Source organism: Nostoc favosum CHAB5714, from assembly GCF_020829495.1.
Lineage (GTDB): Bacteria > Cyanobacteriota > Cyanobacteriia > Cyanobacteriales > Nostocaceae > Nostoc > Nostoc favosum.
Genome location: NZ_JAIVFQ010000054.1, coordinates 1 through 52,346 on the forward strand (window position 1 = coordinate 1; position 52,346 = coordinate 52,346).

The window sequence follows — 52,346 nt, forward strand, 5'->3', positions numbered from 1 at the left end:
CGCTAAACCATATTTAAGTACAAGAAAGAAGAAAGAGAAACGAACCGCAAAGGACGCAAAGGACACAAAGAAAGAAAGAAAGAAGTTAAAAGGGTTTGGCGCAGCCTCACAAAGAAATGGTATAAGTAGGTAATCTTTGGGATTTAAGAAGAAATTCGACTTGTGTGTACACGGTAGTTGCAAAGGGGAGGGAACTGGATTTCCGGTTTCCCCCCAATGCATCGGGGGGATTAAGGGGGGTAATTCGACTTGTGTGTACACCGTAGCCTTAGTAAGGGGAGGGAACTAGATTTCCGGTTTCCCCCCAATGCATCGGGGGGATTAAGGGGGGTAATTCGACTTGGGGATGCAAGAATTGATAGCGACTGCGGGTAAATGCATCTAGAGTATCCACGGCGCAGCTACGCTCAAATCGTAGGCTACCAGCTTCTTCACCACCAAACTTTTGACAAACTGCGCGGTGGGAATGAGCAAGATAGAGATAAGCATCTACAAAGTTTTGATGTTGTGGTTGTAGTTCTATTGGTAGGTTAGAAAAGTGAGGGCGTAACTGTTTCCAAACCTTGATTAAAACTGCGTGTTCCCAGGACATTAAACCGCTAAAATCATGAGATTTTACTTCAGGTGGCATCATGGAAGGGCGAATTTCGGCTGCATAAAGTTCCGGGTTAATGCTACCTGCTAACTGCATTGCTGCACCGGATGCTAGCATTAATTTTGTGGCAGTTTGTAGCTCTAAGAGGGCTTGCTGGATATTTCCTTTTATCAGTTCTACTTCAAAGCGACGTAAGCAAATTATCAAACCTTGAATATTAAGAAAAAATGACCAGTGAAATCCTTTCCAGATTTCCTGTGGTTGGATTTTACTGCTGTTCATGGCTGCAAAGTTAGGTGAAAAACTCGTCCGAAAAGATAAGCATTAGCTCTAAATCCTTCTCGCTGGAAATTGAGTTGATTGATATCGAGAACATCTTTCATACTCAAGCCCAAAAAGGCTTGACAAGCAACCATTAACCCATGTACCAAGCAAATTTCTGGTTCGGTAGTTTGCACATGACGAACACGAAAATAGTTATCAAAATCTTCAATTTCCCAGTACTTCAACGTTGTATTTGTAGATGTAACCTCTGCGGTAAACTTATCGTAAATTTCTAATTCTGCCATCGCATTTTCTAGGATCACGATGCCTTGCTTCACATCAGATTCAGCTAATGCTGTCAGTAATTCAGTGAGTGCTTTCGTCAACTTCATTTGATTGGATTTACTCAACTCACGTTCAAGTGGCAATTCCCACGGAACTAGGAGTTCTAATTCTTGTAAAAGTGCATCGTGATACATAGGCAATAGAATTTTGGATTTTAGATTATTTAAACAAAGCTAAAATAGGTGTTTTGGCTTTTTTGATATATTGCAAATCCAAAATAAATAGCATAAATTATGTTTGTTGGTAAGAATTCAGCACCCAGGAGTCAGAAGTCAGAATTTATAAGGAATTTAGAATAATTAGTATATTTATTCATCAAATGTTCTTCTGATTCTTTAACTATTCTGACTCCTGAATTCTTACGTTTGTTGGGTGACTTGTTCCATCCTTTTGCGAAGGCTCAGAGGGCGCATATCAGTCCATACTTGTTTGATATATTCTAGGCATTCCTGTTTTAAGCCACTTTTGCCAACTCCTCGCCAACCATAAGGGATTTCTCGGTATTCTGGCCAAATAGAATATTGTTCTTCTTCGTTGATTACAACTTGATAAATTGTGGTGTCTTCTTGTTCGTTTTGACTCATGATTTTCTCCTAGTAAACAATTCAAAATTTTCGGCATCTCCCCTTGGTAAGGGTAGGTTGGGAGGGGTTAAGCAGTTTCGTATACGGGAAGTTCAAATTTTAAGGTTTGATAGCAAAAGTCTTGCCATTCGGGTGTAATGTCATCAAAAATGATGTTTTCGTCTTGAAAAATTCCATCTGTGACTACGTAATTTTCTTGGAGGTAAAGAATGTCTTCGTCGGTGAGTTCTCGATTATCAACTACCTCCTTTTGAGGGCGGATATTTTTTGTTTGTTCTTGCCATTGGGGATATTGGCGAAATTGTTTGACTAGGTATGCTTTGCAGTATTTTCCGATTGTTGCCATAGTTCTATTTTTGATGGAGTAATATTTGAACGTAGACGCAAAGCGGCTTGCCGCAGGCTACCACAGAGGCTCAGAGAACACAGAGAATAAAGAGAGAGTTTTTAGGAGTTGTATTATGTCCGTTAAATTGCCTATAATTCTCGCGTTACCCCTCCCCAACCCTCATGCCACTTGCTTCAAGTCGGCAGAGCCGCCCAACGCAGTGGCTCCCCAAGGCATTGGGAGGGTGCCCGATAGGGCGGGTGGGGTAGTTTTATTTAGGCGGACATGATATTAATCAGTCATGAAGCCTCCTGTTTTTAGTTCGTTAATACTTTCAATCCATGCTTGTTTGATGGTATGGATATCTGTATCTGTGTGTGCTGTGGAAAGAAATCCGCCTTTATCTCCTTGGCGGAGATGGATACCTTTTGCTAATAGGTGATAGGAGAGTAAATTCATGGCTATCGGTGGAATTGCGCTTTGGGAAGCTGCGATCGCAAAGAAGGAACCAAAGGAGGTAAACTTAATTACTATTCCCTTGTTTTTCATCTCTGTGTTTAAATCGCTCACAAGTTGGCTGGTACGTTGATTAAGTTGTTCATGCAATGCGATTCCCTGAGTTTTGAGATGCTGTAAAGTGGCACGGGCTGCGGCTAGGGCTAGGGGATGTTTACAAAATGTACCTGCAAAGAAGGTGGTTGGTATTTGGGGTGAGGAATCATCGCCAAAGCGCCATTGTCCACCGTCGATGTAGTCCATGTAACTTGCTTTACCAGCAATTACCGCAATGGGTAAGCCACCACCAACAATTTTGCTGTAGGTGGCGATGTCTGCTTGCACGCCAAACCAAGCTTGTGCGCCTCCTGGATGAATGCGGAAGCCTGTTACCATTTCGTCAAAAATTAGGACTATGCCGAGTTGTTGGGTAATTTGGCGTAGTTGATGGAGAAATTCACGGGGCTGGAGTTCTGGATGACGGCTTTGCACTGGTTCCACTAAAACGGCGGCGAGTTCATGGCGATATTTGCGGATGATGTCTAGCGATCGCTCGTTACCATACTCTAAAATCAATACATCACAAGCGGCACTAGCAGGAATTCCTGTAGCGGCTGGTACGGCTTTGGGATTGAGATTTGCTGCTAAATTCGCTTGAATTGGTTGTGCTAATTTTCCGAAAAAACTACCAGATTGAGCTTTGCAATCAATTGCGCGACGGATGCCTTTTTTGACATATTCTGTTCTAGTAGCCCGTACCAGTACAGCATCAAAGTGTCCGTGGTAGGAATTGGTGAAAATAGCAATTTTTTGGCGTTTCGTGGCTGCACGGGCGATTCTGACGGCAGTCATTACTGCTTCAGTGCCTGTGTTACTAAAAGTAACTCGTTCCATACCTGTTAAATCGCTGATTAGTTCTGCTACCTCACCCGCTAAGGCATTTTGTACCCCGATATGCATTCCTCGTTGTAATTGTTCTGCGATCGCAGTTTGCACAAATAATGGATTATGACCACATAAATTTATTCCCAATCCCATGAGAATATCGATGTATTCATTGCCATCAACGTCCCATAGTCGAGAACCAGAAGAACGTTCCACGGCGATAGGATAGCATAATTCTTTAATTTCTGGGGAAAAGTTGAACCCAATGGAAGTTTTATCAGCCAGCACTGGACGATATTGCTGTGCTAAATTTTTAGAAGTTTGTGTGCGCTGAGTATATCTTTGGATGAATGTTTGCAAATACTCTTGCTGCCAATTTTTTTGTTCTTGTTGAATAGCAGTCACGTCGCTTCGCTCCAAATTAAAAATTAAAAATTAAAAATTAATTTATTCTATTTCCCTAGCTTCCGACAAAGGAAATAAGCTGAATGTTTGTTATCTATCGTCGTACTACCTTCAAGGGTACGGATATCAATATCAATAAAACCAACTTCTTGGAGTAGAGCTTTAATTTCTTCTGGATAATATCCCCGCACAGGATAACGAATATCCATGCGTTTCCAGTGTTTTTCTTGAGCTTGGAATGCTGATAGAAGTTTCAAACGCCAGCGATACAAAAATCGTAAATTTAAAATCGGAGATAACCCAGTCCAAGTTGTCCGCAATAGTGATGATGAGGGTTTTGCAGGAGCTTGAAACATGGTAACTTGGAAATAGCCTGTGCTATCACTTGAATTATAATTTGGTGTCAACGTCCAAGCATACTTGTTAGCAATTTCTCCTTCAGCGATTTCACCGTTCCACCAGCGTTGCATTTGTTCATGATGGTTAATATCAAATAGAAACCAACCACCATCTTTAAGAGCAGTATACACCCTTTGAAAAACTTGCTGGAGTTCCTGAATTGTCATTATATGATTGAGAGAAGCGCTTGTAGAAAAGACGGCATCAAAAAGAGACGGTAATTCAAAATAACGAGCATCTCCCAGCAAAAAGTTCGCATTTGGGGAATTTTGACGAGCATAATTTAACATTTGTTCGGAACCATCAACACCCGTTACTTGATAGCCTCGTTCAATTAAACGCTGCACTAAATGCCCCGTACCACAACATAAATCTAGAAGTTGCGCGTTCTGAGTAAGCCGAGGTAAGAGCATTTTTTCTAAGGGTTGCAGTTGATTTTGAGAATACTCTGGCCCCATTGTTTCGTTATACAGCCATGCCCAGGCATCGTATTCGGTATAGCGTTCATTTGAAGAAATAGTTTCGGGTGACATATTAAGTAAAACAGGTTTTAGATTTTGGGTGTTGTAAAAAACTTAATTGAGAAAAGCTAAATCTTCTCTTCTTATCTGCGTCTCTGTATGAGATTTTTCTAACTTTTAACTTCAACCATTGCAGGTGCTTTCATCCAACCAGTATTTATCAAATAATTCAGGTAAATCTGAATTAAATTTCCATCAATGTTTGGAGGTGATATCATTCCATTTAATGCTTTTTGGGTATTGCGATCGCTAAATTTTAATCTTACTTTATTCGTGTCAACATTATTAGTTTGATTGCGAGGAAATAACGACACCAGAGGATATAAAATATGTTCTGGTGAATGGTTGGCAATTTCTAGTAGTTGATTGTACCATTGCTCATAAGGTACTTTCTTAATTGAGTAGCCCATCTTTTGTAATTGCTCAAAGATAATATCTGAGGAAACAGGTTGAGACTGAATTAAGTGAAAAGTTTGACCAAAAAATGGTATCGACGATAATTCAACAATGGCACGACTAACATAATCTACAGGTAAAATTTCTAAAGGCATAGTTCCATCTGGCATACTGCCCATCTGCACATAACCCAAAAGTGATTTGTAAAGAAAATCGTTCTGATTAAATACTCCTGTTTGGCTATGTCCAGAAATTGCACCTAAACGGTAAATATTGATAGGAATACCGCGTTTACTAGCCTCAATTACCAGTTTTTCAGCCACCCATTTACTTTGAGCATAGCCACCAACAGGCATAAGATAATCATCTAAACTATCTTGTTCGTCTACTTGAAGCTTTTTCGTATTGCTGCTATTGGCGGCAAAAACACTGATTGTAGAGATTAAATGTACAGTTTTTAATTTTGTGCAACTCGCCAGTCGCAAAACTTCTTGAGTTCCTAAAACATTTGCTCCTTTAAGGCGAGTATAAGGTTCTGTATGATTCACCCGCGCCCCGTTGTGATAAATCACATCTATTTGGCTAGCTAAATCTTGAAACTGGAATGGCGAAAGTCCTAAATTAGGTTGAGCAAGATTCCCAACTACAGGAACAATGCGCGTCGCTAAGGATGCATCCCAAAGTTTGTAAGATTGCAATGCTGTTTTAATTCTCTGGTGTGCAGCTTCAGTTGTTTCTGCTTGCACTAAACAATAAATTGATGCTGGAGTTTTGCATAGCAATTCATGGAGAAGAAACGCCCCCACAAACCCCGTAGCACCGGTTAATAGAATATGATTTTTTGGAGTGTCGGAACCCCTCCCTAACCCTCCCAATGCTTTGGGGAGGGCTAGGGAATCTATTTCCCCCAATGCATCGGGGGGATTAAGGGGGGTAGGGGGAACAATCGCCGAGTCAAGAATCGCCTCCCGTCCCCAATCGACCTCTACTTTTTTCCCTCCAGGATTTTGCAGAAACTCGATAATTTCTGCCTTGTGCGCCTGCAATTGCTCTTTGAGTGCATCTGTCAGCACACCTTTAGGAGCATTACACCGCAGTTTCGGTGTGTCATTGACATTATCAAGCCAAATGCGAATATCTAGACGCTGTAATTGAGTCAGAAATTCCTGGATTGGCGATATTAAACTTTCATAGACGGGTTGTAAGGGTACTTCTGATTCACTCAAAATACTTCCTAAGATAGATGTATTTGTTGAACGAGGTGTTAATAAAATCTCTTCACAACCAAAGAGGCGTTTACTGACAATTTCTTGACTGTGACAATACGCCACCAATTGGTTAGACTCGACAATCGGCTTTGACTCTGGGGTGTAGAGAATGGAAGTAATAAATGTTAGCCAGGGTTCCTGTCCCATAGCATAAACATACACTTGTTGGGGATGGAATTGATTAACTAGTGCGATCGCTCTTTGAGCATTTGAGCCATCTAATCGCCTGGTTTTGGCAATTTTCCGAGGTAGTTTCTGAGTTAATAATGACCCGTATGCCCAGTTATAAGCTGCGCCATCACACTCCATACCAATGAACAGCACATCAATATCACCAAAAATTTGATGCAGATGTGTATATAGTTGAGGGTCAATATTGTTAGAATCGGCGGCACACAAAATTGAGCGTCCTTTGAGGTTGACGAGGTAAGCCGCTTTTGCACCAATATTTAAGTCTCCGTGTTCTCCCAAAAATGGCAAACCGGCAATATAACCATCAGCGATGTTAATGATTTCTAGTTCATCAATTTCTTGGACATTCTCAAACCCAATTTGTTGCAGCATCAACTTCAAAGAGGGGTCGATGAGCGTTCCCTTATTGCTTTTTGGCACAACCACGGTTTTAATTTTGTGGCGTAACTGCAAGAGGGTTTCTAGCATTACATGGTCTTGATGATTGTGGGTAATCAAAACGTAGTCAATTACCTGGGGAAGTTCTGCAAAAGTGTAGCGCTTAATCCCCGATGCATGGGGGTAGCTAATTAGAGGGTCACAGAAAATACTTAGAGATTGGGTTTCAATTAAAACACAGGCGTGGCCAAAGTAACGAATTCTCACCGCCTCCCCATCGTAATCAGGTTCTTGGGTGGGAGGTGTAGTAGTGAAGAACTGAGAAAATAGGGCATCTTGTTGGGCGCTAATTTCCAGAATGTCTCGAATTTCGTTGTAGGGAAGCGGGTTGTGACGCAAGCTGAATAGTTGGTCTAGGCGGCGATCGCAAAAGGGAATTTGCAGGTGTAAACTATCTTCAGCAGGCAAGCGGGGTGTACTGAGGACAAAGCCACGAGTATCTCCGTCACCCAAGTATAAATTAACGGATTGATTGGCAGGATTATAGTAATAACTACGGTATAACAACCCTTCAATGAAGCGAATCGAGGGGTGATTGTTACCGTCCTGCACAAGTTCCACATATCCTCGCAACGGTGTAGGAATCCGTTCATACAAAGGTTCTAAAGAAGCACCAACGGTATTTTCTGCTAACAGCTTATCCAAGTCTGGAATTGCCTGAGCTAGCGCCAGCATTTGAGCTTGTTGCTTTTGGGTTTTTTCCAGTAATAGCCGGATTTCTTCTACCCGACTAGCATCGTAGTTGATGAAGGGGCTGCCAATCATTGCCGGATTTTTCAAAGCATCCCGATGTACTTGGGGTGCTGCAATAAAGGATTGCATAATTGGCAGATGGGAATTAGCGATATACATCGCCGCCGTTGCTGGAGAAATTAAATGTGACCAAGCATACCACTGATTAACTAGTGGCTCGACGATGACATTGGGTTTAAGATACATCGGTTGGTTCATATTAAATTTCGATTTCCTCCCGTTCCTCGTCTGTAGCATCAGGTATGCTGAGTTGTCGTTGCAAAATTCGTTCGGCTAAACCCGCCACCGTTGGCGCATCGAACAAATCAATCACGGTCAGTTCTACCTGAAAGACTTGTAATGATTGGGCAATCAATTGGGTTGCTAGCAGGGAATGTCCACCCAAATCAAAAAAGTCATCATGGATACTCACCTGTTTTAAGTTGAGTACCTGGGCGTAGATACTAGCTAGTTGCACCTCAATATCTGTACGCGGAGCAATGAATTTTGTTGTTGAATGTACTTGTTCGGGCGCGGGGAGAGAATGCATATCTACTTTACCGTTGGCAGTTAAGGGTAAAGCATCCAGCAGTACAAACGCCGTCGGCACTAAGTATTCTGGTAACTTCTCCCGCATAAAGCGACGGAGTTCGGTAGGGGTGATGGCAAAGTCAGGAATAATATATGCGACTAAACGCTTTTCCCCTGGTTGGTCTTCACGGACAAGCACTACCCCTGCACGCACGTCAGGATGTTGGCACAAAACCGCTTCTACTTCTTGGGGTTCAATCCGAAAACCACGAATCTTTACCTGATGGTCAATTCGTCCCAAAAGTTTGATTCGACCATCTGGTAAGTAGCTAGCGAGGTCGCCGGTTTTGTAAAGGGTTTGGGGCATTGGGCATGGGGCATGGGGGGCATGGGGCATTGCGAGTGTGGGAGGGGTGGGAAGCTTTTTTATAATCTCCCCACACTCCCCACACTCCCTCATCTCCCTCATCTCCCCCTGCTCCCTGCTCCCTGCTCCCCTGCTTTTTCCCCACTCCCCACTCCCTACTCCCCACTCCCCAATAAACGGATTCGGTACAAATCTCTCAGCAGTTAAATCTGGGCGATTCAGGTAGCCTCGTGCTACACCTACACCGCCGATGTAGAGTTCGCCAATCACACCGATAGGGACTGGTTGTAAATAACTATCTAATATATATAGTTGCTTGTTGGCACTGGGGCGGATGGTGGGAAGCAAGGGATGTCCATTGCCGCAAAGTACCATGCTGGCGTTGACTGTGACTTCGGTAGGGCCGTAGGCGTTGATAAGGCGTCGTCCTTTCGACCATCTCACAATCAATTCTGGGGAAGGGGCTTCTCCACCTACTAATATCATCCGTAAGTTAGGTAAGTCTTCTGTAGGAAGGAGGGAAAGGGCTGATGGTGTAATAGTTATATGGGTAACGGCGTTATCGCGTAGCAATTGCAGCAGTCCTGCACCTGGGAGTAAGGATTCTGATTTGGCAAGGCAGAGTTTAGCACCACAACCCAGCCCCATAATGATTTCAGGAATAGATGCATCAAAGCTGAGGGAGAAAAATTGCAATACACAGTCGCCGGGATGCACATCACAGACGTTGATTTTGTGTTCTGTGAGGTTTGTTAAGCCGCTATGGGGTATGAGAACTCCTTTAGGCGTGCCGGTGGAACCGGAGGTGTAAATCAAATACGCCAAATTAGCTGGAGTAACTTGACATTCTGGGTTATCTGTGTTGCATTGGCTCATTACCTCCCAGTCTGTATCAAGACAAATTACCTCGTAGTTAGGAGAAAGTCTTTCCCCCCTACCTTCTTCCACGGTGAGCAAAATCGGTACTTGAGAATCTGCCAGCATATAAGCTAGCCGTTCTGGGGGATAAGCTGGATCTAAGGGTAAATAAGCTCCGCCGGCTTTGAGGATGCCGAGTAAGCCAATTATCATCTGTGGCGATCGCTCCACACACAATCCCACAATTACCTCTGGTTGCACGCCGCGTTGCTTTAAGTAATGGGCGACTTGATTACTTTGTTGATTCAGTTCTCGATATGTAAGGCTGTGATTTTCAAATATCAGGGCGATCGCCTCTGGTGTTTTTTCTACCTGTGCTTCAAATAGTTGGTGAAAGGTGCAATTACTTTGATATTCCACACAAGTTTGATTCCAGTCCACTAACATTTGTTGTCTTTCTGACTCAGTTAGCAACGGTAACTCAGAAATTCTTTGCTCTGGATTACTCACAATCCCTGCTAGTATTGTCTGGAAATGCTCGACCATCCGGGCAATTGTCTGGGGTGTAAATAAACCTTGGTTGTATTCAAACGCACCCACTAAACCCTCGGATGTTTCGTACATATCTAAACTCAAGTCGAGTTTGGCGCTGGCTTCGGTTCTCTGTATGGGTGTAAGGGTTAATCCTGGTAATTGTAATTTTTCAATGGGGGCATTTTCTAACCGGAATTTCACCTGAAACAAGGGATTAAAGCTCAAATCCCGTTCTGGTTGCAGGACTTCTACCAATTTCTCAAAGGGAATATCTTGGTGATCATAAGCCTGCCAAGTTGTTTCCCGCACCTGCTGTAATAGTTCTCGGAAGGTAGGATTACCAGTAAGGTTTGTCCGTAAAACTAATGTATTGACAAAAAAGCCAATTAACTCTTCCGTTTCCCGGCGATGGCGATTGGCTACGGGAGTACCAACGAGTAAATCTGTCTGTCCGGTGTAACGATGCAGAAGGACTTTATAAGCTGTTAATAAAATAATAAATGGCGTGACACCTGCGCTGCTGGCTAAGGATGCGATCGCTGTACTCAAATTTGGTGATAAAGAAAATGACTCAATTGCACCAAGGAATGTTTGTACCCGGCTACGCGGGTAATCTGTAGGCAATTGTAAAACCGGCAGTATACCACCTAATTGTTGTCGCCAATAGGCAATTTGAGTTTCTAAAACTTCTCCCTGTAACCACTGTCTCTGCCAAACAGCAAAATCAACATATTGAATTGCCAACTCTGGTAAGGGAGACGGCTGATTAGCTGCAAAAGCCGAGTATAAGGTTGCTAATTCCCGCACTAAAATGTCCATTGACCAACCATCAAAGACGATGTGGTGCATGGTAAATAAAACTACATATTCATCGACACCTAAATGCAGCAACTTTACCCTTAACAACAAATCGGTAGCTAAATCAAAGGGTTGGCGTGCTTCCTGAATAAATAGCGATCGCACTTCATCATTTTGTTCTAGAGGATTTAGTGCTTGTAAATTCACAACAGGCACTAGAACTTCTACATTTGGCTGAATGGTGAGTAAAGGATTTCCATCTATAGTGGGGAACTGGGTACGTAAAACCTCATGGCGACGGACAATTTCGTTAAGCGATCGCGCCAATACTGTAATATTTAACGAACCCGTCAACCTGACTGCTGTCGGAATATTATAAGTAGCACTACCAGGTTGTAATTGTTCCAAAAACCACAGTCTTTGCTGGGCAAACGAAAGGGGGAGAGCAGTATGGCGATCAGCTGACTGAATAGAATTAGCATAGGCGTTAGAAGCAATTTGAGCCTGCTGCAAAAATTTGATAATCTCCATTTTGCGCGATCGCAATTCGGCATTGAGCGTATCTGTTAACACATCATCTGGAATGCTACAACGCACGCGTTCGCCTTCTATCCAAAGTTTGACATCTAGGCTGTACAGGTGTGATAAAAACTCTTCAATAGTCTTCATAGTTCAATCTCCTTACGGCCTAGTGCGGCGGTTGGGGTTGTTTGCATCTGTTGGACGCTCTTTTGCAGAATTTCGATGCGTTCTGCAAGTCCAGCAATAGTTGGTTTTTCAAACAGACTCCCCAAGGGCAAATCTAACTGAAATGCTTCTCGTAACCGCGCACTCGCCCGAATCGCCGACAGGGAATTTCCCCCTAATTCAAAGAAGTTGTCATAAACTCCCACTTTTTCTAGTCGCAAGACATCCGCCCAGACATTGGCAATAATTGTTTCTGTGGGATAGCGCGGTAGTATAATCTGACTAGCGTCCCGTATATCTTCTGGTGCTGGTAACACTTGGCGATTAACTTTACCGTTCGGTAACAGAGGCAATTCTTCAAGCATCACAAACGCCGACGGCAGCATATAATCAGGCAAGAGATTTGCTAAAAATTCGCGCAGTTCGTCGATTAAAGTTGGTTCTTGGCTGGCTGACTTGTGAACAATATAGGCAACCAAGCGGGGATTGTCGGTTTGGTCTGGGTGAAGTGTAGCAATTGCTTGTTGTACAGATGGATGTTGATTAAGTACCGCTTCAATCTCACCTAACTCAATCCGCAATCCCCGAATTTTCACTTGATTATCCAACCTTCCCAGGTACTCGATATTACCATCTGCAAGATAGCGGGCGCGATCGCCAGTTTTGTACAAGATGGGCATTGGGGATTGGGCATGGGGCATGGGGCATGGGGCATTGGGCATGGGGGACGAATCTTTGATATTCGCCGACGAGTCTTTAATACTCGTGAATGAGTCTTTGATACTCGGCGATGAGTCTTTAATACTCGTGAATGAGTCTTTAATACTCGCTGACGAGTCTTTGATACTCGTGAATGAGTCTTTAATACTCGCCGACGAGTCTTTGATACTCGCTGACGAGTCTTTAATACTCGTGAATGAGTCTTTAATACTCGTGAATGAGTCTTTGATACTCGCCGACGAGTCTTTAATACTCGTGAATGAGTCTTTGAACTCCACTTCCCTGCTCCCCTGCTTGTTTCCCAGTCCCCAGTCCCCAGTCCCCAGTCCCCAGTCCCCAATAAACGGATTCGGCACAAACCTTTCTGCGGTTAAATCTGGTCGTTTCCAATAACCCCGTGCTACTCCGACACCAGCAATGTAGAGTTCACCCGGAACACCCACAGGTACTAGTTGCAGATGGTCATCAAGGAGGTAAATTTGTGTATTGGCAATGGGGCGACCGATAGGAACTGTTTGTAAATCATCATCAGGTTGACATTGATAGTAAGTTACATCAATTGCCGCTTCCGTTGGCCCATAAAGGTTGTGTAATTGTGAATCCAAACGCTGAAAAAACCGATTTTGCATTTCCAGCGATAAAGCTTCACCGCTACAAATCACCCGTTTCAAACTCTGACAACGGGGAGTTTTTGGTTGAGTGGAAAGAACCCCACCCGCCCTATCGGGCACCCTCCCAATGCCTTGGGGAGCCACTGCGTTGGGCGGCTCTGCCGACTTGAAGCAAGTGGCATGAGGGTTAGGAAGGGTTTCTAACTCCCTCCCCAAAGCATTGGGAGCCACTGCGTTGGGCGGCTTTGCCGACTTGAAGCAAGTGGCGTGAGGGTTGGGGAGGGGTTCTAATGCTTCTAAAAATACCCCCAACATAGCAGGTACAAAATGTAAAGTAGTAATTTGTTCTCGGTCGATGAGTTCAACTAAATACGTTGGATCTCGATGTCCCCCCGGTTTTGCCATCACTAAACACGCACCGTTGAGTAATGGAAAGAAAAATTCCCAGACGGAGACATCAAAGCTAAAGGGCGTTTTTTGCAAGACGCGTTCGCGCAGCGACTCGGAATGAGTATCGCTTGTTTGTAAACCATACTGCTGCTGCATCCAAAACAACCGATTGCTAACGCCACGATGAGTATTAATTACGCCCTTGGGCTGTCCTGTGGAACCAGAAGTATAAATTACATATATTGCATTTTCCGGGTTGACAAAAGTACTTATATTATGATTAAAATGCTGGCTAATTTCCTGCCAATCCCGATCTAAACATACGGCTTTACTGCTGTGGCAAGGTAAATTTTCTAACAAAGATGCTTGGGTAAAAATTACTGACACCTCTGTTTCACTAAGAATGTATGCTAGCCGTTGTGTGGGATAATCAGGATCAAGGGGAACGTAGGCGGCTCCAGCTTTCAGGATAGCTAAGATGCCAATGACCATTAAGAGCGATCGCTCTAAATATATCCCAACTAATGTTTCTGGCTGGACTCCCAAATTTTGTAAATAATGCGCTAACTGGTTCGCACGCTGATTTAATTCTCTATAAGTAAGTTTCTCTTCTTGGAAAACAACGGCAATATTATCTGGTGTGCGTGTTACCTGTGCTTCAAATTGGTGATGAATGCATTCTTGAGGATAATCTGTTTGGGTTTGATTCCATTGAATAATCTGCTGACGTTCTTGGTGTGTGAGCAGGGAAATTGTTCCCAAATTTTGCTCTGACTGAACTATCATACTTTCCAGTAGGAGACAGAAATGCTCTAATAGTTGAGTCATTGCAACAGGTGCAAACCGATTGCGATCGTACTTCAGTTTCACAGACAACTTATTTCCCACAGACACAAGCAGCGTCAAAGGAAAATTTGTCCACTCGATTGATTGAATGTTAACAATACGTAAATCTTGGTTTCCCTGCACTCCCGATGTATCAACGGGATAGTTTTCAAATACTAAAATACTTTCAAATAACGAAGTTCCCCGTGGCAGTTCGCTCCATTCCTGGATTTCTAATAGCGATGTATATTCATACTGCCATGATTCTGCCTGTTGTGCTTGTAATTTTTGCAACCACTCAACCAAGTTTGCTTGGGGTGAAACCTGCACTCGCACGGGTAATGTGTTGATAAATAGCCCGACCATCGATTGTATACCGGGTAAGGTTGCTGGTCGTCCCGATGAGGTGGCACCAAATACCACATCTGTGGTGTTACAGTAGCGACTCAATAGTAGCGCGAAAGCTCCCTGTAACAGTGTATTTAGGGTTAATTGATGCTGTTTTACCCAGGTTTGCACAGTGGCAGTTTGATCAGGATTGAGCGAACGCATCTCTTCTTGTAAACTGGGTTGAGTGGTGCGTAATTTCTGAGAAATCGGCAGTGATGTTGGGGTAATAAAACCTTGGAGTTGTTTTTGCCAAAAAGTTTTAGCAGCCGCTTGATCCTGTTGCTGCAACCAAGCGATATATTCCCCGTAGGGACGTGGGTTAGAGTATCGTGACGGTGAATGATAATAGTGTTGGAAGACTTGTTGAATTACCAGCGCCGATGACCAACCATCGAGAATTAGATGATGCTGTGTCCAGATGAGAGTATGTTGAGATTCGGCAAGTTTAATCAGGGCAAAACGCATGAGGGGCGGCTGTTTCAGGTCAAATCCCTCATAGCGATCGCCCTCTAAAAACTCCTCTAATCGTGCTTTTTGTTCTTCGGATGATAGTTCTCGCCAATCTAAAAACGTCCAAGGAAATTCAACTTGACGAAAGACGACTTGGAAAGGTTCATCGCGCTGTTCCCAATAAAATGCCGATCGCAAAACGGCATGATTTTTGATAACCTCATGCCAAGCGGCTTGCATAGCATTCACATCTAGTTTACCTTCTAAATTCAAGCAAACCTGTGGCACATACACGCCCGCCTGTGGTGTCAGCAAGGTATGGAATAGCATTCCCTGCTGCATTGGCGAGAGAGGATAGATGTTTTCGATATTTTGACGTTTATCCACGGCGGGCATGATTGTTGGTTGATACTAGAATGTTTGTGAAGATTAGTCTCACGCAGAGGCACAGAAAAAATAAAAATTTTATACCAATTATCTAAAATCCGGCAACCGATTCAAAATCTGACTTTTTTAATTACGAATTACGAATTACGAATTAATTTATATGTCTGCTAATAATTTATCGAGTTCTGCTTGGGTGAGTTGCATTTGGGGAAAGTCAGAGGGGGTGAATCCGTTAGCGTTGGGGGAAAGGCAATGCTGAATTAGCGATCGCAATTTTGTTTGATAATTTTCGGCTAGGGTGGCTATTGTTTGCTGTTGATGTAGTGTTCGACTATAGAACCAATCAAATCGCAGTTGTCCTCCTGTGACAATACTATTAATTTCGATCAGGGTGTTGCGTGTTCCTCGCTGGCTGCGGCTATGTCCCACAGACTCACGCGCCGGGATGAAAAGAGATGATTGGTCAAAGATTTGGTCAGATTGTCCGAGATAATTAAATCTTACTTGGGGTGAGGGAACTGCCCGCAGTTTTGCTTGAATTGTTGGGGATGCTAAGTAGCGTAATAATCCATAACTGATACCACGATCTGGTACTTGGCGTAGTTGCTCTTTAATTGTTTTTAGGGAATCTCCCAGTTCAGATGATGCATCTATATTTAAGAATACCGGGAAGAGGCTAGTAAACCAACCCACTGTGCGAGATAAATTCATAGTTGGAAACAAATCTTCTCGCCCGTGTCCTTCTAATTCTACTAAAAGATGGCGATCGCCACTCCAAGAGTGGAATGCTAATACTAAGGCTGTTAAAAGAACATCATTAATTTGTGTGTGGTAGGCTGCGGGAACTTGTTGGAGTAAGGCTTGAGTGTCTTGATAACTTAGAGAAACAGAGTAGGTATCTACATCTGCCATTGTGTTGTAGCTTTGGGGATCATCTATTGGTAGAGAAGTAACTTGTTGCCAAGAAGGGGATGTCCAATAATCTAATGCTGGTTGCAAATTGGCAGTTTGGGCATAATCTCTGAGTTGGATTGCCCATTGTTGAAAGGATGTAGTTTTTGGTGGTAGCTGAATCTCCTGTTTTTGACACAGTTGCTGGTAGGCTGATTGCAAGTCTTCTAGAAGAATCCGCCAGGAAATGCCATCGACAATTAAATGATGGATGATGATTAACAGCCGATCTCTAGCGAGAAGCCGCTTTGCGTCTACTCGTTGTTGTCCACCCAAGTTAAAATACGCCACACGCATCAATGGCGGTTTATTTAGGTCAAAACTGGCTTGTAAATCATCAGCATAGGTGGCAATCGCTTTTTGCACTTTGTCCGGTGCTACAACCGCTAATTCCGATAAATCAATATATGGCGTGTAGACAGAAGTTGAATCACCCCCCTTAATCCCCCGATGCATTGGGGGGAGATCGGAAATCTCTTCACTCCTCTTAATCCTCCCTTGCGAAGGGGGTAAATTAGAAATCTCTCTCCCTCCCCAATGCATCGGGAGGGTTGGGGTGGGGTAATACGATCGCAATCCATCATGATGAATGATTATCTTATCTAACGCCTGCCGCAGCCAAGTAAAATTAAGAGGCTGCTGCACTTCCAAAATAATTGCTTGGTTCCAATGGTGTGGATCAACTGGATTTTCCTCAAAAAACCAGTGTTGAATTGGAGTCAAGGGAATATCTCCCGTTACTACCTCCTGGGGTATGGACATTTCCCCATTGGTATCAACAATAGCTGCTAATTCTGCCACTGTTTGATATTGAAACATTTGCCGAGGGAGTAATGCCAACCCTTGCTGATTCGCCTTAGCAACCACCTGAATTGCCAGGATGGAATCACCGCCTAGACTAAAGAAATTATCGTGAATACCAATTGATTCTACACCTAAAACCTGACTCCAAATAGTAACTAATTGTTGCTCTAAAGGTGTACGGGAGACAGTGAAAGAGGTATTTACTGGCTGCAATTCCGGAATCGGCAAGGCACGACGATCAACTTTTCCATTAACAGTTAATGGCAGAGTTTCCACAATTACCAAGGCTGACGGCATCATGTAGCCAGGTAACTTTGCCGCTAGAAATTGGCGTAACTCTGTCTCTTGTAGCTTTGACTTGGGAACCACATAGGCAACCAAACGGGCATGATCTAGCATATCTTGCCGAGCGATCGCTACCGCTTGTAACACCCCCGGATGCTGATGTAACACTGCTTCAATTTCCCCTAACTCAATGCGGAAACCGCGCAACTTCACCTGATGATCCCAGCGCCCCAAGTATTCAATATTACCATCTCTTAGATAACGGGCGCGATCGCCTGTTTTATAAAGGATGGGCATTGGGCATTGGGCATTGGGCATGGGGCATTGGGCATGGGGCATTGGGCATTGGGCATGGGGCATGGGGCATGGGGCATTGGGCATTGGGGACGAGTCTTTGATACTCGTGAATGAGTCTTTGATACTCGCGGACGAGTCTTTGATACTCGCGGACGAGTCTTTGATACTCGCTGGCGAGTCTTTGATACTCGCGGACGAGTCTTTGATACTCGCTGGCGAGTCTTTGATACTCGCGGACGAGTCTTTGATACTCGCGGACGAGTCTTTGATACTCGTGAATGAGTCTTTGATACTCGCGGATGAGTCTTTGATACTCGCGGACGAGTCTTTAATACTCGCCGACGAGTCTTTAATACTCGCCGACGAGTCTTTGATCTCCACTCCTCTGCTCAAGAGCTCCCTTGCTCCCCAGTCTCCAGTCCTCAATGCCCAATGCCCAATGCCCAATGCCCAATCCCCAATCAACGGATTCGCCACAAACCGTTCTGCTGTTAAATCTGGTTGTTGCCAATAACCACGGGCAATTCCTGCGCCACCGAGGTAAATTTCACCAGGTACGCCAATGGGTAATGGTTGCAGGTTTTTATCTAAAATATAAACTTGAGTATTAGCAATAGGATGACCGATAGTTGGGGCTTGATTGCTGTCTTTGGGAATAAGGGTAAAGGTGGAGTAAGTAGTATCTTCTGAAGGCCCGTAGAGGTTGAATACTTGGTCAATGGTGGATTGTTGGTAAAGTTGTTGTACCAAGGATTTCGGTAGGGGTTCTCCTGCTAAATTTACAGTTTGCACTGATGCAGGAATGGCGTTGAGACGCAGTAATTCTCTGGCGGCTGAAGGGACGGTGTTGAGCAGAGTTACTTGCCCTGCGGCTGGTAATTCCGGTAACTGAAGGGCGTTATCTGCCAAAATCACGCTTCCTTTGCAACTCAGAGTTACGAAGATTTCAAACACCGATAAATCAAAACAAATGGATGTGGAGGCAAGGACACCTGCTAATTGTGCTGCTGAATAAACTTCCTTTGCCCAATATATCAAGGTAACGGGACTGCGATGGGAAATTGCAACTCCTTTAGGAATACCCGTGGTTCCAGAGGTGTAGATGATGTACGCCAGATTGTCTGGTGTGAGGCTACTGATGGGATTCGCGGTATTTTCTAAGGAAATTGCTTCTGCATCTGTATCTAGGCAAATTACGGGAATATCTAAGCTGGGCAATTTGGGCAATTGATGCTGCTGGGTAATCAAAACCTGAATCTGGGCATTTTGAATAATTAATCCCAGTCTTTCTTGAGGATAACTAGGATCAAGGGGAACGTAAGCGCCTCCAGCTTTGAGAATACCCAACAAACCGATAATCATATCCAGGGAACGATTTACACAAATCCCCACAGGAACCTCTGGCTGCACGCCTAAACTTTGTAGGTAGTGAGCCAGCTGATTAGCTTTGGTGTTTAATTCCTGATAACTTAAACTTTCTCTACCCCAAATAACGGCGGTGTGTTTAGGAGTTTGGCTAACTTGGGCAGTAAATAATTCATGTAAACATTGCCCATCAGGATATTCCCGTTGAGTTTGGTTCCATTCTACCAATTGCTGTTTTTCGGCAATACTCAACAAAGGTAGTTCGGCAATGGGTTGTTGAGGATTAGTAACAACGGCTTCTAATAGTGTTTCCAGATGTCCAGCCAAACGCGCAATAGTTGACGCTGCAAATAAATCGGTGTTGTACTCCAGCTTACAACTCAGCCCCTCTAGAGTTTCGCTAACTATCCAAGTCAGGTCAAATTTTGCCGTTCCACTATCTGCGTCAATAATTTGACATTGTATCCCTGCCATATCTAATTCTGGCAGAGGGAGATTTTGCAACACCAGCATAACTTGAAAAATTGGCGTATGACTGAGCGATCGCACCGGCTGAAGAACTTCTACTAATTGCTCAAAAGGTAAATCTTGATGAGCATAAGCACCGAGAGCCGTTGCTCGGACTCGTTGCAGTAATATTTCAAAGGTGGGATAGCCGCTTAAATCGCTACGCAGTGCTAAAGTATTGGCAAAACAGCCAATTAATGATTCTGTTTCTACACGATTTCGATTAGCGATCGCACTACCAACAACAATATCATCACTGCCCGTATAACGATGTAACAGCACATTCAAAGTAGCCAGCAAAGTCATGAATAAAGTACTGTGATGACGCTGACTTAACTGTTTTAACGCTTCAGTTAACCCCAAAGACAAACCAAAGCGATGCACAGCTCCCCGAAAAGATTGTACAGCCGGACGAGAATAATCCGTCGGTAACTCCAGCATTGCAGGCACATCAGTTAACTGCTGTCGCCAATATTCCAAATGCCCCTCTAAAACCTCACCCTGCAACCATTGTCGCTGCCAGTAAGCAAAATCCACATACTGAATATCTGTAAATTTCTCCTCCTCTGTGCGCCTGGGCGCGGCAGTCGCTACAACGGGGGGAACCCCCGCAACGCGCTGCCTTGCCTCTGCGTGATACAACCCCACCACATCCCTAACCAACAACCCCATAGACCAAGCATCAGCAATGATATGATGCAATGTCAACAGCAAAACATGACGTGTATCACCCAAACGCAACAACTGCACCCGCAACAGAGGCCCATCCTCCAAATTAAACGGTTGTTGTGAGAGCAGCAACACCAAATTCTTAATTTCCTGTTGCTGTTCATTAGCCGCCAGAGCTTGCAAATCAATCGCTAATATATTGATCTGACAAAAATCAGCAATCCTCAAAACAGGTTGTCCATCAACGCTTTGAAAAGTTGTCCTGAGAATTTCCTGTTGTTGCACCATCTCATCAAAACTGTGCTGCAAAATCCCTAAATCAATATTTCCCTGAATTTCCACCGCCAAGGGAATATTGTAAAATGGGCTATCTGGCTCTAACTGCGACAAAACCCAAAAGCGTTGCTGGGCAAAAGACAGAGGTAAATTACCAGTCCGCTGAATTGGCAATATTGCTGGCGCTACACTTAAAAATTGGCTTTGCTCAATTACCTGTGCAAAATTAGCGAGTACTGGCGTTTCAAACAGATGACGCAATGGCAATTCTACATTAAATACCTGCCGAATTTGAGAAACTACCCGCGTTGCTAACAGCGAATGTCCTCCCAAGTTGAAGAAATTGTCATCAATGGCCACTGACTCTATACCCAACACCGATGCCCAAATGCCTGCCAACAGTTCTTGTGTGGGTGTATAGGAAGCCGTTACTGTAATCGCCACCGAATTTATATCGGGATTTGGTAACGCTTGGCGATCGACTTTACCATTCGGTGTAAGAGGTAATTTTTTCAGTACTACAATCGCCGCAGGGATCATGTACGCTGGTAGTTTTGTCGCTAAGAAGGAACGTATAGCAGTAACCCCACCCGCTCTATCGGTTACCCTCCCAATGCCTTGGGGAGGGTTGGGGAGGGGTGTATTGAGCACAATATACGCCACCAAACGCTGTTCTCTGGGTTCATCCTCTTTGACAGTAACCACAGCCTGAGCCACTTCTGGATGTTGATTGAGTACCGCTTCAATCTCACCCAATTCAATGCGAAAACCGCGAATTTTTACTTGGTTATCTAATCTACCCAAGTATTCCAAATTACCATCTGGTAGATAACGAACGCGATCGCCTGTTTTGTAGAGAGATGAGGCACAAGAAAATCCTGACGCTATGCTGTTAATACCCGAAACCCCACCCCGCCAAAGCTGCGCTTTAGCTCCCCTCCCCTTAGCAAGGGGAGGGGTTGGGGGTGGGGTAAGAATCCCAAAAGGATTTGCCACAAACCTCTCTGCTGTTAAATCTGGACGTTGCCAATAACCCCGTGCTACTCCTGCACCACCGATGTAGAGTTCTCCTGCTACACCCACGGGAACTGGTTGCAAATGGTCATCGAGGACGTAAAATTGAGTATTGGCGATGGGACGACCAATGGTAACAGATTCACACCGATTGAGTTTCTGAGCAGCTGACCAAATTGTAGTTTCTGTTGGGCCGTAAAGGTTCCAGACTTCTCGACTGCATGATATTAACTGCTGGGCGAGGGAATTATCTAAAGCTTCTCCACCGCAGAGAATTTTTAAATCTTCTTTTCCCCGCCAACCACTAGCTAGAAGTAAGCGCCAGGTAGCTGGAGTAGCTTGCATGACAGAGATTTGATGTTGTTCTATGGCGGCTGCTAGTTGGACTCCATCTAGTGTTACCTCCCGTGGTACAAGAACAAGACTAGCACCAACAATTAACGGCAAGAAAATCTCTAAGGCGGCGATGTCAAATGCTAAGGTTGTCACGGCGAGGAGGGTATCTTTTGCCGTTAATCCCGGCATTTTCGCCATTGCATTCAAAAAGTTGGTCAGTCCTCTGTGCAAAATTTGCACGCCTTTAGGTGTGCCTGTAGAGCCAGAGGTGTAAATTAGGTAGGCTAGTTGATTGGGGTCAACTTTAACTAAGGGATTCTCACTCTCTAAATTATCAATATGCTTATCTATACAGAGAATTTCCGCAGTATTTTCCGGTAATAAATTTAATAATCTATTTTGAGTGAGTAATATTGATATTTGAGCATCTTGAAGGATAAACCCCAAACGCTCTTGAGGATAACCAGGATCGAGGGGAATATATGCGGCTCCAGCTTTGAGAACTGCCAAAAGTGCGATCGCCATTTCCAAGGAGCGATCGCAGCAAATCCCCACCCGTGTTTCTGTTTGAACACCCAACTTTTGCAAATAATGGGCGAGTTGATTCGCTTTGGTGTTAAGTTCTCTATAAGTTAGGGATTTATTCTCAAAAATAACTGCTATTTTATTTGGTGTTCTTGCGGCTTGTTGGGCAAATAGTTCATGAATGCATAAATCAGGAACTTCTACAACAGTATCATTCCATTGCACAAGTAGCTGTTGTTGCTCATTCTCTGTGAGTAAAGGCAACTCAGCAATGGGTTGATCGGGATTTTCTCCAATTCCATGCAGCAGTGTTTGGAAATTCTGAATCAGGCGATCGATGGTTGCTGCTTGGAATAAATCGGTACTATACTCCAATGTCCCCGTTAATCCCCTTGGTGTTTCGTACATATCCAAGCTCAAATCAAAGCGGGTTGTAGAATGTTCAGTCTCCAAAGGTTCAATTGTCAATCCAGCTAGATCGGTGCTTTGGCTCTTGGTATTGTGGAGAATAAACATTACCTGAAACAGAGGATTTTGACTTAAATTCCGTTCCGGTTGCAGTTGTTCTACCAAATCTTCAAAGGGCAATTCTTGATGAGACAACGCCCTAAGGACTGTTTCACGGACTTGATTAAGTAAGTCACAAAAACTAGGATTACCAGATAAATTGGTACGAAAAACCAAATTATTTACAAATAACCCAATTAGATTAGCAATTTCTGGGCGATCGCGGCTAGTAACCGTGGAACCTACCAGAATATCTTTTTGCCCACTGTAGCGATACAGCAAGACATTAAATGCTGTCAGCATGGTCATAAATAATGTAGCACCTTGCTGTTGGCTGAGTTGCCCCAGCCTGTCAGATAATGCTAGTGACAGTGTAAAAAACTGCCGCGCTCCTTTGAAAGTCTGTCTTGCTGGACGAGGATAATCTATTGGTAGGGATAATTCACGGGGACAATTTTGGAGTTGTTCTTTCCAATAAGCTAGTTGAGTGGTGCGTGCTTCGCTTTGCAGCCATTTCTGTTGCCAAGTAGCAAAATCTACATACTGAATTGATAAATCAGGTAAAAGTAATGGTTTCCCTTCACTATATCCTTGATATAGCAATGCCAATTCTCTCACCAAGACACGCATTGACCAATAATCAGCAATAATGTGGTGCATGACAAACAGCAGCACATATTCCGTAGTACTTAGTTGCAGCAGTACCACACGCAACAACGGAGCCTGAGTCAGATGGAAAGGACGCACAGTTAAAAGATTTGCCTGTTGCATGACTTGCGCTGCTTGGTGTTCTGGTGATAATCCGCGCAAATCAACTAGAGGCAGTGTGAGTGTAAAATTTGCAGTAATATTTTGAACAGGTTCGTCATTAACTACAGAAAAACTGGTGTGAAGGATTTCATGACGACGGACGATTGACTGCAAGCTTTGCCCCAAGGCATTAATATTCAGTTTTCCCTTCAAACGTAAGGCGCTGGGAAGATTATAAACAGATAGTCCTGGTTGTAGCTGTTCGAGAAACCATAGCCGCTTTTGGGCAAAGGATAGGGGAAAATTTTGTTGCTTGGCTGCTTGCTGTTGCAAGAGTTTTGCTAAAAGTTGTCGCTTTTGTAACGCCTGTAGTTCAGAGGTGTTGGGCTGTGAATGACTCATATCAAGAAATTATTCGCAGAAATCACAGATAAAAATGTTACTTAGAGGTTGCTGTTTTGGAAAGAGAAATTTTTATCGGTAGTGGCGACGCAACGCCTGATATCATGTCCGCTTGATTACTTATATCATGTCCGCATAAATAGTTATGCTAACCACAGCCATTACACCCCACCCCCAGCCCCTCCCCGCAAGCGGGGAGGGGAGACAAAGCTACGCTTTGGCGGGGTGGGGTTCTTTGGGTTTAATAAGCAATCAAGCGGACATGATATTATTCAACCAGAGGAACCCCAAAGAGCCAAAGCGTAGCTTTGTCTCCCCTTCCCGATGCATTGGGGAGGGAACTAGATTTCCGGCTTCCCCCCAATGCATCGGGGGGATTGAGGGGGTAATTTTACTTGTGTTTACACCGTATATATAACGCTTATTAGGAAATAATTTCGCTAAGTCAAGTTAGTATTGCTATTATTTCACACTATATGACAATAATTATCAGTTAGTTGTAAAAACATCTCCAACTTTGTGCAGCAAGGCATTTATACAGTTAACCACCCTCTTGTGCTTGCATTTGGTTAAGTAATTTCTCCACTTCTTCTTCAGAAAGTTGGTCTAAGTTAGCTAATAACTGTTGTGCTTGTGCCCGTTCGACGCGCTCAATTTGCGGTGTCTTTGCCGGTTGTGGCTTCTGATGCCATTGCAGTTTCAGCAAATCAGCCTGGGAAGCTAAGGTAGGATTGAGGAAAAACTCCCGAATTGGTAAATCAAGTTGGAGAGAGGAACGCATCTGAGCAAGTAGCTGGGTTGCTGATAAAGAATTGCCCCCCAACTCGAAAAAGTTATCGTGGATGCTTTGTACCTCGACTTGGAGAACAGATTGCCAAAGGTTTGCGATCGCCACTTCCAAATCTGTGGTAGGAAGTATAACAGGCGACTCAGTTTTAGTGGATTGAAACTTTGGTAAAGGTAAGGCGCGGCGATCTAGTTTACCATTAGGTGTTAATGGCAATGCTTCCAAAGGCATATAAAGTGTAGGTATCATATATTCTGGCAATCGTTGCTGTAGAAATTGCTGTAACTTCTGCCTGATCAATTCTGTTTTTGTTAACTGAATTTGCGGATTTTCTGGCGACAGCCAACGAGTTTTCCAGGTTGGATCGATACAACCGCCGACAAAACTATGCAATAATATATGCTGCTCATGTAAAGCAAAATTCTCGCGGATAGCATCAAATTCTAAAGCCCCTATCGGACATAAGCCTAAGTCATAATCGGGAGCCGTTTCCATTAATAACTGACTGATATAACCCGCTTCCAGCATACAGAAATCCCTAGATTTATCGCCGTAAATTGGTGCGATCGCATGCATTTCACCGATTAAAAATAAGGCAAACGCCGCTTGCTCAAAAATCTCCTGATTAATGCCATAAATCCCACCGTCAACTTTAGCTGAATTGCTCAGGTGAATCAGTTGATGCTGTTGGGGATGATAGTAGTAAATCCCAGCCGCTAAATTTTGAACTCGATTTGGCTTAATGTAAATGTATGTCTGGACTGGATACAAACTACCAGCAGAAGCATAACGGTACTTAGGCAATGGTGAATTTAAGAGTTGCTGCGATCGCAAACATTCTAAAAATTCACCCAAGCTATTGAGAGATACAGATTGCTCTAAAAATTGGCGATAACTTTGTCGTTGCAGCTTGACACCAGAAGACTCAGCCCCAGGTAAAGCAATGTGAGAGGCATTAGAATCAAGCGATCGCACACCCCGTTGTTGGAGTTTAAAATCCGTGGGAGAAACCCCACCCGCCCTATCGGGCACCCTCCCAATGTCTTGGGGAGGGTTGAGGAAGGGTTCTAGCTCCCTCCCCAAAGCATTGGGAGCCACTGCGTTGGGCGGCTTTGCCGACTTGAAGCAAGTGGCGTGAGGATTGGGGAGGGGTGCTATTTCTCCCTGCAACACAATATAGGCAAGCAATTGCTGTTGATACGGTAAGCCCAAAGTTGTGACAACTGCTTGAGCGATCGCTGGATGCTGTTTTAGAGCCGCTTCTATTTCGCCCAATTCAATCCGGTAGCCATTGATTTTAACTTGAAAATCCTCTCGTCCTAAAAATTCTATTGTCCCGTCTGGTAGATAGCGCCCTAAGTCGCCAGTTTTGTAGAGAGTATTGGACATTGGTATTCTCCCCTGCTCCCCTGCTTCCCAGTTCCCAATAAACGGATTAGGAATAAACCTTTCTGCCGTTAATTCTGGATTTTGCCAGTAGCCTTTGGCAATACCCAAACCGCCAATATAAAGTTCACCAATTGCCCAATTCGGGCAGGGTTGGAGGGATTGATTGAGTACGTAAACCTGTTGATTGGTCAGAGAAGACCCGTAGGGAATACTTTTCCAATTGGGATCGATTTTGTGAATAGGGTAGAAAATAGACCAGATAGAGGCTTCTGTAGCACCCCCTAAACTGATAATTTTGGGATGGTTAAATTGACTGCAAATGCGCTCAGGGAGTGTGAGAGGAATCCAGTCACCACTAAGGAGAATTAAACGGAGTGATTGGGAATTGGGCATTGGGCATTGGGCATTGGGCATTGAGAAGAGATCCTTCTCATCTCCCTCATCCCCCTCATCCCCCTCATCCCCATTCCCCACTCCCCACTCCCCACTCCCCAATTCAACCAAAAGTTGCATTAAGGCGGGAACAGTATTCCAAATTGTTACCTGATGCTGGGTAATTAGGTGTATCCAGTGAGATGGATCGTTGGGGCGATCGCAATCGGGAATGACAATTGCTCCGCCGGCGGCGAGGATGCCAAATATGTCATATACAGATAAATCAAAACTCAGGGAAGACAGGGCTAAAATGCGATCGCTAGCTGTCACGTCAAAGCGTTGATTAATATCTAAAATCGTGTTCACCGCTCCCTGATGATCAATCATCACACCTTTAGGCTTGCCAGTAGAACCGGAAGTGTAAATGACGTATGCTAAATCTGTAGATTGTTGTATCGCTGCGGGTATAGCTGTATGGGGTGGAGCATCGAAAGTATCAACACATATACGGCTGCAATCATCCGCCCATTCTAAAGCCACATCCAGCCAGGATTGAGTGAGGATAATTTGCGCTTGGGTTGACTGCAACAAGTGTAGGCGGCGTTGTGTCGGTAATTGGGGATCGATAGGCACATAAGCAGCCCCGGCTGTCAAAATTGCTAAGGCGGCAATTGCTTGCTCCCAACCTTTATCCATGACAATTGCCACCAATTTATTTGGTATTACGCCTAGTTGCTGCAATAGTTCGGCAAGGTGACAAACGCGATCGCTCACCTGTTGATATGTGAGAGATTTTTGGTTAGTAAAGATTGCAGGCTGCTTGGGTTGCTTTGTTACTTGCTCAAAAAATAGGGTGTGAAGTAGGGGAATTGGGAATTGGGCATTGGGAATTGGGCATTGAGTATTGGGCATTGGAGAAAACTTCATTTCCCTCATCTCCCCTGCAACTGAAGTTGCTAAATGTTCCAAGAATTCACAGTAGGTGTGGAACATTTCATCTAACAGTCCTGGTGGGAAGAGATCATCAATGGTATCCCAGTTGAAAACTAATGCCCCAGCAACTTCTGCTACTTGATGGTCAAAATACACCTGGGAAGTCTGGCTGAGACTGTATACTAAGTCACTGCGCCAGCTACGCTCTCTTGTTTGTTCTCGATTGTCTTGGGTGAGTGTGCTGGTAAAGACTACGGGCATGATTGCGCCTGTCACCCGTTGTTGATTACGAGCAAGGTGGCGTAACACTTCTACACCACTGACATAACGATGATCTAAATCTTCCCATAGCTGTGCTTGAATGTGCCGGGCAAGTTTCAGAAAATTTTTACGCCCCTTGTTCTCAATTGCCAAAAGCAAAGATGCGGTGAAGTCTCCCACAATTCGATTTACATCGGGATGCAAGGGTAGACGATTAAAAAGGGTCAAATTTAGGGTAAAACACGGCTCCTTACTCCATCGAGACAGAATTTCCGCAAATGCAGCTAATAGCAAACCTGACGGTGTAATTCCGACTTGGCTAGCTTGCTGTTTTAGCCGTTGCCATTTCTCTGGAGCTAAATTGCCACTACGCCGAACAAAATGGGGTTGAGTGATTGTACTGAGGGGCTGAGTTAAAGGTAAATCTGGTGCGGCTGGTAGGGTGGCAAGTCTGGCTTGCCAGTATGCTTGCGATCGCGCATAAATTGCCGATTTCCGTAATTCCTGTTCTGCCAACACATAATCACGAAAAGATAATCTGCTTGTCGGCAATTGAATATCAGGATTGTGCAATATTTGCACTAGTTCTGTCCCTAGTAGTTTAAAACTCCAAGCATCCCCAATTAATACATCAAAGCTAATGCAAAAGCGAATTTTTTCCTCATCCAATAAAACTGCTTGAATTTCAAATAATGGATAGCGATCGGTAGCAAATATTTGATGAGAAAGGCGATCGCGCAACTCCATCAACTCTACCCCACCCGCCCTATCGGGCACCCTCCCCAAGGCATTGGGAGGGTTGGGGAGGGGTTCTAATTCTCCACGCAAATCAGTCACAGCAATTTTATAAGGTGGCACCTCTTTTAAAACGCGCTGTTGTCCATCGGGTTGCACAATCACCCGCAACATATCATGATGCTCAATTAGCCTTTGTAATGCCCATTCCATTTGTTCTACAGACAATCCCACCGTTTCAATTTCTTGGTAGCCGTGGGTAGCAACATTACCCAACTCAAAAGCGGCGTTACGTCCGATGAGATATGCTTGTTGAATGTCCGTTAGGGGAAAGGGTTGATAGCGTTCCTGGGGATGTGGTTGAATTTGAGGTAATCCCGACTGAGTGATATCGCCCTGTAATTGCTCAATTTGTGCTGCCAGTCCTGCGATCGTGGGATGCTGAAATAAGCTCTTGAGAGGTACTTCTACATTGAGAGATTCATTGATTTTCGCCACTAACTGAATACCCAGCAGCGAATGTCCCCCCAATGCAAAAAAGTTATCATTAATTCCAATTTGTTCAACTTGAAGTGTTTCTTCCCAGATGATGGCGAGAGTTTGTTCTGTGGGTGTCTGTGCTTCCACATAGGCATTCTCTAATTCTGGACGTGTTTTTTCTACCGTGGGTAATGCCTGACGATCAATTTTGCCATTGGGAGTACGCGGCAGTGCTTCCAGAGTAATAAAGTTTGCAGGAATCATATAACCTGGTAAACGTTCCACCAAAAATTGCCGTAAATCTGAGGATTTTGCACTTAGAGAAGCAATATAAGCAACTAAACGTTTCTCACCTGTTACTTCTTCAGGAGCCATTACAGCACACTCTTGCACATCTGTATGTTGGCTTAGTACCGCTTCAATCTCACCTAACTCAATGCGATAGCCCCGAATTTTCACTTGGTTATCCAAGCGACCCAAGTATTCCAAATTACCATCTGGGAGATAACGGACGCGATCGCCTGTTTTGTAGAGATTGGGCATGGGGCATGGGGCATGGGGCATGGGGCATGGGGCATTGGGCACAAGAGGCAGAGGTGCGGAGGGGCAGAGGGGCAGAGGGGAAAAACTTACTGCTCCCCTGCTCCCCTGCTCAAGAGCTCCCCTGCTCCCCAGTCCCCAGTCCCTAACAAACGGATTTGGTATAAACCTTTCTGCTGTTAAATCTGGACGCTGCCAATAACCCCTTGCTACTCCTGCACCACCAATGTAGAGTTCCCCAGGTACACCCACTGGTACTGGTTGCAAATGGTCATCTAAGACGTACACTTGACTATTCGCAATGGGTTGACCAATTGTCGGAGATAGAGTAAGGGGAGTAACACCTTTAAGTTGGATGTAGGTGGAATAGGTAGTATCTTCTGAAGGGCCGTAGAGGTTGAATATTTGCTGAATGTGGGGTAATTGTTCAAGTTGTTGCACCAGTCGCCAACTCAACGGTTCACCTGCCAAATTCACAGTTTGGACAGAGTTGGGAATAGCATTGAGTTGCAGTAATTGTGCGATCGCACTGGGTACAGTATTAATAAGCGTCACCTGATTTTTAGCTGGCAAATTCGGCAGCGCCAAGGCATTTTCTGCGAGGATGACTTTACCGCCCCAACTCAGAGGTACAAATAACTCGAATATTGATAAATCAAAGCAAATTGAAGTTGAGGCTAATACACCAGCGATCGCATCTGTACTAAACACCTCCCGCGCCCAATACAATAAACAAACTGGATTGCGATGCTCAATCATCACCCCTTTTGGTTTCCCTGTAGAACCAGAAGTATAAATCAAATACGCCAGATTTTCCGGTGTAACCTTTGTAACAGGATTACTAACAGAATTCTCAGCAATAGCTTCCCAATCTTCGTCCAGATAAACGATTTTTGTATTGCTATTTACTTGGTAAGCGGCGGGGTAGGGTTTTGATGATGTCTGAGTCAACAGAATCGGAACTCGCGCATCTTCCAGAATCCACCTCAACCGAGTTTCAGGATAAGCTGGATCTAAAGGTACATACACTCCACCCGCTTTCAGAATCCCCAAAATCCCAATCACCATCTCAACAGAACGTTCCAGACAAATTCCCACAGGTGTTTCTACTTCCACACCCAAATGTTGCAAATGATGTGCTAATTGATTAGCTTTACTATTAAGTTCTCTATAAGTAAAAGATTGCTCACCAAAAATCAGCGCTATCTCATCCGGTGTCAGTTGGACTTGCGCTTCAAATAGTTGATGAAGGCACTGATGACTAGGATATTCTTGTGTCGTTTGGTTCCAAATTTGAAATTGCTGCTGTTCGTTTCCGGTTAAAAAAGATATTTCTGACAGTCTTTGCTCAGTATTTACAACTATACTCTCTAGCAAAGTAATCCAATGTTCTGCCATGCGGGCAATTGTAGCAACATCAAACAAATCTGTACTGTATTCAAATTGTCCAGTAATTCCCTGTTCGGTGTCCTGTAAATTCAGACGTAATTCGTATTTTGCCGTCTCTTCATCAAAAGGCAATCGTTCCAGAGTTAACCCTGGCAATTGTGGCGATCGCACCGATGCCAATTGTAAATCAAACTTAACTTGGAATAACGGCATCATCTGACTGAGATTCCGTTCAGGATTTAACACTTCCACCAATTTTTCAAAAGGTAAATACTGATGGGCAAAGGCTGCAAGCGCCACCTCACGCACTCGCGCCAATAATTCCTGCACCGGGGGATTTCCTGCCAAATTGGTACGCAACACCAGCGTATTCACCAGCAAACCAATTAAATTCTCACTCTCTTGGCGATCGCGGTTGACAATATCAGTACCAATAACTAAATCATCCTGTCTTGTGTAACGATATAGCAACACCTGAAAGCTAGTTAACAGCAGCATAAATAGTGTTACCCCTTGCTTGGCTGCTAAAGCTTTGACTGCTTGGGATAAAGATGGCGATAAAGCTACAGGATAATGTGAACCGCTATATGTAGGTACGGCTGGTTGTGGGCGACTTGACAACTGTAAAACAGGTAATTCACCACCTAATTGCTGTTGCCAATAACTAATTTGCTCTGTGAGAAATTCCCCCTGTAACTGTTGCCTTTGCCACACAGCCCAATCAGCATACTGAATAGGCAACTCTGGTAATGATGAAGTTTCTCCCTGGATAAATGCTGAATACAGTAGCGATAATTCTTTCAGGAAAACACCAATCGACCAGCGATCAGAAATAATATGATGCGTTGTCAGCAGTAAAATATACTCCTCTTCTCCTAAATATAATAAGAGCGATCGCAATAAGGGCTGACTCAAATCAAAGGGGCGTTTTGCCTCTGCAAGAGCTAACATTTCCACTTCTAATGGAGTGTTAATTTCGCTGATATCAATAATCGTCAGCGCCAGAGGTTCCCAAGGTGTAATGACTTGGATGGGCTGCTTTTGGGCGTTGGTAGTGAAACAAGTGCGTAAGGTTTCGTGTCGTCGCCGTAATTCATTTAGAGATTTTTCTAATGCTGACACCTGCAAGACTCCCCGTAGCCGCAGAACACAGGGGACGTTGTAAACAGAACTGGTGGGTTCGAGTTGCTGAATGAACCAGAGGCGTTGTTGAGCAAAAGATAGGGGAGTATTTTCTGTATCAGGGCGTTTGGGAATGGTGAAAGATTGTCCTAATGTTAATCCTCGCTCTTTTAAGCGGCGTTCAAATAGTAGTCGTTGTTCTGGTGATAATTTAGCTAAGAGTTTTAGATAGTCAGTCATATCAAGTAAAAAATATGTATTTGATGAAAAAGTTCTCCCGGAATTACCCCCCTTAATCCCCCCGATGCATTGGGGGGAGATCAGAGATCCAGTTCTTCCCTCTCTTGCAAAGGGAGAGATCACAGAACAGATCCGGTTCCCTCCCCAATGCATCTCTTAGGGTTAGGGTGGGGTAAAACTTCTATTCATGTGTGGTGAGTTGTTGAGCGACTTCTGTGGGTGATAGGCTCTGAATCTCTGTCAGCAAGGCAGTCATTTCTTCGATATCTTGGGGTTGTTGAGCGGCTACAACAACGGCAATGGCAGCTACAGTAGGCGCTTCGTATAGTAAGTTTCGCATGGAGAGTTCTATGCCGAAGCGATCGCGCTTTCGAGAGATGGCTTGAATTGCCAGTAGGGAATGACCACCTAAATCAAAGAAGTTATCATGAATGCCAATAGGTGTAATTCCTAAGAGTTCTTGCCAAATTTGAGCGATCGCTTGTTCGATTTCGTTGCTGGGTGGAATGTATTCGTTGGCTAAATTAGGGCGTGTATGGGCATTCTCAGTGGATGATTCTGTTTTGGTTCCATTTGAGGATTTTGGTATTACCCATTGTTCTAAACGCTTGTGGAGGCTGCTTTTGGAAACTATGACAGCCTCCGGTAAGCCTAAACTAAGAACTCGGCAGGTAGCATCCCAAACCTCTTGAGGGGTAAGTGCTAGTGCGGCTAAATTTGCTCCAAAACCACTATTAATCTCAGATGCATCATCTCGGCAAGCATCCCAGTTGATGCTAATCCAGGAAAATGTACTGACTTGATTTTGTTTGACAGCAAACATATCTATGACTGCATTGGCGGCGGCGTAAGCTGCCAATCCCAAGCCGCCCAAAACACTGGAAAGGGATGATTGCAACAGGCAAAAATCTAGGTGTTTGTTACCGATAACTTCAGCTAGAGCAAATAATCCCTGCACTTTGGTACGGTAATTGTAATTCCAGTGATTTGGTGTCAATTGATGCAATAACGCCATTGAATGCTCATTGCTCATGGGCGTGGAATAGAAGACACCATGTAGTTGTCCAAATTTTTGTTCTGCATGAGCGATCGCTTGCTTTAACTGCTCACGGTCAGTAATATCTACATTTTCCGACATGTAATCGACACTGGCATCATCTAAACTTTGTTTTATGGCCTCGGGAATGACATCACTAAGTAGGATTAACCGCACTGGCATTTGTGCCAGAAAATCGGCGTAAACGGTTCCCAGTCCCGTTGTCAAATCGCCTACAATCAGGTAATTTCCTCCTTGTCGCAGAGGTAGAGCAGATTTTAAAACCCCACCCGCCCTATCTAACTCCCTCCCCTTACCAAGGGCAGGGCTGGGGTGAGGTTCTAGCTCCCTCCCCTTACCAAGGGGAGGGTTGGGGTGGGGTATTCGCACGGGTTTAAAAATTTGTTCCCAGCGATGACTACCACGATAGGCAACAACAACCTCATTTGCAGGGCTGAAACATTCTCTAATTAATTGCTGCACCAATCGCTGGCGTGTATCAGTTTCCTTAGATACTACGATGTCAACACAACGACAACTCACTTGGGGAATTTCTTGAGAAATAACTTTTCCCATAGCTAAAACCATCGCTTTGAGAGGGTTAATTTCTTCGTTACCCAATACTATTTGCCCGTCATTTGTGACTACAGTAATTGGAATTGCTGCCTTAACAGACTGCGAAGAAATCGCCTGCGCCAAATACAATAAGTCATAACTCTGGTTTTGATATTCGTTAGCACTAGTTAAATTCCATAAGTGCAGAATGCGATCGGGAATCAGTTCACGCAGCTGTAAGTCTTCCAGCAAATCAACAAAGTCCTGTTTCTGTTGAGGATTAACTGTAAAGGTGCGGTATAGTGGTTGTTCATATTTTTCGCCAGGAGTAACGATAATTACATCATGTCCAGCGTTTTGCAGGGTGTGAACAATCTCTGTACCTACGTCGTAATTATCTGCTAGCACCAGCAAACACTGCCGTTGTTCAGTTAAATCTACCAACGGACGTGATAGACTCCGTTCCCAAGTGGGGATATAGAACCAGTCAGAGAAAGAAGCATATTCACCCCTCTCCAGCCCTCCCGATGCATTGGGGAGCCACTGCGTTGCGGGGGTTCCCCCCGTTGTAGCAAGTGGCGTGAGGGAGCTAGATAGGGCGGGTGGATCAATCCAGTAACGTTGACGTTGGAAGGAATAGGTTGGTAATGGCAATCGGTGGCGCTGTTCGTGAGCATAGAAACCTGACCAATCAACGGGAACACCCGCCAACCATAATTCTCCCAAAGTTTGGAGCAAAAATGCTACATCTGATTGGTTTTCCTGGGGATGGCGGAGGGAAGATAGTATAGTTTGAGTGTGGGTTTGTTGCTTGGCTAGAGTAGTAAGTGTTTTCCCTGGCCCGACTTCCAGTAAAATTCGGTTGGGTTCTTTGAGGAGTTCTGTCACCCCGTTAGCAAATTGTACAGGTTGGCGTAAGTGAGTTGCCCAGTAATCAGGGTTAGTTGCTTGCTCTGGTGTAATCCAGTCGCCAGTGACGTTGGAAATAAATGGGATTTGGGGCGATCGCAAATTCATCCCTCTAAAAGCATCAATAAATGGCGCGATGATCTCATCCATCAAGGGTGAGTGGAAAGCGTGGGATGTCTGCAAGCGGCGATAGGTAATGTTTTGGGTATTTAAATATTGTTCTAACTGGGTAATTTCTACCTCAGTACCAGATACCACAGATAACTGAGGTGCATTATTTGCTGCAATGACTAAGCTACCTGACAATAAAGGTTGTAATGTGTCCGCCGACATGGCCACTGACAGCATCGCCCCTGGCGGACATTGCTGCATCAACTTACCACGCATCGCTACTAACTTTAAGGCATCCGGCAGCGAAAATACACCTGCGTATGTTGCAGCAACATACTCACCAATGCTGTTACCAATCATCGCTTGGGGTTGAATTCCCCAGGATATCCACAGTTGTGCTAGGGCATATTCGATTACAAATAAAGCGGATTGAGTGTAGCTGGTTTGGGATATGGCGGTTTTTAATTCCGAAAACAAAACCCCACCTACCCTATCGGACACTTCCCTCTGTCCCCCCTTGGTAAGGGGGGATGAAAGGGGGGTATTTAATTCAGGATAAATTAGATTTCGCAAATCTAAGCCTAAATGGGGCTGGAGTAATTCACAACAATGATCTACTTGTTGTCGAAATACTGACTCTGTGGCGTATAATTCTTTCCCCATGTTGAGATATTGGCTTCCCTGTCCTGGAAATAAAAAGGCAATTTCACGCCTTTCTTTAGGAGCAACCTGAGTCAAAATTTGCGTTCCATCATTCAAAATCTGGATTGCTTCTGCTGTCGTTTGACACAATAGCATTTGCCGATGGTCAAAATCCTGTCGTCCTACTTGCAGGGTATACACCACATCCGCCAGATTTATTTCTGGATGCTGTTTTAAATGACTAGCTAAATTAGCTGCGATCGCACTCAAAGCAGTGGGGTTTTTCGCTGATAAAATTAACAACTGCCAGGGACGGGAAGCACTGGATGATATTATTATAGGTGCTTCCTCAAGAATCACATGGGCATTTGTCCCACCAATACCAAAGGAACTCACACCCGCACGGCGGGGAGTCTGATCGGTTTGCCAATCAGCTAAATTGGTGTTGACATAAAAAGGAGTCTTGGGAAAATCAATTTGGGGATTGGGCTGTTGGAAGTGCAAACTGGGGGGAACTTGTTTGTGTTTGAGCGCCAACACAGTTTTGATGAAACTGGCGATCCCAGCGGCAGCATCTAAGTGTCCAATGTTGCTTTTTACAGAGGCGATCGCACAGTATCCTGTTTTGTCGGTTTGAGAGCGAAAGGCTTGAGTTAGAGCCGCAATTTCAATCGGATCGCCCAATGCTGTACCAGTACCGTGGGTTTCAATATACGTAATGGTTTCCGGGTTTACCTCCGCCACCGCTTGAGCCGCCCGAATCACGGCTGCTTGGGTATCAATTCGAGGGGCTGTATAACTAACTTTCAAAGCACCATCATTATTGAGTGCCGATCCTTTAATTACAGCATCGATATAATCGCCATCTCGGAGAGCATCTTCAAGGCGCTTGAGAACAACAACACCTAAACCACTACCTGCGATCGTTCCTTGAGCATCAGCATCAAAGGCTCGACAATGCCCATCTTGAGAGTAAATTCCCCCTTCTTGGTACAAATAACCCGTTGGACTGGATAAAGATACACCCCCCGCCAATGCCATGTCACACTCTCCACTCAGCAAGCTTTGACACGCAAAATGCACGGCTACTAAGGATGTGGAACAAGCTGTTTGAATATCCACACTTGGGCCGCGCAAATTTAGTTTGTAGGAAACCCGTGTGGTGAGAAAATCCTTATCGTTGGATAAAAACAATTGATAGCGATTGACGTTGGCTTGAATCGTCGGATGAGAAATTAAATTCAATAGATAGCTGTTCATTGCAGAACCGGCATATACAGCGATCGCTCCTGCATAATTCTGGGCATTATATCCAGCATCTTCTAACGCTGACCAAGCACATTCTAAAAACAATCGATGCTGCGGATCGAGAATTTCTGCTTCTCTGGGGCTGAATCCAAAGAATTCGGCATCAAAGCATTCAATATTTTCTAAAGTTGCAGCTACTTTCACGTAGTCAGGATGTTGGAGTAGTGAAGGAGCTACACCACTTTTTTGTAATTGCTCATCAGTTAAAAGAGTAGTTGATTCTACACCATCCTGGAGATTTTGCCAGAATTCGTGTAAGTCACTGGCTCCGGGAAATTGTCCCGCCATGCCGATAATTGCTATTTCTAATCCGTTGTAGTTCATATATAAATTTTTTGAAACGTAGACGCTGCATCGGCTTGCCGCAGGCTACCGCTAAGACGCAGATGACAGAAGAAGGTTAATTTGGTTTAATTTGCTGATTTTCTACAAGCTGTTGGCGGCGTTGCAGAAGTCGCTGTTTACCCGTTTCTAGCTGGACAATTCTAGATTCAACTTCGCCATCAAGTAAAGTGGAGGCGGTGGTTTGGGCTAAATAGGTGGATAGGGAACTAATTGTGGAATAACGGAATAACTCTACTAGAGGAATATCTTGATTTAAGCGATCGCGCAACTGTCCTTGCATTCTTACCATCAGTAAGGAATGTCCTCCTAACTCAAAGAAATTATCATGGATGCCGATGGTGTCAACATGGAGTAATTCTTGCCAAATGTCAGCGATTTTTTGCTCGATTTGTGTCTGCGGCAAAATCAAAGATGTCGCCAGTGCTGAAAGCGAGTTATTTGGCGCGGGTAGTGCTTGGCGGTTCACTTTACCGTTGGGTGTAAGAGGTAATTGCTCTAGGACGACAAACACCACAGGTATCATATACGCTGGCAATTTTGTTGCTAAAAAGGAACGTATAGCTGTAACCCCACCCGCCTTGCCAAGGACAGGGTTGGGAAGGGGTTCTAGCTCCCTCCCCTTAGCAAGGGGAGGGTTGGGGAGGGGTGTATTGTGGACAACATACGCTACTAAACGACGCTCTCCCGGTTCATCTTCTTGCACAGTAACCACAGCCTGCGCCACTTCTGGATGTTGATTGAGTACCGATTCAATCTCTCCCAACTCAATGCGAAAGCCCCGAATTTTTACTTGGTTATCCAATCTACCTAAGTATTCTAAATTACCAGACGGTAGATAACGAACGCGATCGCCTGTTTTGTATAGGGCATTGGGCATTGGGCATGGGGCATTGGGCATTGGGGATGAGTCTTTGATACTCGTGAATGAGTCTTTAATACTCGCTGACGAGTCTTTGAACTGGGTTAATGAGTCTTTGATACTCGCTGACGAGTCTTTGAACTGGGTTAATGAGTCTTTGATACTCGCTGACGAGTCTTTAATACTCGCTGACGAGTTTTTGATACTCGTGAATGAGTCTTTAATACTCGCCGACGAGTCTTTGAACTCCGTTAATGAGTCTTTGATCTCCACTCCTCTGCTCAAGAGCTCCCTGCTCCCTGCTCCCTGCTCCCCAATCCCCAGTCCCCAGCGATGCACTGAGCAAGTCGTTGTGTCCCCAATCCCCAGTCCCCAATCCCCAACAAAAGGATTCGACACAAACCGTTCTGCGGTTAAATCTGGTCTTTGCCAATAACCCCGTGCAACTCCCGTACCACCGATGTAGAGTTCTCCGGGTACACCCACGGGAACTGGTTGCAAATGGTTGTCGAGGACGTAAAATTGAGTGTTGGCAATGGGACGACCTATGGTAACAGGTTCGCTTGCTGTCACTTTTTGGAGAGATGACCAAATTGTGGTTTCTGTTGGCCCGTAAAGGTTCCAGACTTCTTGACTGGATGATAGAAGTTGTGCGGCGAGGAAGCTATCTAATGCTTCTCCACCGCAGAGAATTTTTAAGTCTGGTTTGCCTTGCCAACCACTTGTTAAAAGTAACCGCCAAGTTGCAGGGGTAGCTTGCATGACGGTGATTTGATGTTGTTCTATAGCGGCTGTTAATTGGCTGGGGTCAATTAGGGCGGTTTGGCGAGTGAGGATGAGTTGAGCACCTGCAATTATGGGTAAAAACAGTTCCAAGGCGGCTATGTCAAAAGCGATTGTCGTGCTTGCTAAAAGACGATCACTGGCGGTAATTGAGAACTGCTGCTTCAATGCTGTGAGAATATTGACAAGCGATCGCATTTCCACCATCACCCCTTTTGGTGTGCCGGTGGAACCAGAGGTGTAAATCAAATAAGCTAAATTTGCTAGACTTCCTTGACATTCAGGATTTTTTATGCTGCATTGAGCGATCGCTTTCCAATCTGTATCGAGACAGATTACCTCATAGTTTGGGCATGGGGCATGGGGCATGGGGCATGGGGCATTGGTTATTTTTTCTCCCCCCACTTCTCCCACTTCCCCTACTCCCTCATCTCCCCCTACTCCCTCATCTCCCCCTACTCCCCCAAGGCTAGATTCAGTCAGCAGCAACGCAATCTGAGCATCCTCAATCATGAAGCGCAGACGTTCAGCCGGATAACTGGGATCGAGAGGAATGTATGCGGCTCCAGTTTTGAGGATACCTAATAGTGCTATAAGTAATTGTGGCGAACGCTCTAAATAAACTCCGATCCGTGCCTCTGGCACAATTCCCAATTTTTGGAGATAATGAGCCATTTGATTGGCTTTGGCATTTAATTCGCCATAGCTAAGACTGTATTCCTCAAATACAACTGCTGTTGCATCGGGTGTTTCCTTTACTTGTTGCGCGAACAATTCATGTAAACATTGGTTGGGGATTTCCCTAGCTGTATTATTCCAGTCAACTAGTATTTGCTGCTGTTGTATCGGGGAAAGTAATGGCAGTTGTACCAAAAGACAATCACCCTGAGTCAGCATCCCTAATAATAAGGTTTCTAGCTGTTGTAATAATTGGGTAATATTGTCTTCGGTGTAGCGATCGCGATCGGATAATAGTCTTAAAGTAAGCTGAGAATCTGCCACTGCATACAGTGTTAAAGGATAATTTGTTTGCTCTGTGGCATGGATATTACGAATTTGCACTGTTTCCAAGGATTGCTTGAGGGTAGGTTCCACAGGATAATTTTCAAACACTACCAAGGTTTCAAACAATGGCAGAGAACGGGGAACTTCGCTGCAACGTTGAATATCCGTCAAGTTACTGTATTCGTATTGCCGTATTTCTACTTGCTGTAATTGGATGTTTTGCAACCAAGAATATAATTTTTGCTGTGGTGAGACTGATACTCGTAGTGGTAATGTATTGACAAACAGCCCCACCATCGATTCAACACCTGTTAGCGTGCCTGGACGACCGGAACAGACAGTACCAAATAGGATATCTATTTCCCCACTGTAACGACTTAACAATAGAGCAAAAGCTGCCTGTACAAGAGTGTTGAGAGTAATTTGGTGTTGTTTGGCGAAATTGTATAGTTGCTGCGTTTGCTCACAAGTTAGGTGAATGCTTTGCTCAGTATAATGGGTGGATAAATTATCAGGTCGAGCATCCCCAGGTTGTCCAATACCCAAGCGGGTGGGAGTTGTAAATCCCTGTAAATGCTGTTTCCAAAATGCTTCTGCTTGGGAAACATCTTGCTGCTGCAACCAAGCGATGTAGTCTCGATAAGGACGTGGGTTAGATAGTCTCGGTGTTTGTCCCTGGATGTATGCGCCGTAAATCATCAGAAATTCCTGAAGCAAAATCGGCATTGACCAACCATCTAACAGTAGATGGTGATAACTCCAGACAAATTGATATACTGCTGGTGCAAGTTGGATAAGAGTGATGTGCATTAGGGGCGCTTGCGATAAGCTAAATCCCTGTTGTCGCTCTTTTTGTAGTATTGTTGCGAGTTCCTTTTGTTGGGCGGTGGTAGAATAATTGCGCCAGTCAAGATGAGTGATGGGACATTTTACTTGTTTGCCGACTACTTGCAATGGTTTTTCTAACTTATCCCAAACAAATGCTGTTCGTAACACGGTGTGGCGATTGACTAAATGTTGCCAAGCTTCCTCAAAAGCCGGAATATTTAAACTACCGTGTAATTCATAGCTTACTTGGATGACATAAGCCCCAGAATTGGGAGCATAAAGGCTATGGAACAGCATACCCTGCTGCATGGGTGAGAGGGGATAAATATCTTGAATGGCTTGGCGGTTTAGGGTTGTGTTCACTGTTTATCCTCTGTCTCAAAATTCGGTGTTGCTAAATATAAATAAGAAATTTTCACGCAGAGGCGCACAGAGAAAGATTTATATCAAGTCCGGTTAATCACTTACGATATGTCATTGCGAGTGGAACAAAGCAATCGCAAGAGATTGGGATTACTTCACTCCGCTATCGCTACGTTCGTAATGACAAGTATTCTAGCGGACTTGATATTACTCCACCCTAACCCTAAGAGATGTATTGGGGAGGGAACCGGATTTCTGCTCTCCCCCCTTGACAAGGGCGGTGATACCTGAATAAGGGGATGGGTTTTGTCCATGTGTCGCATTCTTTTTTCAAATTGCTATAACTTCTGAGGAGTTTAGAATTGTTGATGCTCAAAATTGACCATTTCTAGCACTTGGTCTAATGTTTGTTGGTCTAAGTTTGCTAATTCAAAATCGGAGGGCGTATAGCCGGCGTTATCGGGGGTTTGACAGTGGGTGATTATTTGTTGTAAGTAAGTGCAGAAGTCGGTAGCTAGTTGTTCAATGGTTGTTTTTTGATACTGTTTGCGGCTATATATGCAGTCAAATTGTAATTGCCCTGACCGCACAAAACCATTGATTTCAATGCGATAGCGTCGATGTTGTTGTGAATCTTGGGGTGTACCACTAGAGATAGAATCACAAAGGGTAAAGGGTAAATCTTCTCCCTGTCCCCTGTCAACTGTCAACTGTCCCAGATAGTTAAAGTTAATCTCTGGGGATGGGAGAGTCTGTAAGCGATCGCTGATTTTGTTGGATTTGCTAAGATAACGGAGTAGTCCGTAGTTAAATCCGCGATTTGGCACTATCCGCAATTGTTCTTTGATAGCTTTGAGCTTTTCGCCCCAATTGTCGCTGCTTTCAACTTGCAACAATAGGGGATATATGACTGTAAACCAGCCCACGGTACGAGATACATCTATCTCTACTCCAGGAAAATCCCGCCCGTAATTTTCCAAATCAATCAAGACTAAATCCTCTTTTGTCCATGTCGAGATTGCTTGTGTGCAGGCAGTCAATAACACATCATTAATTTGGGTGTTGTACGCTGAGGGGACTTGTTTAAGTAATGCTTGTGTCTCTACTGCTGAGAGAGTTATGGTAATGGCATCAGCATCGGCTATCGTGTTACTACCATCGAGATAATCTACTGGTAGGGGTTTAACTGTTTGGCGTAGGCTAAGCCCGCCGCAGGCATCGCTTGATAGCCAGTAATCAAGTTCTTCTGATAAAGTTGTTGATGATGATGCTAGCCATTGTAACTGTTCTGCCCAAGCTGCAAAAGCAGTGGTTTTTGGCGGTAAATCAATAGTTTTCCCTTGAATTAGTTGGCTTAAAGCCGTCTGCAAATCTTCTAGGAGAATACGCCAGGAAATTGCATCTATTACCAAATGATGAATCACTATTAATAGGCGAGATTCTTCACCCAAATCAAAATTAGCCACCCGCAGCAATGAACCGTGGGTAATATTTAAACTTTCTTGCAGTTGGCTAGAAATTTCTCTCATCGCCGCTTCTTGTCGCGTCGCCGATAACGCCGATAAATCACAACAAACGTAGGGAATATCATCATCTGGCTCGACAATTGTAGCTTGCCATTCCACTTTCCTCTTACATTGGGCTATGACCCCCTCTAACTCCCCCTCTTGCGAAGTTGGGAGAACCGGAAATTTCCCCCAATGCATCGGGGCGATTAAGGGGGGTAAATCCAGGGCTTGTGCTTCATTACCAAGATGTGTGTACACCGTAGCCTCTTGGTAAGAGGAGGATGGGTAGGGTTTTACAAACCGACTCCGCAGCACATCATGATGCTGTAATAGTTTTTTCAAAGCTGAGATGAGAATTGCTGGCTGTAATTTCTGCTTCGCCTGCAAAAACACCGCTTGATTGAAGTGATGTAGATTCGCCAACTCTTGCTCAAAAAACCAATGTTGAATGGGTGTGAGTGGTACAGAACCTGTAACTATACCTTGCTGGGCGTGAGTTGCTAAGACAGGGGTAACAACTGCTGCTAATTCTGCGATAGTTTGGTACTGGAAAAGCTGTTTAGGAGTCAGTTGCAACCCTGCTTGATTAGCACGGCTAATCACTTGAATCGCCAGAATTGAGTCTCCACCTAGTCCAAAAAAGTTATCATGGATGCCGACTTGAGGCAGATGCAAAAGTGATGACCAGATATTGACTAGTATCGCCTCTATATCAGTACGTGGTAAAATTACATCCTGCTCGTTTGGTAGTTCTGGTGCTGGTAGCATCCGCCGATCTACTTTACCATTAAGCGTTAGCGGTAAAGTTTCCAACGGGATAAAAAAGTTAGGAATCAAGTAATCTGGTAGCCGTTGTTGAAGAAATTGCCGCAGTTCAGTTAGAGAAATCTGTTCCAATTTTGTGTGTTGTACAAAGTAAGCTAAAAGCCGCTTATGCTGTGATTTCAACTCGTCAGCAATTACCACACAATCTTGTACACTTGGATGTTGAGCGAGTACTGATTCAATCTCACCTAACTCAATCCGAAAACCTCGGATTTTGACTTGATTATCCAATCGTCCCAAGTACTCAATATTACCATCTGGCAGGTAACGGGCGCGATCGCCGGTTTTGTAAAGGATGGGCATTGGGGATTGGGCATTGGGCATTGGGGATTGGGCATTGGGCATGGTTATTCTCCTTGTCCCCTTGTCTCCTTGTCCTCCTTGTCCTCCTTGTCCCCCTTGTCCCCCCACTCCCCACTCCCTAATAAAAGGATTCGGGACAAACCTTTGGGCTGTTAACTCTGCTCGATTCACGTAGCCACGGGCGAGTCCATCACCTGCAATATATAATTCACCTGTGATGCCGATGGGTACAGGGTTAAGGTAGCGGTCGAGAATGTAAACTTGGGTATTAGCGATCGCTCGACCAATAGGAACAGTATGATTTATTTGTTTGGCATCCTTTATCATATAGCAACAAGTGAAGGTAGTCCCTTCAGTGGGGCCATAGCCGTTGATGACGCGACATTGAGGATAGGTTTCCAGAAGCTTTTTAATATGAACAGCAGATAAAACATCACCGCCAGCCAATAATTGTTTCACGGCTTTCAAGCTAGCGAGATGTTCATCGACCATCAGGTGGAATAAGCCTGCTGTTAGCCAAAGAGTGGTAATTTGATGTTGTGCGATCGCATTTGCTAATTCTTCTAGCGTTGGCTGCTGACTCGGCAAAATTACCAAGCGTGCGCCGTTGAGTAGCGCCCCCCAAATTTCAAAGGTAGAAGCATCAAATACAACCGGGGCCGTTTGGAGTAAAATTTCATCGCCACTCAGTTGAGCATAATCACAGTTTTGCACTAACCGCACTACACTGCGATGGGGTACACACACACCCTTAGGTACTCCTGTTGAGCCGGAGGTATACATCACATAAGCGAGATTTTCTGGTGTGGTATAGCTGACAGGGTTGGTTATGGGTTGTTGAGCAATACTTTGCCAATCATTATCAAAACAGAAAATTGGCAGTTCCAAAGATGATTTTGTAAATTCCTCTTTCCCTCTCTGCACCTGGGCGCGACGGACACTTTCCTCAACTTTGGGAACCCCCGCACGGAAGTGTCCTCCTCTGCGTGAGCTTTTCACGTCATGTGGAAAAGTCAACGCCAAACCTAACCCCCCAGCCCCCAACCCTTGTAGGGAATCGGGAGAATTCAAAGCCTCTCTCCTCTTAGGAGAGAGGTTTGGAGAGAGGTTTTGCAAATCCTCTGAAAAGTCAGTTGCGTCTAGGCGTGATTTTATCCCTTCAATGTATTGCTCTTGAGTTAGCAACACTTGCACTTGAGCATCCTGAATCAAAAATGCTAAACGCTCACTTGGATAGTTAACATCCAACGGCAGATAAAAACCGCCTGCTTTGAGAATTCCCAATATTCCTATGAGAAAATCAACAGAACGTTCTACACAAATACCAACACCTACCTCTGGCTTGACTCCCAAAGATTTAAGATAGTGGGCAAGTTGATTCGCTTTGCTATTGAGTTCTGCATAAGTTAAAGCTTGATTTTCATAAATTACGGCAATGGCATCACCCGATTTTGCTACCTGCTGCTCGAATAATTCGTGAATACATTGAGGCGGATGATATATTGCTGCACTACCCAAGCTGATAATTTGCTGAATTTCTACCTGCCTCATCAAAGATAAATCAGAAATCCTCTGTGTTGGCTCTGAAGTAATGCTTGTTAATAAAGTTTGTAAGTGTTCTGTAAACCGATTAATTGTAGTTTCTGCAAACAAATCGCAGTTATATTCCCATTTGCCTTGCAATCCGGTGCTTGTTTTTGCGATCATCAAGGTAAGGTCAAACTTTGCCGTACCGCCATCGATTTCTATGGGACTCCAGCGCAACCCAGTTAATTCTATTGGTTGGGTGGGGGCATTCTCTACAACCAGCATTACCTGAAATAATGGCGAGTGACTTAGCGATCGCAACGGTTGTAATGTTTCAACTACCTGCTCAAATGGTACATCCTGATGAGCATAAGCTGCTAAGACAATTTCCCGCACCTGTGGCAATAATTCGGCAACACTAGGATTATCTGCTAAGGAAATTCGCAGGGCTAGAGTGTTAGCAAAAAAACCGATTATTCCTTCAGTACCCGGATAATGACGATTGGCAATGGGGCTACCAATAACGATTTCATCTTGCTCACTATAGCGATGCAGCAGCACACTCAACGCCAAAAATATCACCATAAACAGAGTGGTGTTCGTTTCTTGACATAAATGCTTGATTGCTTGAGTCAGTTCTAAAGATAACTCAAAACTTTGTCGCCTACCCAGAAATGTCTGTACAGCCGGACGCGGATAATCTATGGGTAATTCCAAAAGCTCTGGAACTTGCTGTAACTGCTGTCGCCAGTATTCAAGCTGATAGTCAAATTTATTATCCTGTAACCATTGTCTCTGCCAGGCGGCAAAATCGGCATATTGAATTGCTAACTCTGGCAGAGGAGAAGGCTGTCCTTGGGAAAATGCTTGGTATAAAGTTGCGATTTCTTGCGCTAAAACATCAACTGACCAACCATCGGTGATGATGTGATGCATGGTCAGTAATAATACGTTTTCATCTGGATGTAGATATAATAAATTGACTCGTAAAAGCGGACTCTGTTCTAAGTGAAAAGGCTGCTGACTTGACCAACGAGCAAGCTGCTCAACGGTTTGGTGCTGTTGCGATGCCGTGAGTGAACTTAGGTCAATAACTGGAATAAGTATATTTGCATCAAAAGATACAACTGCCACCCCACGACCATCAACGGTGGAAAAGCTGGTACGCAACACTTCATGACGACGGACAATTTCGGTAAAGCTTTGTCTGAGGACAGTAACATTTAACTTACCACTCAGATGCAATGCCGCAGCCACGTTGTAGGATGAGTTATCTGGTTCTAATTGTGCTAAAAGCCAGAGGCGTTGTTGAGCAAAGGAAAGGGGTAAATTCTCCCTGTCATACTCCCTCACGCCACTTGCTACAACGGGGGGAACCCCCGCAACGCAGTGGCTCCCCTTGCTAAGGGGAGGGCTGGGGAGGGGTGTATTTAATGTTGATGATGCAATTACCCTCGCTAATTCAACAATAGTTGGTGTTTCAAACACCTGCCGCAATGGTATATCTATCCCAAATACCTGCTGAATTTGGGAAATCATCCGAATTACCAGCAGTGAGTGTCCACCCAGAGCAAAGAAGTTATCCTCAACTCCCACTGACTTTAAGTTCAACACCGTTTGCCAAATGCTTACCAACAATTCTTCGCTAGGTGTGCGGGGAGCCGTTACAGTTGGCCCAGGTAATTCTTCTACTTGCGGTAGCCCCTTCCGGTCAATTTTACCATTGGGAGTACGCGGCAATGCTTCCAAGAAAACAAAATGGGCGGGAATCATATACCCTGGTAACTTCTTTGCTAAAAATTGCTGCAAATTTGATGATTTTGCAGTTATGGGAGCGATATAAGCAATTAAACGTTTGTCACCTGTTATCTGTTCACAAGCGACAACAGCAGATTCTTGTACATCTGGGTGTTGACTGAGTAACGCCTCAATTTCACCCAACTCAATGCGGAAGCCCCGAACTTTAACTTGGTGATCAAATCTTCCCAAGTACTCTATATTACCATCTTCAAGATAACGGACGCGATCGCCTGTTTTATAGAGACGCGCCCCTGTTATTTCACTAAATAAATCGGGAATAAACAAAGCAGCCGTCAAGTCAGGTCGATTTAAATAGCCTCTAGTTACACCAATTCCCCCAATGTAAAGCTCTCCTGGAACTCCTACTGGGGTAGGATTTAAGTGGGAGTCGAGGATATAGGTTTTGGCATTATTAACAGCTTTGCCAATTGGCAGTTCTCGCCCTATTGTCTGAACAGTTAGCCCTGACAAATCACAGGTAGTCGTCACGATTGTTGCTTCTGTTGGGCCGTAGCTGTTCACCAAGCATACCTTTGGAGCAAGCTCCTGCCAAGTGGTTAATCGTTCTGGTAAAGCTTTTTCACCGCCGATGATGACTAATCGGACAGAATCTGGTATTGTCAAATTCATAGCTAATAATTCAGCTACAAGTTGATGCCAAAATGCAGTAGGTAAATCCAGTACTGTAATCTGCCAATCACGGCAGATTTTCAGAAACTCTGGGATGGAACTCAACATTTCGTCTGTTCGCAATACCAGCGTTGCACCCTGCACCAAACAAGGAAAAATTTCTTCGGCGGCTGCATCGAAGCTGATGGATGCAAATTGAAGAATGGAATCGCTAGGAGATATCTCATATTCAACTATCCCAGCTTCTATATAATTTACCAAAGACTGGTGTTGAACCATCACACCTTTTGGCACACCTGTAGAGCCAGATGTATAGATGGTGTAAGCTAGGTTTTCGGATGTCATCTGAGTAGCTGGATTCTCCTCACTTTCTAGGGCAATCAATTCCCAGTCTGCATCCAAGCAAACTATAGGCGATTCCAAATCAGGTAGAACTGTTACCAAAGATTTCTGAGTTAATAGCACCGACACCTGTGAATCTGATATCATGAAAGCTAGACGTTGTTGAGGTAATCGCGGATCTAAAGGGACATAAACCCCACCGGCTTTCAGAATGCCCAACAATCCTACAATCATTGTGATTGAGCGCTCTACGCAAATACCAACCAGAACTTCTGGTTTGACGCCCAGCTTTTTCAGATAATGAGCCAGTTGATTAGCTCGTTGATTCAGTTCTCGATAAGTAAGGTGTTTATTTTCTAGTCTTACAGCTACAGCATCAGGTGTCTTCTCCACCTGCGCTTCAAATAGTTGATGAATGCACTCTTGGCTAGAATATTTTTGTGTAGCTTGATTCCAGCTTTTAAGTAGTTGCTGCTGTTCGTTGCTTGTTAAAATTTGCAATTGTGACAACTTTTGCTGAGGATTTGTCACTATACTTGTGAGGAGATTTTCCAGGTGTCCGAGAAGACGTTCAATCGTCGCTTCATCAAAGCGATAGCTTACATAGCTGATTTGTAATAATAGCTCCGCACCAGGAATGACTCCCAGTGTGAGTGGATAGTTAGTTTGAGCAAATCCCTGCGCGTCTTGAATCTGTAAATGGCTGTTGGCAATTTTCAGAATTGATTCTATGGAAACTGGATAGTTCTCAAATACCAATAGACTTTCAAATAAAGGTATGTCATTGGGAACTTCACTCCAGCCTTGAATTTCTACTAAGGAACTGTAGGTGTATTGCTCTGTTTCTACTTGTTGAGTTTGCAACTGCTCAAGCCAAGGAATTATTTCGGCGTGGGCATCAATTTGCACTCGCACAGGTAGAGTGTTGATAAATAAGCCAACGATGCTTTCCACATTAGCTAATTCCGGGGGACGACCGGAGACAGTTGTGCCAAATACGACATCTGTTTCCCCACTGTAGCGACTCAGAAGCAGCGCCCAAGCTCCTTGAATCAGGGTGTTGAGGGTGAGATAATGTTGGCGAACTAAGGTTTGGAGAGCCGTGGTAGTAACAGAGTCAAGCTTTCTTTGCTGCTCCCTGGTAACCGTTCCCGATTGAGTTGTAACCGTTCCCGATTGAGTTGTAACCGTTCCCGATTGAGTTGTAACGGTTCCCGGTTTAGTTGTAACGGTTCCCGGTTTAGTTGTAACGGTTCCCGGTTTAGTTGTAACCGTTCCCGATTGAGTTGTAACGGTTCCCGATTGAGTTGTAACGGTTCCCGATTGAGTTGTAACGGTTCCCGATTGAGTTGTAACCGTTCCCGATTGAGTTGTAACCGTTCCCGATTGAGTTGTAACCGTTCCCGATTGAGTTGTAACCGTTCCCGGCTCCCTGCTCCCTTCTAAAATCTGTGTAGGTGCTGTAAAACCCTTGAGGTTATTTCGCCAATAGATTTCAGCTTCAGTTTGATTCTGCTCCTGGAGCCAGAGAATATAATTCCGGTAGGCTGTGGGAAATGGTAACGAAACATTCTGCCCTTGACAAAATGCTTCATATAAGGTAAAAACTTCTTTTAATAAAATCCCATTACACCAACCATCCATTAATAAATGATGGTGACTCCAGACAAACTGGTAAATATCTGCCTGTAACTGAATCATTGTACAGCGCATCAGGGGAGGCTGTTGCAAATCGAATCCCTTAGTGCGATCGCTCAAAAGAAAAGCTGTTAATTTTGTCTGCTGTTCAGCTACTTCTAGATTGCGCCAATCTAATTCTTCCCAAGGTAATTTTACATCGCTGTGTACTACCTGGAGCGGTTTTTCCAACTCTTGCCAGTGAAAAGCGGTGCAAAGAACGGTATGACGCTCGACTACACGTTGCCAAGCTTGATGAAAGGCAGTTAAATTTAGATTACCGCGAATCAGACAGCTACGCTGCTCAAAGTAAATACCAGAATTGGGAGCATACAAGGTATGAAAGAGCATTCCCTGTTGCATAGGAGAGAGTTCGTAGATGTCAGCAATAGTGGTTTCCACGCTACCCCTTTTTTGGCTGCTGAAGTTTATTAATAAATTGGTCAAGTTGCTTTTGATTCAAACGCGCACCTGCGAAATCCGATGGTGTGTAACCGCCGCTTGCGGGTGATTGGCAATGCTGAATCAGAGTTTGTAGTGTTTTGATGAATTGCTGTGCTATCCGTTCGATGCTGACGCCATCGTGTAAATTACGACTGTATCGCCACTGTACGTTTAGCTGAGACTGTGCTATCCAGGCGGTGACATTTAGTTTATAGTGGCGTGAGTTCTGTGAGTTGGATAGTAATCCTGTTGATTCCGTAGCAATTCCGTGAATCCATCCTTGGGAGGAAAACCAATCTAGTTGCCCCAAGTAATTAAAACTAATATCAGATTGAGGTAGTTGTTGTAAACTTTGTACACCGCTCTCAAACCCTCCCCTTGCTAAGGTGGGTGGGGTACTGAGAAACGCTTTATCTGAACTCAAATATCTTAGTAAACCGTAGCCTATACCCTTGTTGGGAATTTGCCGCAGTTGCTCTTTGACATATTTAAGATTAGCTCCCAGGTCGTTACTGCTGTCTAATTTTAAATATACTGGAAAAATGGTCGTGAACCAACCAACTGTTCGGCTAATGTCTGTGTTTGCAAACAAATCTTCTCGTCCATGACCTTCCAAGTCAACCAGTAGCGAACGTGCTAATGTCCATTGACTCATACTCTGCACCAATGCTGTCAATAACACATCATTTATTTGTGTATGATAAGCTTTTGGAACTTCTTCCAACAAGGCGCGGGTTTGGGTAGCATCGAGGTTAACGCTGATTTGGGTTTCGGAAGCTATGGTGTTGACATTTGGATGATACTCATAATCTAGCGGTAATGCAGGCGATTCTCTGGGGAGAATTTTTAACCAAGTTGCTAATTCTCCTGTGAGTTCTGCTGATTGAGCATAGTTTTGTAACTGCTGCGCCCATTCGGGGAAAGATGTAGTTTTTGCGGGTAATTGTACAGATTCTTTAGCTTTTAGCTGTTGATACGCACTTCCTAAATCTGACAAAAGAATCCGCCAGGAAACGCCATCAACAATTAAATGGTGAATGATTAATAATAAGCGATCGCTGTAGCCATTCCCCAGTCGGAACAGCGCAAAGCGCAGTAATTTTCCCGTTGCTAAATCTAGGCTGGCTTGGAGTTGGGATGCAGTTGACTCGATCAAATGCTGTTGTGTATTCTTGGGCAAACTGACCAAATCCACCACAGTTAAGTGATTTTGAGCAATTGATGCACTAATATATTGTTGCCATTGGACTGCTTGTTGAACAAAGTGCGATCGCAGCATATCATGATGGATTAGCAATTGCTCAATTGCCTGCTGTAAAATATCTGCTTGCAGGTTCGGCTCTACCTCCAAGATTATTGCTTGGTTGAAATGATCCAATTTGTGCAAATTTTGCTCAAAGAACCAGTGCTGAATTGGTGTGAGGAAAACTGTTCCTGTGACTTTCCCTTGTTCTGCTTGTCCTTGGGGAGTCACTTGGATGACTGTGGCTAATTGGCCGATTGTTTGGTGCTGGAAAAGCTGCTTGGGAGTTAATTTCACACCTGCTTGATTCGCCTTTGCCACCATCTGAATGCTGAGAATCGAATCGCCTCCATGCTCAAAGAAATTATCGCCAATTCCCACATTATACCCTAAAAGCTCCGTCCATATCTGCACGAGGATTGTTTCTATTGGTGTCCGGGGTGCTGCTTGTTGCTGTTTAATTTCCGGAGGTGGGAGTTTCGTTGAGTCAACTTTCCCATTGGTTGTTAGTGGTAGTTTGTCCAGGTAGACAAATGCAGAAGGCAACATATAAGCAGGTAATTTTGTTGCTAAATATTGCCGAAAATCTGTCAATTCTAAGTTCTGCTGATTTCTAACAATATAAGCAATTAACTGCGGATGATTGGGATTATCCTTTCTGAGTACCACCACCGCTGCTTGTACTAGGGGATGAGCTTGTAATACTGCCTCAATTTCCCCTAATTCCACACGAAAACCCCGAATTTTAACTTGATTATCTAAGCGTCCCAGATATTCAATATTACCATCTGATAGATAGCGGGCGCGATCGCCTGTTTTGTAAAGAGTATTGGGTATTGGGCATGGGGCACTTGTACTGAGCGTTCGCGTAGCGTCTCGTAGAGAAGTCGTTGGCGTAGCCTCTCCAAGAGTTGTATTGGGTATTGGGTATTGGTCTGTCCTCATCTCCCTCATCTCCCTCATCTCCCT

The 52,346-nt window shown here is 44.3% G+C and carries 15 protein-coding genes; all 15 read right to left on the reverse strand.

The genetic code is table 11. The features are described from left to right. Positions 1-268: 268 nt before the first annotated feature. On the reverse strand, positions 269-877 hold the full coding sequence (locus LC586_RS26165) for a 3-methyl-L-tyrosine peroxygenase-related protein (protein WP_229488156.1): 609 nt from the start codon (positions 875-877) through the stop codon (positions 269-271). Continuing rightward, complete coding sequence (locus LC586_RS26170; RefSeq protein WP_229488157.1) at positions 874-1,338, reverse strand: hypothetical protein; 465 nt, start codon at positions 1,336-1,338, stop codon at positions 874-876. The genes LC586_RS26165 and LC586_RS26170 overlap by 4 nt, the downstream gene beginning before the upstream one ends. Before the next feature lie 225 nt (positions 1,339-1,563). Next, positions 1,564-1,788, reverse strand: coding sequence for an MbtH family protein (locus tag LC586_RS26175; protein WP_229488158.1), 225 nt, complete (start codon positions 1,786-1,788; stop codon positions 1,564-1,566). A gap of 67 nt (positions 1,789-1,855) precedes the next feature. After that, positions 1,856-2,134, reverse strand: coding sequence for a hypothetical protein (locus LC586_RS26180; RefSeq protein WP_229488159.1), 279 nt, complete (start codon positions 2,132-2,134; stop codon positions 1,856-1,858). Positions 2,135-2,407: 273 nt separating this feature from the next. After that, the gene (locus LC586_RS26185) at positions 2,408-3,901 is read right to left on the reverse strand and encodes an aspartate aminotransferase family protein (RefSeq protein ID WP_229488160.1); all 1,494 of its coding nucleotides are present in this window, start codon (positions 3,899-3,901) and stop codon (positions 2,408-2,410) included. Between the two features lie 47 nt (positions 3,902-3,948). Next, positions 3,949-4,833, reverse strand: a complete 885-nt coding sequence (locus LC586_RS26190; protein WP_229488161.1) for a class I SAM-dependent methyltransferase — start codon at positions 4,831-4,833, stop codon at positions 3,949-3,951. Between the two features lie 98 nt (positions 4,834-4,931). Next, a complete protein-coding gene (locus tag LC586_RS26195) occupies positions 4,932-8,066 on the reverse strand; it encodes a thioester reductase domain-containing protein (protein ID WP_229488162.1) in 3,135 nt (1,044 codons plus the stop codon). Position 8,067: 1 nt separating this feature from the next. Continuing rightward, positions 8,068-11,604 (reverse strand): non-ribosomal peptide synthetase, encoded by a 3,537-nt coding sequence (locus tag LC586_RS26200; RefSeq protein WP_229488163.1) that lies wholly within the window; start codon positions 11,602-11,604, stop codon positions 8,068-8,070. Next, positions 11,601-15,404, reverse strand: coding sequence for a condensation domain-containing protein (locus tag LC586_RS26205; protein ID WP_229488164.1), 3,804 nt, complete (start codon positions 15,402-15,404; stop codon positions 11,601-11,603). The genes LC586_RS26200 and LC586_RS26205 overlap by 4 nt, the downstream gene beginning before the upstream one ends. 147 nt (positions 15,405-15,551) lie before the next feature. After that, complete coding sequence (locus tag LC586_RS26210; protein ID WP_229488165.1) at positions 15,552-24,083, reverse strand: non-ribosomal peptide synthetase; 8,532 nt, start codon at positions 24,081-24,083, stop codon at positions 15,552-15,554. A gap of 541 nt (positions 24,084-24,624) precedes the next feature. Next, entirely contained in the window at positions 24,625-32,334 is a 7,710-nt protein-coding gene (locus tag LC586_RS26215; protein ID WP_229488166.1) for a non-ribosomal peptide synthetase, read from the reverse strand. Positions 32,335-32,515: 181 nt separating this feature from the next. Beyond that, positions 32,516-37,219: a type I polyketide synthase gene (locus tag LC586_RS26220; RefSeq protein WP_229488167.1), complete on the reverse strand. Its 4,704-nt coding sequence runs from the start codon at positions 37,217-37,219 to the stop codon at positions 32,516-32,518. A 76-nt stretch (positions 37,220-37,295) separates the two neighbouring features. Further along, positions 37,296-41,078: a non-ribosomal peptide synthetase gene (locus LC586_RS26225; RefSeq protein ID WP_229488168.1), complete on the reverse strand. Its 3,783-nt coding sequence runs from the start codon at positions 41,076-41,078 to the stop codon at positions 37,296-37,298. 356 nt (positions 41,079-41,434) lie between these two features. Next, positions 41,435-50,092, reverse strand: a complete 8,658-nt coding sequence (locus LC586_RS26230) for a non-ribosomal peptide synthetase (protein WP_229488169.1) — start codon at positions 50,090-50,092, stop codon at positions 41,435-41,437. Between the two features lies 1 nt (position 50,093). Continuing rightward, positions 50,094-52,346 (reverse strand): condensation domain-containing protein (locus tag LC586_RS26235; RefSeq protein ID WP_229488170.1); only part of this gene is annotated, 2,253 nt, incomplete at its 5' end.

Bases quoted from the DNA above. Each gene is read 5' to 3' on its own strand.
- LC586_RS26165 (WP_229488156.1), bottom strand. From the start codon at position 877: ATGAACAGCAGTAAAATCCAACCACAGGAAATCTGGAAAGGATTTCAC.
- LC586_RS26170 (WP_229488157.1), bottom strand. From the start codon at position 1,338: ATGTATCACGATGCACTTTTACAAGAATTAGAACTCCTAGTTCCGTGG.
- LC586_RS26175 (WP_229488158.1), bottom strand. From the start codon at position 1,788: ATGAGTCAAAACGAACAAGAAGACACCACAATTTATCAAGTTGTAATC.
- LC586_RS26180 (WP_229488159.1), bottom strand. From the start codon at position 2,134: ATGGCAACAATCGGAAAATACTGCAAAGCATACCTAGTCAAACAATTT.
- LC586_RS26190 (WP_229488161.1), bottom strand. From the start codon at position 4,833: ATGTCACCCGAAACTATTTCTTCAAATGAACGCTATACCGAATACGAT.
- LC586_RS26195 (WP_229488162.1), bottom strand. From the start codon at position 8,066: ATGAACCAACCGATGTATCTTAAACCCAATGTCATCGTCGAGCCACTA.
- LC586_RS26200 (WP_229488163.1), bottom strand. From the start codon at position 11,604: ATGAAGACTATTGAAGAGTTTTTATCACACCTGTACAGCCTAGATGTC.
- LC586_RS26205 (WP_229488164.1), bottom strand. From the start codon at position 15,404: ATGCCCGCCGTGGATAAACGTCAAAATATCGAAAACATCTATCCTCTC.
- LC586_RS26210 (WP_229488165.1), bottom strand. From the start codon at position 24,083: ATGAGTCATTCACAGCCCAACACCTCTGAACTACAGGCGTTACAAAAG.
- LC586_RS26215 (WP_229488166.1), bottom strand. From the start codon at position 32,334: ATGACTGACTATCTAAAACTCTTAGCTAAATTATCACCAGAACAACGA.
- LC586_RS26220 (WP_229488167.1), bottom strand. From the start codon at position 37,219: ATGAACTACAACGGATTAGAAATAGCAATTATCGGCATGGCGGGACAA.